Origin of the sequence: Anabaena sp. WFMT (assembly GCF_051781005.1) — a bacterium.
GTDB lineage: Bacteria > Cyanobacteriota > Cyanobacteriia > Cyanobacteriales > Nostocaceae > Anabaena.
Window position 1 is genome coordinate 1 of sequence record NZ_JBPWOA010000028.1, and the last position, 57671, is coordinate 57671.

Genomic DNA, 57671 nt, shown 5'->3' on the forward strand with positions numbered 1-57671 from the left:
AGGGCTATTGACAAATGATAAGAGCTACGTATAATAGTACGTAATATTATTTTTAGATTAAGTCAGCGTTTCTTGAAAATGCGGGTATCATGTCAATGGCAATTTTTAGCAATGCTTACTCAGATAAGTTAGTGACAGCTACTGAGTTAAATCGTCAACCTGGAAAGGTTTTAGATAAGGCTTATGAACACCCAATTACTATTACTAGAAATGACCAATCTTTTGCGCTGTTGCGTCGTGAGGATGTAGCTTATTTAGTGAAGGGGGTAACACAAAGCAAAGCTGTTTTTGAGGTGTTATCGGTTGCGTTTCGGTTGTTGTTGGGTCAAGAAATTGGTTATGAACATCCTTATGGTTGGTTGCGGGTTTTTGATGCAGATGAATTGCAAGATTTTATTAAAGAAGTGAGTGAGGCTTTTCGTTTAACTGATACCTCTAATCAGGCTTGGGATTTGATTGATGCTATTATTTATGAATGGAAAGAAAGTTCTATAGCTATTATTAGTCCTGAGTTAGCAGCAGCTTTTAATGATGAGACTGATGAAATACCTTTAACATCACCTATTAATAAAAGTGGTGGTTGAATTATTTTATGTTCCTGATGAGGAGCAATTAAAGGTTGTTGTCTATTATGCGGGGAAACATCCTAAAAATACTCCTGTACCATAATTTATATCTCACGCAAAGTCGCAAAGACGCAAAGGAAGAGAAGTGTTATAAAATATATATATGTCAAATACCAGGATAAGTTATGACTACAAAAATTAATGCTTCTCCTGCTGTTGATTATGCACCTCTGGAATTACAAGGGGAATTAATGGCTATGCAAGAATTAATTATTGAGAAGCTATTAACTATTGCTCAAAGTCAAGTTCCTGAAAGTCAACAAGAATTACATTTACAACTTTTAGAAAAAAATCAAAATAATCAATTAAGTGAATCAGATAAGTTATTGTTGAAATCTCTGCGAGTGAGTGCTGATTATTTAATGTTGAAAAAAGCTTATGCCTATGCACTTTTAAAGTGGAAAGGTTTTTATCTTCCAGATTTTGAGCAATTAGTATAATACCATATCATCTTTTATTTATTCAAATTTGCAGGAAAAGCAACGTCTTCATAAACATCAGTGAGAAGACATGAAAAATTGATGCTGGTTAATTCTAACTGTTGATTTACTCTATAGCTATAAAGAACCCATCTTCCTTCAGAATTGCGCCGAAAACAATCAATTCGTTGACGATTTTGGCTAACTAAAACATATTCTTGTAAAGTGTCTAATTCCTGATAATCAATAAATTTATCACCTCTATCTAAGGCTTCTGTAGAAGGTGATAAAACTTCAATTATTAAACTCGGATATCGTTTAAAATATTCAAATTGTGTATCTCTTGAATCACAAGTTACCATAATATCAGGATAATAAAAAATATCTAGAGATTCAATTCTCGCTTTCATGTCAGCGACGTAAAGCCGGCATCCTGTACCACGAATATGATTTCTTAAAAGGGCGACTAAGTTAGCGGTAATTGTCACATGGGCATCACTAGCACCTGCCATTGCGTAAATTTGCCCTTGGATATATTCATGTTTAATAGGGCTGGATTTTTCAGCTTCTAAATATTCTTCTGGGGAAAGATAGGGGTGAAATTGGCTAAGAGTCATATATGGTTACGGTTAACATGAGATGATTGTGTGGGAATCTTTCTAGTATATCAAGAAGTTATGAATATTTTTTTTCACGCAGAGGCGCAGAGAACGCAGAGGAAGAATTGCAAGGTTTTAAGTAATTGCAAATTCGGTATATTGTCTGATATCGGCTGGTTGGAAGGCTAAAACTATTTGATTTTTAGGAATACCAGCGTTAACAAGTTCGTTGGCTATACCGTATTCTGTTCCGTCTCTTTGAATCCAGATTTTATGGTTGATTATGTCAATATGAACTAAGCAACCATGCACTCGTTGATTATTTTCTCAGCCTAATGTTAGTAGTAGGTAATGGTTGGCGGTTTGGTCTATTATTAGTTGTCTTTCTAGTTCACCGTAAGCGTAGGGAAGTTGGGAATATTCGGTTAATATTTTTTGAATGATTTGGCGATATTTATCTAAGGTATCCATTGCAGTATAATCTCTTGTTTGGAGTCGAAGACAAGTAAACAAAGGCGTTGATTTTCTAATAATATTTTACCAACTGGTTCTTGAAATAGTTCTGAATAGGTTTCTTGACGAATAAAAGCCCTGGCGATTAGAAATCGTGGCTATACAAACAAAGTCCACCTGCGTGGACTAAAAACAAGATTTTTGAACACGCGAAGTGCTATTATTGACACTTGGGTATAATTCATGTAGTATGCAATACTGTCATAAATTAAGGCTTTTTGAAGTTTTATCCTTCCTTTGTTGTTTGGACAGCGAACTCCTTCTGAGAAACCTTATCTATAACGTAATACCAAAAAATAAAATTTTTATTAGCAATTCAAATGAAATTCTATAAATTCCAATTTAGGCGAGTCCTAGAAAAACCCCCACAAGACGCAGAATATCCATGTGTTGCATTATTCTATGATAACTGGGATGATTATGGCTACAAGACTTCTTTTCATATACACTATTATGATGATAATGCTAATTTGCAATTCGAGAAAAGTCTAAAAATTTTGCAGCTAGGTGAATATAACACTAACATACCTCAAATATTTGATTCATTAGATAAAAATTTTGTTTCTATTGGACAAGATATGGAATACTATACCAATCTAAAAAAATTGGGTGAATCAGTATATCATCCAATATTGACTGCTCTTAATGATATTATTTACTGTCAACATAATATAGACGAACTTGAAAAATTAGAAGGATTTCGTAGCTCGTTGCTAAGATTTAGTAACGCAGAAAAAGCCTTCAATGAAGCTGGAATGATATTTAGAGATGAAGAACCTTTAATTGAAACAAAAAATTTTATATTTAATTTTTCATGTACTGTACCAGGTGCAAAAGCAGAACATAATATTGATTTTGACTTTTCTCCAAGTGAAACAGGACTATACAGAATTACTGCAATTATTGGTAAAAATGGAACTGGAAAGACACAATTACTTGCAAATTTTGCTCATTCAATGAGTGGGCTAAAACGAAACTCAGGAACATTTAGTCCAGCACGTCCAAGCTTTAGCAAAGCAATAGCAATATCCTATAGTGTCTTTGATGAGTTTGACCGTCCTCCAGAAGGAGATTCAACGTTTAGCTATAAATATTGTGGTATTAGAGAAAAGGATAGGCTTCTTAATACCCAAGAAATTCGTAGCAAACTTTTAAATGCAATTGAGCAAATAAAACAAAATAGCCGCTTACAACAATGGACTAAAATTATTGAAGCACTTTTAGATACAACAATTGATATTTCAGAAACAGAAAATACTATTACTAACTCTAATTTACTATTTTATGACCGTTTAAGTTCAGGACAACGTATTCTTGCTTTAGTGATGACTGAAGTAATTGCAAACATCTCAGAAGAATCAATTATACTATTTGACGAACCAGAAATCCATTTACATCCTGATGCAGTGGCTTCAGTAGCTAGAGCATTTCATATCCTTCTAGAAGCATTTAACTCCTATGCTATTATTGCAACTCATTCACCTATACTTTTGCAAGAAATCCCTGCCAAATGCGTCAGAGTTTTCAGAAAGCAAGGTAATTATCCAATTGTTAGCCAGCTAGGAATTGAGTGTTTTGGCGAAAATTTGACAACTATAACAGATGAGGTTTTTGAGACATCAGAAGAACGTAATAATTACCGTAACCATCTTAAAAAACTATCAGAAACGTATACTTATGAAGAAATTCTCGACTTATTTGATAGGCAGTTAAGCCTTAATGCTAAATCTTTTTTACTATCAATTTATGAAGACAGAACGGAGGAAGATGATCTATGAGAAAATTAGTTCCATCTGCATTAGAACCAACTCAGGTATTTAATGAGATAGCTTCAGCTAAAAGGTTAGAAAGAGGAGAAAGATTAAAAATAATAGCTCTCGAAATTTATAATTATTATAAAACTTATTCTGAGTCTATATCTGATCTTTCAGCAATGAATCCAATAGGTTTTACTGGATTAGAGAAAGAAGATTTAGAAGATTGTTATTCAGGTAAGACAAATCCACTAAATAAACTTTTAGCTGATATTAGAGAGTTACAGGATTTATCTATACGTAATCAATGTCAGTATTGCGGTATTGCTTCTGCTAATACATTTGACCACTATTTACCAATAAGTATATTCCCTGAATTTGCAGTTTTTTCTTTAAATTTATTGCCTTGTTGTGATACTTGTAATAAATATAAATCTAACATATTCCTTGTAGAGGGAAAAAGACAAATAATAAATTTATATTATGATAATTTGCTATCTGAGCGTTATTTAAATGTTTCTATTTCTTATAAAGATGATGTACCAAGTGCAGAATATTCTTTAATTCAACCTATAGGTATTTCTGATAATCAATTTAGTTTAATTCAATCACATTATACCAAATTAAAATTGCTAGAAAGGTTTCGGAACCGTTCACCAGAAGTATTATCAGAAACACAATCTAGTATTAAAACACACATAAAAGCAAAATCTAATAAACGGGTGATACAATTTTTATTAGAAGAAGCTCAACGTTTAAGAGATCGATTTTCCAACAACCATTGGAAAGTAGTATTGCATGAAGGAATGGCAAACAGTTATCAATTTATTGAAGATTGTCGGCTAACTAAATAATTAAGTAGAATAAAAACAAAAAAAGGGATATTCCCTCCGCAGTGGAAGATTACCTCTTTTCTTCCCTTCTTCCTTCGCGCTCTTCGTTCCTTCGTGGTTCATTAAACAAATCCATAACACAAAACGAAAAAAAAGGGATAAGCCCAAAAGCTCATCCCCAAAAAATCAACTAATCAAAATATCAAGTACCAGACTGCCAAGAATTGATATACTCAACTTGATCTGCTGTCAAACTATCAATGAAAATGCCCATAGCCTGCAACTTCAAGCGAGCAATTTCTTGATCAACTTCAACAGGAATAGAGTGCAAACCAGCAGCTAAACTACCCTTATTCTTCACCAGGTATTCAACAGCCAAAGCTTGGTTAGCAAAACTCATATCCATAACTGCGCTGGGGTGTCCTTCAGCAGCAGCCAAATTAATCAAACGTCCTTGTCCGAGTACGACAACGGATTTACCATTTGTCAACTTATACTCTTCAGTGAAAGGACGGACATCCTTGATTTCCTTAGCATTAGCAGCCAAGTATTTCAAATCTAGTTCCAAATCAAAGTGACCAGAGTTACAAACGATCGCACCGTCTTTCATCACATCGAAGTGTTCACCCCGAACGACGTGCTTGTTACCTGTCACAGTAATGAAGATATCACCGTGAGGCGCTGCTTCCGCCATTGGCAGGACGCGGAAACCATCCATAACGGCTTCAATAGCCTTGATGTGGTCAATTTCGGTGACGATGACGTTTGCACCCATGCCACGGGCGCGGAGGGCTGTACCCTTACCACACCAGCCATAACCGACAACGACAATAGTTTTACCAGCTAACAAAATATTTGTGGCGCGGATAATTCCATCTAAGGTAGATTGACCTGTACCATAGCGGTTATCAAAGAAGTGCTTGGTGTCTGCGTCGTTGACGTTCATCGCGGGGAAGGTGAGAACGCCTTCTTTAAACATGGCGCGTAACCGCACAATCCCGGTAGTGGTTTCTTCGGTGCTACCAATTAAATCTGCGATTTGGTGTTGACGATGTTGAATTAATTCTGCTACCACGTCGCTACCGTCATCAACAATGATGTTGGGGCGATGATCTAATGCTATTTGCACGTGGCGGTTATAGGTGGCGCTATCTTCGCCTTTTTGAGCAAATACGGAAATTTCATGATCAGCTACAAGACTTGCAGCTACGTCATCTTGAGTTGATAAAGGGTTACTAGCAATCAATACAGCATCAGCACCACCGGCTTTGAGAGCGATCGCTAAATGTGCTGTTTCTGTGGTCACGTGGGCGCAAGCTGCAATCCGCAATCCAGCAAAGGGCTTTTCTTTCTCAAAGCGATCGCGGATTTGCTTCAATACGGGCATTTCTCGTCCAGCCCACTCAATCCGTTGTCTTCCCAAGGGAGCAAGGGCGAGGTCTTTAACCTCGTGCTTTAATCTGGGAGTAGTTGCGGTCATTCAAATTATCCTCTAAAAAACAAAACAGGTGCTTATACCTTTACGTACTTTAATAGATTATTTCACGAGTAGCCATATTTGCTGTTAATTAGCAATCAGCTAGTCAATAAGTCCTCAGCCCTAGCTTCACCTTGGATATGAGCAATATCAACGCCCTATCTAGCTTTTTTCTTTTTCATCTTTCTCTGCTAAAAGTATTATCAACGTTTACTTTTAGTTTTGAATTAATTCAAACCTGAATATGATCTGTCTAAAGATAGACAATAACCAAAAAAATGCAAATATCATCATCTTTAGGTCAAGATTGAACCTTAGATAGGTACATTTACCCAACTTTTTTGGTAGAAAATAACTATTGAAATACTCAATGATAGATTTTGCTCAAGGAGGTTTTTGATTGCGTTTAAAATTTTTGGCGATTGCAGGTTCAATGGTTATTACTATTGTTTCTGTACCAAAAGCTACAGCCCAGATTCCTCTTTTACCTTACTTATCAACTCCTAGCAGTGTAAATAATGCTTCCGAAAACACAATCGTTTCAGAATGGGTTTATTTAGATGGTCGTCCCTTATTTCAGATCGCTGCATCAAAAACCAATATTTCAGAACGGTTGCAAAATATCCAACTGAATTTGCAAGAAATTAGCCAGGATTACTTTCTTGCATCTACACAAAAAATTAATGTGCAGATCCGCAGACTCAAAGATTTGCCAGTAATTTATGTCAATGACAAATACTTGATGACAGTTAATTCTGATGATGCTAAATTACGTCAGGTAGATTCTTTAACACTCACTAATCAAATTGCTGAAGATTTACAAAAAGAGTTAGAACGGGCTAAAGAAGAACGCCAAACTTCATCTTTAATCGGTCAAGGTAAAATTGCAGGTAGTCTGGCTTTAGCAATGCTTGTGACAAGTTTACTAATATATCGTTATCAACGCCGTTTTCAAAAAGATGATGTAGAAGCGGTTTCCCCAACCAACGAAATAGAACAACCGATTACAACCCAACTCAATCAACAGCAACATCAGCATTTAGCAGAAGTTCAAAAAAGACTATTTCAATTAACTCAAACAGGTATTTGGGGTGGTGGAAGTTTTGTTATTTTGGGTCTATTTCCCTACACGCGAGCATTACAATTAGGGATTCTCGCAGCTGCCCAAATTCCTTTGAAAGTAGGTATTGTAGTATTAGGAACCTATGTAGCAATTCGGTTTAGTTATGCCCTGATTGATAAATTTACTACAACTTTAATTAGTGGTGGTGTTTTATTAAACTCAGAAGCTTCGGAACGGATGCAACTGCGAGTTTCCACATTTTCAGGTGTGACAAAAAGTATTACTACCTTAATTTGGATGGGAGTTGGTATTTTACTCACTCTCATCGCTTTGGGTATAGATATAATTCCTTTACTGGCAGGTGCTGGTTTAATTGGTGTAGCTGTATCCCTCGCTTCTCAGAACTTAATTAAAGATGCCATTAATGGTTTTTTGATTATCCTCGAAGACCAATATGCCCTTGGTGATGTAATTAATGTGGGAGATGTGGGCGGTTTAGTAGAAAATCTCAATTTGCGGATGACTCAAGTCCGGGACGCGGAAGGACGTTTGATTACAATTCCCAACAGCGAAGTTAAAATAGTAGCCAATCTTTCTAGTCGTTGGTCACGGGCTGATTTAACTATTCCAGTTTCCTACCAAGCCAATATTGATGAAGCTTTGCAGTTAATCGAGAATGTGGCTATGAAAATGAATCAAGAACCCTTCTGGAAGCGGCAAATTATCGAAAAGCCGAGTATTTTGGGAATTGATAATTTTAGCGATCGCGGTATGATGATTCGCGTATGGATTAAAACCCAGCCCCTCAAGCAATGGGATGTAGCCAGAGAATATCGTCGTCGTCTCAAAATTGCCTTAGACCAAGCCGATATTTCCATCCCCGTACCACAACAAGCAATTTGGATCAATGATTCTCACCAGTTGAATTATCAGGGTAATGGCGCATCTAGTCCTGAAGTAGGTAGACATCTTTAAATCACCAACCCCGTAGGCGCGGAGTCTCCCCCATGAGTGTCAACTCAAACTCAAATCTTTACCATACCTCGTTCCTAGTCTCTGACTAGGAATGCTATCACAGAGGCTCTGCCTCTACTCTTATTGATAGCACAGCATGGCGTATGACTCCTAGGTCATCACGCAGAACCATAGGCAGAGCCTTCTAAGAGGATGTTTGAAAAGTGGTTGCTGATGTATTAAAAACTTTAGATCCTCCTAAATCCTCCTTAAAAAGGAGGACTTTGACTCTAGTTCCCCCCTTTTTAAGGAGTGTTAGGGGGGAATGGCTTCGCCACCTAAAAACTTTTTAAACACCCTCTTACCACCAAACTCGATTTCCGTCTTCATCTACTCGCGCTTGACGAATGATATCAGAAATTTCTTCTGCATCTTTGACATGGTGAAGTGCTTTTTGCTCACCCTCAGGAGTTTCAACTACAAAATAAGTTGGAACTGTAATATGATCGCCTGTAATATCTGGTGAGTCTACAGCTATTTGTTGAGATTTTTCTGCAATTGATTGCGGTTCTTCAGAAATTCTATCCCCAGGATTAGCAGTTAATCTCCTTTCTTTAACATTTGCTTCTTTTTTAGAAAAGCTATCTTTATCTACTGGTTGATTAATTTCTTTATCTTGATGATCAGTCATGAGTTTTACCAAAATAAAATTTTTTGCTATCACTAATATCAATTTAAACAATCAAATCCATAAGTAGCTCTTTCTTAGGAAAGAGTTTAAGAATGAAATTAAAATTTGGCTTCAGACTAAAGTTAGAGACTAATCTCGCTAAGATTTTGTTTCTATTTCTTGCTTGAGTTCAAACGGCGTATATTTACCCCCCAATGCTGTGACAATAGCGCGGGTATTGGCTACCATCATCTTGATGTATGTATCTCCATCGCTTCCTTTTGCACCAATAGAATCAGAATAAAGTTGTTGTGGAGCAAGTTTTATACCTGCTTCTTGGGCAACGGTTTTAATTAAAGCTGGATTAATAGTGGTTTCGGCAAAAATTGCAGGTACACCTATTTTTTTCACTGAATCTACTAATTCTTTGACTGTTTGAGCGCTGGGTTGTTCTTCCGTACTAATCCCAATTAAAGTTCCAGCAATTTCTATACCATAGGAATTTCCATAATATTGAAATGCATCATGGGTAGTGATAAGTTTACGTTTTTCTGAGGGAATAGTTTGGATTTGTTGCCGAATCCAGATATTTAATTGCTGTAATTCATCGGTAAGTTGGGCTGCTTTTTGAGTAAATTTATCTTTGTCTTCTGGTGATAACTCAATTAATCCATCTCTAATTGCTTTTACCATTAAGATGGCATTTTCTCCACTCCCCCAAACGTGTGGATCTGGAACAATTTGACCTTTGCTTTTTTCTAACTTTAAAGGTTTGACAACTTCCCCCACAGCTAACTTCCGTGTTTTCCCTCCACTAGCATTCATCAACTTAATAATTCCCGGTTCCAAGTTATAACCGTTATATAAAATTAAGTCTGCTGCTTCTAAAACTCGGCTATCTGCGGGTACTGGTTCGTAAACGTGAGGATCTGCACCGGCTTGGAGAATTCCCAACAAATCAATTTCCTCTCCACCAACCTCTTCAGCTAAATCTGCAATTACAGTGCTAGTTGCTACAACTTGCGGTTTAGCATTTCTCCGTGGCTGAGAGTCTGACGGAGTACAACTGAGTAAGGTTAAAGGTAATAAAATCCCCATACACAACCGAAAAATCTTTGTTTTCTTCATCCCACTACCACTATTGATTCTGAGTATTAATTTAATTTATCCCCATTATTACTTCTAATTATAGATTTTTTCATATTTCTCTCATATTTATAGTAAACTCAAGGAATGAATATTTAAGTACGGTTATGCAAAACGTCTCTTTTTACCAAAAAATTAGCTTATTACAGAGACAAGTAAGAGCGATTTCTGAACAAACTATCAAACCGATTGTGATGAATCCCACCGCAGCCATTAACATCTCCCACTTAGGGGTACACTACCGGACACAGGAAGCTTTGCGGGATGTTAACTGCATTATTAAACCAGGACGACTGACGGGAATTTTTGGACCCAATGGTGCTGGTAAAAGTACGCTGATGAAAGCAATTTTGGGGTTAGTACCTTTAACTAGCGGTCAAGTTTTATACGAAGGCAAAGCCCTGATGCAGCAACTAGAAAGAGTTGCCTATGTACCACAACGTAGCCAAATTGATTGGAATTACCCTGCTACGGTTTGGGATGTAGTGATGATGGGACGTGTAAAAAAGACAGGCTGGTTGCGTAGTTTCTCGACTGTTAGCCGCCAAGTAGCCAAAGATGCTTTAGAAAGGGTGGGAATGGAGACATTCAAAAACCGCACCATTGGTGAACTGTCTGGAGGACAACAACAAAGGGTATTTTTAGCCCGTGCTTTAACCCAGCAAGCAGAAATTTTCTGTTTTGATGAACCCTTTGTAGGAATTGATCAAAAAACCCAGACCATAATTTTTGAAGTCTTCCAAGAACTAGCCGCAGCTAACAAAATTGTCCTTGTAGTTAATCACGACTTAGGCGAATCCATCGCTCATTTTGATGATTTAATTTTACTAAATTGTGAACTAATTGCCACAGGTTCCCGCCAACAAGTCCTCACAGAACAAAACCTCCATCAAGCTTACGGAGGAAAAGTCATGTACTTCTCTGATGCAGCATAATACAGGAGTCAGCCCTTCGACTTCGCTCAGGGCAAGGAGTCAGAATATTGATACTACTCGGTACTAAGGAACTGGCTTTAAATTTAGATTCTCTACTTCATTACTGTGCGTTCACTGCAATTCTTTCTTCCTTCCTCTCTTCCTTCGCGTCCTTCGCGCCTTCGCGGTTCATTTTCCTCTATGCTGCAAACACTGATAGAACCGTTGCAATATGGCTTCATGCAACGTTCCTTAATCATCGCCATACTCGTAGGCTTATTATGTGCGGTAGTTGGTAGTTACTTAATGGTACAACGCCTAGCATTACTGGGAGATGCCATCAGCCATTCAGTTTTACCAGGATTAGCGATCGCATTTATGATCGGTGCTAATATCTTTGTCGGTGCATTTATTGCCGGCATCGTGAGTACAATGGTCATAGCTTTTATTAAAACACGCTCACCCATTAAAGAAGATGCAGCAATGGGGATAGTGTTTTCAGCATTTTTTGCTCTGGGTGTGACTTTAATTACAGTTATTCAAAAAGATAATAAAATCGACCTGAATCACTTCCTGTTTGGGAATATTTTGAGTGTAACTGTAGATGAAGTGCGAGATACAACTATCATTGCGGCGATTGTCTTGATAGTTATCGTTTTATTATACAAAGAACTTCTATTTTACACCTTTGATCCATTGGGCGCACAAGCCGCAGGTTTGCCAGTTAATCGTCTCAACTTTGGTTTAATGTTGTTGATTGCTTTAACCATTGTTGCCAGCATGAAAGCTGTAGGCGTGATTTTAGTATTATCACTTTTAATTACCCCTGGTGCAACCGCTTATCTATTAGTGAAACGCTTGCATGAAGTTATGATTGTCGGAGCCATAATTGGTGTAATTTCTAGTATTAGCGGAATGTATATCAGCTATTTTTATAATCTACCTTCTGGGCCAGCTATTGTCTTAGTAGTTTCGAGTTTATTTACCTTGGCTTTATTATTCAGTCCCAGACACGGAATAATTTTTGCATCTCGTCAACCAAGGAAACAAGCTCTGTAAAAATAGCCCATAGCATAAATACACTTAAATGTAAATAATTTGGTTATAAGGCGCTTATCCGTCGATGGGTAGATGCAAAAAAAACGATCCCTTATCTAAAAAAATGCGATCGCACTTTTTTTAATTAATTCTTCCTGATTAACCCGACACACAGACGGAGGTATATATACCTTAATTGATTAATCGCCCTCAGGTGGAACTGGGGGTTTTACTACAACACTTTTCGATTATATACAAAAAAATATCTGATCAGTCTAGACCTTCCGGATATAGTCAAAAATCAGACGGATAAGAAAATAGTAGATGCACCTTAATTAGATTGCAGCCCTCAGCTTTTAGCTGGGGGTTTTATTTTAGCAATAATTTGATTGCTTTATTGTGTATTTTTGTGAGTAAAAAAGTTCTCTTCATCAGGGAACTTTCCCCATTAGAGTCAGAATTCAGAGGAATCATCAGATAAACTGCTGATCTTAGATAATTAATCTTCCTTAGTTTTCTATTCTGGGCATTTTATTATATCAACTCCCACATTTCGATGGTATATTTTTTTGTAAAGATTTTAAATTTTTCCTATTTGAGCGATCGCAAATTCAACAGCACCGCCTCAGAAGGATCAGTTCTTCAGAGTGGCAAACCACAGCGCATAACCAAGAAACCCAAAAAATAAGGTAATTAAGGCTGTAATCACGTAGCTGATGCATATCAGCAAGCCGTCAGATTCAATCATGGCAACTGCCAAAAGTAAAATACCTACAGTGGGAATGGGATTGGTAAAGGGAATTGGTAATATTAGTAATATTGTCAGCCAAAATATACACAGTCCATTTAAGCGCCAAATCCAAGGATGGGAAGCTATTTGCGCTAATCGGGGACGAGTGATTTTTTCCAACATCCTAGTTACTCGATGCAGATTGTGTAGAATGATCTGAGCAATGGCGTGAGGAAATTGGTAGTTAGCGATTTTTCTGGGTAGCCAAGGCGTTCTTCTGCCTAAAACCATCTGCGCCGATAACAGCAAGCAGGCAGCCCCAAAAGGCCCTGTAAAGCCTGGTGGCATAGGCAATAAAAATGGTAGAACTAATAATGAAATTACTAAGCTAAAACCCCGTTCTGAAGTTTCCGCCAGAATATCACCGATAGTCAGTGACTGTTCAGCTAAACGTTGCAACAAAGATTTAATCTGTTGAGAAAATCGCGAATGCATTTTGCTCAAAGTTTATAGGAAAGTAGCCGGAAAACCCCGATAGCGGAGCATAGCTTTAGACATAGCTGAAATATAAAGACTCAAACAAAGTTTTTATGTTTCAACTTCTTAATAAAACTAAGTAGGTGGGCAGAATAAAACCAAACCGTGTCAAGAAAAGTAAACAAGGCTAAAACCCTTTTTCCCCCTGCACCCTGCCTTATCCCAACGACAATTTTTAACGCCAACCTACTTATAGTGGTGGTACCAAAACGCTGATAGCCATAGGTATCACACGAAACACAGCCGGAGTATACGTAGTGATTTCCCCATCTGTATTGATAGGACGTGGTTTACGAGTATAAACCTCAAATTCCTTTCCTTGTATAGCACGGACATTTGGCCAATGTATATGTCTACCTTGGCGCATTGCCGGAAGTAAAGGTATTATTTCCCACCAATGCTTAACTTCTAAACTATAAAGATCCAGTCTCTGATCATCTATTGTAGCGTCATGAAATACAGCCATGCCACCACCATAATAGCGACCATTGCCCACAGCAATTTGTACAGTTTTGACGTGAATTGATTGACCATTCATGCGAATTTCTGCACCAAAGGGGCGAGATTTCCAAATTACTTTAAATGCTGCTGCCGCATAAGCAAATATTCCCCAACGGCGTTTAACTTCTGTAGTTAATCGCTGAGTAATTTTTACACTTAATCCTAAACTGGCAACGTTAAAAAAATACTTACCATTTACCCAACCCAAATCAATGTGTTGCAACTGTCCAGCGGCAATAATTTGACAAGCTTCGGGTAAAGAATTGGGAATCCCCAAAGTTCTAGCCAAGTCGTTTGCAGTTCCCAAAGGCAAAATTCCTAAAGGCAATTGAGTCTCAACCACAGCATCGACTGCGGCATTAAGAGTACCATCACCACCTCCAACTATTACCAAATCAATTTCATGGTGGTATTGTCTAATAACATCACCTAAATGTGTTGGGTTCTCTGTAGATTCTGGAATCACATTAAAACCAAGTGACTCCAGACAATGAATAGCTGCCAAGAGGTTTTCTTCCCCTTTACGGGCATGACGATTTACTAATAACAGGGCGCGGGGGCTGATGGGTAGTACCCTTTGCAGTTTATATATCGAATTTTCCACGTTTTTTACCTTGCTTGAATTTCACTGTCAAGGCTTGGTGAGTCTGTGATTTTATTTACTAACAATTCAATTTCTCTAGTTGAACGTTAGTAGTTATCAGTATATTCCTTGTTAGGGAATAATAGCAATTCGTAATCCGTAATAGGGAATTAGTAATTAATAAAGGCTGAATTAATCTGTGTCGCTATATTTACATGAATAGGACTTACGCACAACAGAACAAAAGTAGCAGCAATTAATGAATTATAACTACATTATAATCAGGTTTTTTATCACATCTTTGGTAAGTCATAATGAGCAATAAGGGACTTCCAAATAAAAAAATGTACAAAAATTTCTTGTGGGATGGGCATCCTGCCCGCAAATTATCAAGGACGGGCAGGACTTGTACTGAGCAGTTCGACAAGCTCACTGTAAGACTTGTCGAAGTATGCCCATCCCACAAGATTGGATAATTTATTTTCTGGTGTTCCCTAATTCCTTGATGGTACAAGCCCCAGGATAAATCCTGGGAATCAATCAAAATCGAAAATACAAACTTGTCTGACTTAAACAACCTAAGTTATTGAAAACAAACCCCTATTTTGAGCGACAAAATAGGGGGATATTTTTTTGATTGATGCAATTAGCTTCTAAGAGGATGTTTTTACAGTGGTTTGTGATGTATCAAAAACCCCAGATCCTCCCCTATGCCAACTTGATCAGGAAAATTGAGAGCATAGAGAGCGATCGCTAAACCAAGTTAGACTTAACCAATATCCTCTAAGAAACAGGTGCATTTGTTTCGGTTGCTAAACTGTGAACTAAAGCAACTGCTTGTGTCAGTGCTTCCTTGCGGTCTACCATCAAATGATGGGGAGGTAATAAGCTCAAAACTCCCAAGTTGTCCAACCGTTTCTTAATTTTGCCTGTTGCACCAACAATGATTACTTGACGACCTTTTTCACAAGCTTCTCTAATTGCACTTTCAATAGTCAAGGAAGCTGTAACACCCATCATGGGTACATCACTCAAATCGAGAACGATCACATCACAATCTTTTATGGCGTTATGTTCACGAGAAATAGCCTTAGAAACACCAAAAATCATCGCCCCACTTAAGTAGAACAGCAAAACGCGGCCATTAGCTTCATCTAATAAACTCTTTTCTTCTGGAGTCAAATCAATAGCATCATCTGCATCACTAATGGCTTTGACTGTCTCAGACTGCATACTAGAAAGACGTTCAATAGTTAAGATGTTGGCAATAAATATACCCACACCCACAGCCACAATTAAGTCTACAAACACAGTCAAGAGTAACACACCATACATGATGATTGAACCCTTGAGAGAGACTTTGTGAGAGCGTTTTAAGAAACTCCAGTCCAGAATATCAACCCCTACTTTCAGGGCAATACCAGCTAAAACAGCCATCGGAATACTCTGAGTTATCCCCGCAGCACCCAAAACTACAACCAACAATACCAAAGCACGAGTAAGACCAGATACCGCAGTTTGCGCCCCAGTTTGGATATTAACAACAGTTCCCATTGTTGCCCCAGCACCGGGTAAACCACCACATAAACCAGATACTACGTTAGCGATACCTTGGCCAATTAATTCTTTATCAGATTTATGTTCAGTGCGGGTTAAGCTATCAGCAACCACAGCAGTTAATAGGGTATCAATACATCCCAACATCCCCAACATTACCCCATCAACTAACATGAGGGTGACGTTTGATAATGTGAAAGTTGGCAGTTGAATCTTTGGTAAACCAGTTTGGATCACACCAATGCGTTTGATATCTGCATCTCCAAAAAATACCAAAGAAACCACTGTCACCGCTACTAATGCAATTAACTGGGGGGGGACAATGCGCTTAACTTTCGATGGCGTTAAGTAAATAATTGCCACTGTCATCACACCCAAAATTAAAGCAATGGGGTTGATATTTTCTAATAAATTAGGTAGGTTTTGAACTATTCCCAATACTCCACCTTTAGGGGTTGCTTGCCCCAAGAAAGGCGCAATTTGCAAAATAATCAAAATCACCCCAATTCCTGACATAAAGCCAGAAATTACACTGTAGGGCATGAGGGTGATATATTTTCCTAGCTTAAAGATGCCAAAGATAATTTGAAATATCCCTGCTAACATCACTACGGTAAAAGCCATAGCCAAGCCATTTTCTGGATCGTTGGCTGTGAAGGAACTGATAATACCGGTGATTACTACTGTCATTGGACCAGTAGGTTCAGAAATCAGAGTTGGTGTACCACCAAATAATGCTGCGAAAAATCCTACACAGACAGCACCATAAAGACCAGCTACGGGGCCAGCACCGGAAGCAACACCGAAGGCTAAAGCTAGTGGTAGAGAAACAATGGCAGCTGTAACACCACCGAAAATATCTCCGCGTAAATTGCGGAAATGAATAGTATTAGTTATTTGCATGAGCGGGAAATAAATAATGTGGGTTGAGAAAAGAATTTCGGCTGCTGAATGCTTTTCAGTCAGCTAAACTGCAACACCTGTCTTCAACTTTAAGCACTGGGTCAGCAAGTATGCAACCATGCTCTATTAGCAATAGACATCTGGTGGTAATTAAATGTGCGTGGCTTGAAACCCTTGTAGTAGAGACGTTCCGGCGGAACGTCTTTACAATCATTTTCACCAGATGTCTAATAATAATCTCTGGTAACAATGAGAAATTTAGCTACCCTGTTTATTATTAGTTGAAACTATTAGTGTTGGTTAATTTCGGTAAATGCAAGTCATAAAGTTTGGGCTGTCAAAATTACAACTAAAGAGTTTTTATAAACAGCCTTTGCACTTTTATGTTTTGCTGGATATATTAATGTTGATCTAAAGATATGTTCTCAACATTTAAGTTTTATTAAAAAGTGGGTTGTAAAATTCATTTGTAAATGCTCACTCCTCAAGTAGTAATAAATTGATTTGAAATTGCCAAATATAGCAAGCATAATAATATCTTGCTGGCGCTGTAGTTATAGATGAAGAATTACATGATCAATGAATCAAGATTTTACTGAAGGATAAAACCTAGTTATTCTTGAACACAATCATGCGAAACTATCTAATTTCAGGTTTTTGACCGGAAATTTAGCTTAACTGTTTTGATTAAAAATAGCATACAGCTTTTGCAGGCTAAAAAATTAACCCGAAGGTACGATTTATTAAATAAATATTGAATACCTTATATAAGCATTTACTTATGTATCATCGAAAATTTGCCTGTTTTCTTCGATGTATAATATTTGGTCTATGGAAATCATTATTTATTCCTTTTGCATTGGGGTGAAAAATTTGTTTCGCGGCTGATATTTTTTCCATTTAGTGCTTTACCCGATATCCTAGAAAGAGTAGTGAGCAAATGGAGAGATAGGTGGAATTTTTATCCGATTCCGTCTTATTATCACGGATGCAATTTGCACTCACAGCAATATTTCATATGCTTTGGCCTGTGCTAACTACAGGAATGGGCATTTACTTAGTCATAATTGAAGGGGTATGGTTAAAAACCCGTAATCCAGATTACTACCTCCATGCCCGTTTTTGGTCTAAATTCTACGTTCTCAACTTCGGTATTGGTGTAGCCACTGGTATCCCAATGGAATTTCAATTTGGGACGAATTGGGCCCCATTCTCAGAAGCAGTCGGTAACTTTTTTGGCAGCGTGATCGGTTTTGAAGCGTCTTGGGCATTTATGCTCGAAGCTGCTTTTTTAGGAATTATGCTATTTGGTTGGGAGCGTGTCAATCCTACCATTCACTATCTTTCTACCATTTTAGTGGCTGTGGGTGCTAACCTGTCCACTTTGTGGATTTTAACAGCTAATTCTTGGATGCAAACTCCCGCAGGTGGGGAATTAGTCGATGGTAAATTTATTGTTCATGATTACTTTCAGGCTATTTTAAATCCCTTTATGGTTAACAGTGTGCTCCATATGTTTTTTGCCACATTGGAGACATCATTATTTGTGATTGGGGGAATTAGTGCTTGGTATATTCTCAAACAACGTCATCCAGCTTTCTTTTCCCGTTCCTTGAAAATAGCTTTAGCAGCTGCGATCGCAGTCGCTCCACTTCAAATATACATCGGACACCTCAGCGGTGAACAAGTTTATCACTATCAACCAACCAAATTAGCAGCAATGGAAGCCCAGTGGGAATCATCCCCAGCGGGAAAACCTGCTGACTGGAGTTTACTGGCTATACCCAACGAAAAAGCCCAAAAAAACGACTGGGAAATTACCATTCCCAACGCTTTGGGTTACATTCTCGAATTTAAACAAAATCTTTCAGAACCACTACGGGGTTTAAAAGAGTGGAAACCAGAAGACCGTCCCCACATGATAGGTTTAATATATTATGCCTTCCGCATCATGATTGGCATTGGCTTCTTTTTCGCTGGACTGATGTTATTAAGTACCCTGCAATGGTTACGAGGTAAACTTTCAGCCGATAATATTAGTCAACAACGTTGGTTAATGGTGGGTTGGGTATTAGCAGCCCCTCTAGGATACATCGCTGTGGAATCAGGTTGGATAGTTCGTTGTGTGGGAAGACAACCTTGGGTACTTTATGGACAAATCCGCACAGTAGACGCAGCTTCTCATTTACCCGCTAGTAATGTCTTCGTTTCTCTAACCAGCTTTGCCACAGTTTACAGTATTTTATTTATAGCTGCTTTGTATTTTGGTAGTCGCATTATTCGTAACGGCCCCAATCTTGATTTACCAATTCCCGGTGTAGAAATTACCAAACCCGCAGTAGATACCACACCAGGAGAATTTGTACCAGATGAACGTCCTGTAGAAGCGCAACAATAACATTAAGGGATTTCTAAATATTTTAATTGTAGAGATGTTTCATGAAATGTCTCTACAGAATTTACAACATCTGTAGGGTGGGTTACGCTATCGCTAACCCACCATGATCCTAAATTTACGACGCGTTACTTTCGTCCTAATAGGATGTTTTAAAAGTGGTGACTGATGTATTAAAAACCTTAGATCCTCCTAAATCCTCCTTAAAAAGAAGGACTTTAAGTAAGTAAACTTGCATATTCAAATTACATCAACTTATGGAAACACTACAATATTTTCTTCCCCAAGTTTGGTTTGTAATCTTAGGTTTATTTCTCTTTCTCTACGTCATGTTAGATGGATTTGATTTAGGAGTGGGCATATTATCTCTCACATCTTCTGATGAAGAACGTCGGGGATTGTTGATGACCAGTTTAAGTAATATCTGGGATGCCAATGAAACTTGGCTAGTCCTCATGGCTGGAGGTCTGTTTGGTGCATTTCCCCTTGCTTACGGCACAATATTAAATGCCTTATATATCCCTATTTTGGTAATGATATTTGGTTTTATCTTTCGGGGTGTAGCCTTTGAGTTTCGGGAATTATCTCGACGTAAGTTATTTTGGAATTTAGCTTTTGGCGCAGGTAGCTTCGGTGCTGCACTTGGACAAGGTTTTGCGTTAGGTGCAGTTTTGCAAGGTATTAATGTCGATCAAAAAGGGCATTTTATTGGTAGCACCTGGGACTGGTTAAGTCTACCATCTGTATTGGTGGCTTTAACCTTAATTCAAGGCTATGTTTTGATTGGTTCAACATATCTTATTTGGAAAACCACAGGAGAATTACAAGAGACTCACTATAAAACTGCAAAACTAGCTGCTTGGACAACTTTAATCGGTGCGGTTTTGATTACAATCACCACACCTTTAATTTATGAAGGTGCGAGAATGCGGTTATTTCAACAGCCATTAGTTTATATTTTTGCAGTTATTCCCATTTTAGGAATCTGGTTAATTTGGCAGCTTTTACAAAGTTTAAATCGCCAGGAAGAACGCGCACCTTTTGTTTGGACAATTTTGTTATTTGTTTTGACATTTTTGGGTTTGGGTTTGATTGTTTTTCCCTACATTATTCCCAGACAGATTACAATCTATGAAGCTGCTGCTGATCCCAGTTCGCTGGTAATCATGATTATTTTTATCGGTTTCCTGATTCCGGTAATGTTGTTTTACAATCTGTATCAGTACATTGTCTTCCGGGGTAAGGTGACTGGTGGAGAGTATGGAGAATAGTTGACAACCAGCCTTTTAGCGCGGCTGGGTAGGTGTAAAAAATCAAGAAACTGAAAAAATGTCTGTATCTCTTGATAGGCTTAGTTTTGCGGCTATTCATGTTAGTCAACCATCCGCGCACTTTACCCAGACAGGGTTTCAGCGATTTTCATTCTTGACACAATTTCTGAAATGGACTATGATGAGAGCGATTCCTGCGGAGCGCTTCGCTATCGCGCAACCGTACCTTGAAAACCAAATACAGACAGGCTTCCAGGATGCCGCTATTGCAATTTTCATTAATCCCTATTAGGGATTGAAACTGCTCGATTCCTGCTCTCACTCAAATAATTAAAATTGCAATTTTCATTAATCCCTATTAGGGATTGAAACGTCTCTATCAGCCCATTCTTTGAAAGATACCCACCTTTTATTACAATTTTCATTAATCCCTATTAGGGATTGAAACCTTTATTTATCTGTGTCATTACATGGAATCTATCTGCGACATTGCAATTTTCATTAATCCCTATTAGGGATTGAAACATTATGTTGAGCTATCCATACCCTACACATACGATATTGCAATTTTCATTAATCCCTATTAGGGATTGAAACTCTCACATTTACTAATGATTTAGAAAACAAAGTGATTCTGATACTAAATTGATATGAAGTTGCATATAGGACTAATATTTGATTTTTGAAAAAGCTTCGTACATCTGAAGCGTGGGAAAATCAAAAGTAGTGTGTCGGATAAACCATTCAAACATCCATTTTAAATGAGAAAATGTTGGTATCAACGCACAACAACGTCGAACCCATGTTTTAGCTTGTAACCAAATATCCTCAATGGGATTTTGTATCGGACAATTAGGAGCAAAACGAACGCATTGTATTTTCCATTGATTTTAGTTTTAACCCATCAATTCCATTTTCCTCGTAGACTTGTTTCCAACCTGTTATTGAACCTAGTGACACGCCTAGAATTGTTTGAATTTCCTCATATAAGTAACCTTGATAAACCAGTTTGATTGCTAATCCTTTCCTCACCTCACGGGAAGAGAGCATTTTGAGCTATAAACTCCTGTAGTTCGGCGATGACTTCACCCACTACTGGCATCCCCTGTTCTAAATCCTGCTTTATCATTGTTTTCCTTTAGACTTGCACACCTCTCCGTATTATCTCTTAGTTTTTTCACAAATCAAATATTATTCCTATATCAGAAACTTACATGAGGAATAGTAAAGATGGGCGTTATTATCCCTCTTTCGTAACTTTCGACAACGCAATACTTTTCCTAAAGACATAGGTTGTCATCTTTTTAATATTCTTTAGGAAGAGATAAAAATTTTCAAAAACTACATCCATTGACCGATATTTAAATCTAGTTATTTTTTACTATTTAGGAATACCTTGTGAATCAATATATTTTTTAATTCTTCCTTAGGGATGCAAAAAGTATATGGATAAAAAATTAATATATATTTTTCTTGCCATAGTATTAGCAAGTTTACCATTATTTACCTTAAGTCAGAATAAACAAACTTTATTTTTGTCAAGCTCTTTATCGATTAGCCGAACTATCGAACAGATAAAAGAGCGATATGAATCTGATTTATTGAATATTGATGGTGTGGTAGGTCTGGGAATTAGCGAATGTGACAATAAGCCTTGCATAAAGGTGTATTTGGAAAATGAATCTCCAAATTTGAAACAGCAAATACCAGAGCAGTTGGACGGATTCAAAGTTGATGCACAAGTAACGGGAGCTATTCAAACACAGCCTCAGCAATAACAAGTATTTTGTCTCTGTAAATGGGAGATGGCGATGAACAAAGTTAATACCGTCAAACAGGATTATGAAGAACAACTGATGAGGCTACCCAATGTTATAGGTGTTGCCATTGGCGAGAAGGGTGGGAAGACGGTGATTAAGGTTTTTGTAACCCATAAAGTTCCAGAGTCCGACTTGCAGCCCCAGGAAGTTGTCCCGAAGTCTATAGAAGGATGTGCAACCGATGTTGATGAAATCGGCACTGTAACAGCACAAATCTAAGCAATCATAAGCAATCAATTTAACAGGAGATTTGATATGAAATTAGATGAAAACAAGATGATACTGTCTCAACAGTACGCAGCAGAATTACAAACAGCTCACAGAGCCGCCGTAGAAGATTTTATGAATCCACAACAGCTACGCCCCAACGTTGTTGGTTTGGGAGTGGGTGTAAAGTGGCGGAATGGACAACCTACGGGTGAACCCGCGTTGTTGACATTAGTAACTCACAAGATGCCAAGAGATGAGTTGAGTAGGGCTGATCTTGTACCATCGAGATTGGCAGATATGCAAACTGATGTTTTAGAAATAGGTTATCCTTTTGCGGGAGTGGGAGAGTTACGCCAAAAACCCACACAGGTAAGAACTGAGCTAATACAACCCTCTAATGGTGCAACTGGAACTTACCGCGTTACTGAAAGGATGGAGATACCAGAGTCGGCAGTTGAGTTGCTTGCTAAACGCGCCCGTCCAGCTGAAGGAGGCTATAGCGTTGGACATTACAAGATTACCGCAGGTACTATTGCTACTTGCGTATACGACATTTTACCAGAAGGTTCTACTAACCCGCCTGTGCATGGCAAAGGTATTCCGTCCCGCTACTATATTCTCAGCAATAATCACGTCTTGGCTAACAGCAACGATGCTGCTGTAGGTGATCCTATATTGCAACCGGGCCCCTTTGATGGGGGAAATGTTTCCACAGATATCATCGCCCGTCTGAACCGATTTGTACCCATTGACTTTGAACCAACAATTCCTAGAGAACAGCACCGCAACCTTGTAGATGCAGCGATCGCAGAAGCACCATTTTATGATATTGATCGGGAAATATACTGGTTGGGTTATGTGCGAGGCTGGAGGCGCAAGCAGGATATAACTGTGGGAATGCCTGTGTATAAAACTGGACGCACTACCAACTTTACGAGCGGCAGAATTACAGCGGTTAGTGCTACTGTCGATGTGGGCTATGGTAACGGTAAGGTAGCCCGTTTCAAAGATCAAATTATTACTACTAGCATTTCCGCTGGTGGTGATTCTGGTTCATTGGTGGCGACTTTGGTGAATAACACCCCGGCTGCGGTAGGGTTGCTATTTGCTGGCTCATCAGTGGCAACTATTGTCAATCAAATCGAAAATGTGCGATCGCTCCTACGGATAGAGGTTGCAGAACAAATCCTCTAATAACGTAAGTTACTAATTGTTAATTCAAGGACTGGTAATGGGTAATAGGGGAAATTTTCTTCTCAATTCCCAATTCCCCATTACCCTTCTGGGGAGAAATTAAAATGGCAGGAATAACCTGGCTTCATCTTTCAGATTGGCATCAGAAAGGGAAAGAATTTGACAGGAAAGTTGTACGTGATGCCTTAATTAGAGATATTGAGGAGCGAGAGAAAATCAGCCCAGACTTAGCAAAAATTGATTTCATCATCTTTAGCGGTGATGTGACTTATTCTGGCAAGAAGGAAGAATATGCAGCAGCACAAGAAAATTTATTCGAGCCTGTGCTTCAAGCAACCAGGTTAACTACCGAGCAGTTGTTTATTGTACCAGGCAACCACGACCTTGATCGCAGTGCCTTTGAATTGCTACCAGATTCTATCCTTAAGCCTTTTAATTCTGATGTTCAGGTCAAAGATTGGCTGACGGACAACAGAAAACGCGATCGCCTGCGAGAACCATTTGAAGCCTATAGGGAATTTGTTACTCAATACACACATCAGACTCAACCTGACTACAACAGTATCCGTAGGCTATCGATCAATGGAAAGCGAGTTGCTTTACTCGGTCTGAATTCAGCTTTAATGGCTGGGCGCAATAGAAATGAAAAAGGAGAAGTAGATGATTATGGAAAACTAATTGTCGGAGAACCCCAATTGTATGATGCCCTCAATCAAATAACTAGTTATGAGGTGCGGATTGCGGTACTGCATCATCCATTAGGATGGCTAGCTGAATTTGAACGCGATCTAATTACACAAAGACTCCAAGACAATGATGGGTGTCATTTTCTTCTTTGTGGCCATCAGCATAGATCTGAAGTTTATCAAGTGGCTGGAACAACAGGAAAATGTGTAATTATTCCAGCTGGTTCCAGCTACGACCACCGTGACTATCGCAACGGTTACAATTTTGTACACCTTAATTTTGAAACTAGGAAAGGAACCGTATATCTGCGTCGTTGGAGTGATCAAAAAAACCGATGGTTCAAAGATATAGAATCTGCTGATGAGAATGGGTATGTCAAGTTTAAGCTTCCGCAAAAAGGGATTGCACCCTCACCTCTAACTGGAAAACCTGAGCCATGTAAATCACCAGCAGCAAAAGTAGAACTTGAAGCCCACTTCAAACAGCTAATTCCCAAAATCAAAAATGGCTTAGTAATTCCTTTTTTAGGTGCAGATATTAACTTATGCGATCGCCTGTATAATGCGAATCTCATACCCGGAGCATGGGACTGGAACCCTCAAGGAGACTATCCACCTACTAGCGTTGAACTTGCTGCGTACTTAGACCAGAGCCATGAATACTTAAAGACAGTTCGTTGTCCGTTATGCGATGCAGAGACTTTGCCTCCTGGATGCCCAATCCTGACACAATTTGTGACTAAACTAGATCTTCAGCATGTGTCGCAATACTTAAATCTTCAAGGTGAAAGGATAATTAATCAGGCAATCATAGAAATTGCTAAACATAAATACAAACCCAACCGATTGCATCGGTTTCTAGCTGCACTCCCGCGTCTCATGGATGAGATGGGCTATTCTGCTCGAATTAGGGGTGGAAGAGCAAGTGACGCTACTCGTTACCAACTAATAGTGACAACCAATTTTGACAGCACCCTGGAACAAGCATTTGTGGATGCTAAACAGCCATTCGATTTAGTATCCTATACCGCAGTTGGTGAAGATGACGACAGCCAACTCATCAAACAGTTTGTCCATCAAAAGTTTGAACATGAAATTGAGGGAGATCAGGAGTCACCAGTAGTTCCTGGTGAGATAAAACCGATACCGCCAGGAAACGCCAACGACTATTCGGACTTTTCGCTCAATGAGTTTCCAGTCATCTTAAAACTCTATGGACCTGTTGATTGGCCAGAACATCCAACCAGAAGCTTTGCCATCACAGAAGATCATTTTATTGACTATTTGGCTTATACCGATAGCAATCCTCAGCAAATTCTTCCCGCATCTCTGCTAGACAAACTCAGGAATGACCATATTTGGTTTTTAGGATATAGCCTACGCTATTGGCATCAGCGTGTCATTTTACACCGTATGTTGCCAAAGACAGGAAACAGGAAAACACAACTATGGTGGGCAGTTCATCCAAAACCTCATGCTTTAGATAAGTCCTTTCTTTGGGAAGTTAACGGTGTAAAACTCATCAGTGAAACGTCTTTAGAAAATTATGTTGATCAATTGAATGAACGACTAAAAGAACGGTGGTAAAAATCACAATTTTAAAATAAAAGGAAGTCATGGATTGCGATAACATTGAAATTCCTGCACCCTATAAAGGACTGATCCCTTATTCACAAACAGATAAATTATTTTTCTTTGGGCGAGACAAAGAACAACAAATAGTTATTCAAAATTTGCGATCTTCACGGCTGACAGTTGTCTATGGAGCTAGTGGTGTGGGAAAAAGCTCGCTTCTGCGGGCTGGTGTTGCATATCATTTGCGTCAAGCTGCCCTGGAAAATCGGGAAACAAATAGTAAACCAGGGTGGGGTGCGATCGTTTTTCCTCCACTTAAGAGCGAATTACAAGATAATTTGTCTTGGCAAGATCCACTAACAGGGATTAAGAAACAACTGGAAGCAGAAATTACCAGTCTTTTCAAAATTGAATCATCAAGTGAAATTAAGCAACAGTTTGAACAAAAGATCAAAACTATTGCCAAAAATAAACAACAACCCTCTTTCACCGATATCTTGAAGGCTTGGATAGATATTGTCCGTCAAGAAGATGAGAGCGGTCGGCTATTTATTCTCCTCGATCAGTTCGAGGAATATTTTGATTTCTTAAACGATAGTGCTAAAGACACCTTCACTGATGAATTTTCTCAAGCTGTTAATGATTCTAATTTGAATCTTCATTTACTCATTTCTATTCGTGAGGATGCCCTGGCTAAACTTGACTATTTTAAAGGTCGCATTTTTCGTAACTTATTAGACAACCGGATAGCAATCAAGCATCTGAATAGGCAATCAGCCCAGGATGCAATTGAGAAACCGATTACTGAATATAACCGACAGCAAACTATCCTTGACCACCTGTGTCACTCAAAGTTAACCATACTCTATGGCGACAGCAGTGCAGGTAAGAGTACAATTTTGCGAGATGGTATTGCCTATTATCTACTTCAAGCAGCTAAACAAAATCTTCAAACATCTGGCCAGATCAAGTTGGCAGTTACCTTATTTAATTCTTGGCATGAAGGCAAACCATTAGATAATTTATTAAGGCAGATTAAAGCAGATATTCAAGATATAGGAAATATCGAAGTACCTCACTTAAATGTATCATTTACAGAAACTTTACAGGCATGGACAAAGCTCATAGGTACAGATAGAAATGGTAGGATCTTCATCATCATTGACCAGTTTGAGGAATACCTGATCCATTCTCCAGTAGATGAAACACAATTATTTTTAGATGAGCTTTTCTGTGCGCTAAATCATCCTAATTTGAATATTGGTTTGCTCATTTGTATTCATAAAAACAGTCTTCATAAACTTGATACCTTCAAAGAAAATATAGTAAAACTATGCCCATACTACTTACATATATCCTCAAGTTTTGTCAAAAAAGAACCAATTGTAGATAATTTGATCAAACCAACGATTATTCAAAATATCGAGGATAAATTAGTCAGTATTGAACCAGACTTAGTTGCAGCAGTTTTGGATGATATCGCTCTTTCAGAAGCACCATCAGAACAGAGGTTTGAAACTCCTTACCTGCAATTAGTAATGCTTCGTTTATGGAAACAGGAAATGAGAGGTGAATGTCGATCTCGTAGGCTAGAAAAACAAAGCTATATAAACTTAGGCAAAGCAGAGCAAATTGTTCAAGATCATCTCGATCAAAAGCTGGAAGATTTAAAGACTGATCTCAAGATTGAACAAAATACATCTGATCGTCTTTTTTACTATTTAGTTACACCATCTGGTCATAAACTTGCTCTCAAAGCCGATGATTTACTGAATTATGTCAACGCAGAACCAAACCAAACTGAAAAACTTGAGATAGAAAAGGTTTATAGCTGGCTAAATAAACTTAGTGAAGGCGAGGCTCGAATTATCCGCCCACTAGCTGCTGATTACTATGAGATTTTTTTAGATGTTTTGGCTACAGCAATCTGGAAGCGGCTACAGCGTCAACGCAAAATCAAACAAATTGAACAGATGGCAAAAGATGCTTTGCTACAATTCGAGTCTTCTGAGCTAGAAGCATTACTGACAGCGATGCGGGCTGGACAAGAGTTGCAGAACAACATTCAATATGGACTCTTACCGCAAGACTGTCACGCTCCCGAATTAAAAACTGCATTGCAGCACATTCTTGACAACATCCAAGAGCAGAATCAATTTAAATGCCATACACAACCAATATGGAGCGTCAGTTTTAGCCCCGATGGAAAGCAGCTAGTTACTGGCTCTGACGACGGTACTGCTCGTCTGTGGGATTTACAGAGCAACCTCCTGCAAGAATTTAAAGCTCATCAAGGCTGGGTTTATACTGTCTTTAGTCCCAACGGACAGTACCTCGCTACTGCCTCATCCGATGGCACGGCTCGCCTATGGGACTTAGAAGGTAAGCTAATGGCTAAATTTAAAGGACATGAGGGCTGGATTTATAGCCTCAGTTTCAGTCCCAATGGACAGCACCTCGCTACTGCCTCCGCCGATGGTACGGCTCGCCTATGGGACTTAGAAGGCAAGCTAATGGCTAAATTTAAAGGACATGAGGGCTGGATTTATAGCCTCAGTTTCAGTCCCAATGGACAGCACCTCGCTACTGCATCCGCTGATGGTACTGTCTGCTTGTGGAATTTACAGGATAAGCCGTTAGCTGAATTCAAAGGACACGAGTCCTGGGTCTGGAGCGTCAGTTTTAGTGCCGATGGGCAATACATTGCTACTTGCTCTGCTGACAGTACAGTTCGCCTGTGGGATTTACAAGGCAAGCCAATAGGCAATCCCTTCCAAGGACACACAGGCCCTGTCTTGAGCGTTAGTTTCAGCAGCGATACACAGAAACTGCTTACTGGTTCTGAAGATGGTACTGCTCGCCTGTGGGATTTACAGGGCAACCTCCTCCAAGAATTTGGCCACAAGGGCTGGGTCTGGAGCGTCAATTTTAGCCCCGATGAGCAGCGCCTCGCTACTACCTCATCTGATGATGCCAGAGCTTGTCTGTGGGATTTACAGGGCAACCTCCTCCAAGAATTTAACCTCTCCCATTTTATCTGGAGCGCTAGTTTCAGCCCTGATGGACAGCAACTAGCCACTGGCTCTGCTGATGGCAAGGTTCACTTGTGGGACTTACAGGGCAACCTCCTGCAAGAATTCAAAGCTCATCAGGGCTGGCTCTGGAGTGTCAGTTTTAGCCCTGAAATGAACCCGGATAAGCAGCGTCTTGCGACCGGCTCTGCTAATGGTAATGTCTGCTTGTGGGACTTGCAAGGCAAGCTTGTACAAGAATTCAAAGGTCATAAAGACTGGATTTATGACCTCTGTTTCAGTCCTGATGGTCAACAGTTAGCGACTGCCTCCGCTGATGGTACTGCCTGCCTGTGGGACTTGCAAGGCAAGCTCGTACAAAAATTCAAAAGTCCTGAGAGACCAGTATATAGCGTTAGTTTTAGCCCCGATGGGCAGCAGTTAGCAACTGCTTCATCGGATGGTACTGTTCAGCTATGGTCAATTGAAAATTTTGAGGCACTCTTGGCAAGGGGATGTAATTGGCTCAAAGACTATATTGAAAAGCATTCTCAGGAACGGGAAGAACTGAGGGTATGTAACAAATAATATTATTTTTCCTAAGTTGACTCTTGTTTGGTTATGGATGTTGATCTCGAACTGCTTGTAATTAATAAATAATCTCACTTTTTTATGTCTATTCAGCAATTCCGAGAATTCTTAAACAGTCACCAGCTTAAATATCAAACTATCTGTTATTCGCCTGCTTATACAGCACAGGAACTTACCAGATATAAACAGGCGCTGGGAATGGAGTTAATTGAGGCTGTATTAGTAAAAATTGACGAACAAAAAATAGCCATAGTTCTTGTACCAGCGAGTCTACGAATCAATGTTGAATCTCTCCAGAAGTCTTTAAATGCAAACAAGACTAGATTACTTAATCAGAAGGAATTTGAAAATCTTTTTCCCGATTGTGAATTTGGTACGCTCCCTCCCTACAGTGAACTTTACGATATCGAGGTTTTTTGGGGTCAAGATTTAGCTAAAAATCAAGAGGTTGCGTATTACGTTTATTCTTATGCTCATCTGGTAAGAATGAAGTATAGTGATTTTGAAAATTTTTTGAATCCCCAAAATAAAATACCATTTTTGACTAGAGCTAAGTATCGGGCAGAGATTGCAGCAGTTATCCCCAAAAATGCCAGGCATGAACTTGATAAACATGAATATTGCTTTTTGGGGGTAAGTTTAGAAAATGATAGTTTTTCAATAGCAAAATTAGTAGGAATAACAGATTGGATTAGTAAACAGTTTAAAAAATGCACTGTTTTAATTGGTGATAGCATACATCGAATTACGCTACAAATAAATCAAGGATTACAGGAAGAACACGCACTTAACAAAGCACTTTTTCTAGGAAGAGAGTATGTGGAGAAGGCAAGGGAGGTTTTTGAGAATTACACTGATACCTGTCTTTTTAATGTAATTTTTTGCTCGGAAGTCCAAAAATCAGAAGATTATTTTAATTATTATGAACAATTACAGAATTTTATTAGTCAAGATGAGAACTTTGCTAATTCAGTTAAATCTTCAGCTAAAGAGTTTGTCCTTCGTCAATTTGACAATAATACTGAAAATTTTGATCATTATGTAGAATTGTCATCTGGGTATTTACTCGAAGAATTAGCGGTTTTTGCCTGTCTTTTTAAAGAAGGCTTATTTGTAATGTTTTATCCAGGTTCTTTAGATATGTTACAAGAAATTACTGAAGGACATTATCCCGGTGCGCCTGATTGTCTGCAAAAAATTATCTATGTTTCTTTACGTCTCAAACGTAAATAATGTTGCCAGTATAATAGATTGACAATACTGTCAAAAACTTTATAGCTAATACCAAATTAATATGAAGCTGCATAGAATAAAATATCAAGAATAAATAATTGAACGCAGATGGACGCAGATGAACACAAATAAAGATGGATTAATCAAGGAATTTCATGATTATGTGCAGCCTCACATAGAATTGGTATGAGAAACTAGCAACAATTCACCTGACAAGGAATTACAGATTGAAGAAAAATTTTATCAAACAGCATCCTAATATTTCTATCAACTCTATTTGAATTTCTGTGGTATCAGGATTCACCAATGTCTAAAACACCGTCTTCTGAAGCTCAATCAAATCAACTGGGTGATTTTGAACTTAATTTGCTCAAACAGGAATACTTTTTTTTGCAAACTACTATTGAAGACTATAATAAGCAGATTTGGGTGATCAAGGCACTGGGTATTACTGGAACTAGTGCTGTTTTAGGATTTATATTAAGAGAAAAACAAAATCTCAGCGTCAGTATCAGTGCTAGTAACATTGCCTTTATAGGTTGCGCTATACCCTTATTTTTCTGGATTCTTGAAAGTCAATGGAAACATTTTCAGCGTGGGTTCTATCCCCGTGTTGCCCAAATAGAATCCATTCTTGCTAATACTTATGGTTTATGTAGTCCTAAAATTTATGGTAGTTGGACTTATACTTTCAAACGTAGCCCTACTTCCCAACATAAAGGTTATCTGTGGGATGGTTTACTGAATCGCAGTGTCTGTGTCAGCTATTTGCTAGAGATTGCCTTTCTTTTGATCATTGCTGCGATCGCCTACTTTTGGAAAAGATAGAGTTTTGAGCAAACAACCGACGCAGAGGTACTCTCATTTTAGCATAAAATAATTTTGCAAGAGGTCTAGTCTCTAGTATCGAGAATATACCTATCATGACGTAATGATTTTGAAATTAGTTTAATTGACATTTAGCAAGATGTTAACTTTGAGGATAAAGAATAATTCCTTTAAGTAACAGGAACTCGATTAAATAAAATCCAATAAAATCCAAGTTGCTGAACTGCTTGGTTAAATTGTTCAAAATCTACAGGTTTAACAATATAGCTATTTACCCCCAGTTGATAACTCTCGATCACATCGCTATCTTCAGCAGAAGAAGTCAATACAACAACGGGAATCATTTGTGTGCGTGGGTCAGATTTGAGTTGCCGTAAAACTTCCAATCCATTCACTTTTGGCAGTTTCAAATCTAGTAAAATAACTTTGGGTTGATTTGTCATCATCCGCTGGGCATAGTTTCCGCGACAAAAGAAAAAATCGAGGGCTTCTGCTCCATCTTGAAGCAATTGGACTTGATTTCCAATTCGTCCGCGACGCAAAGCCCGCATAGCTAGTTCTGCATCAGCAGGATTATCTTCAACTAACACAATAGAAATCGGTTGCTCAAAAGATGTATCAGTGGGCTGATCAATGGGTTGGTCAGTCATTAGTTATTGTACTCGGAAGGGTGAAATAAAAGGTTGCGCCTTGATCGATCGCTGCTTTAGCCCAAATGCGGCCACCGTGGCGTTTAATAATGCGTTGAACGATCGCTAGTCCAATACCTGTACCTTCAAATTCTTGTTCGCGGTGCAGACGCTGAAATACTCCAAACAAATTATCGGCATACTGCATATCAAACCCTGATCCATTATCTCTAATAAAGTACACTCCTTCACCATCCATAAGTTCATAACCCACTTCAATATGGGCAACGGATTTGTATTTAGTGTACTTGATGGCATTTGATAACAGGTTAATCCAGACTTGGGTGAGGAGGGAAAAGTCAGCTTGACAGATGGGTAAATCAGCGATCGCAAATTCTATTTGCCGATTTGACCATTCTGGAGCTAAATCACGCAGCACCTGTTGAATCAACTCATTGACTAACACGGGCTGTTTGGACATTTCCTTGCGATCCAAGCGGGATAAATTCAACAGATCATCAATCAACTCACCCATGCGTTTGGCATTATCCCGGACAACTTTTAAGTAACGATTGGCTTCTACATCAAGTTGTTCACTGTAGTCTTCTTGGATCATTCTCGAAAAGCCATCAATTGCCCGTAAAGGCGCTCGCAAGTCATGAGAAACGGAATAAGAAAAGGACTCCAATGCTTTGTTAGCAGCCTGTAATTGGGCAGTCCGCTGGATGACCCGTTGTTCTAATTCTACATTGAGTTGACGGACTTCTGCCTCTACCGCTTTGATGTCACTGATATCCCGCATAATAGTAGAAACATATTCCACACTACCATCCCTGGCTTTGTGAGCAATGATCATTTGCGAAACCGGAATTTCTCTGCCATCACTGCCCAACAAAGCAGTTTCACCAACCCAGGTATCATCTCGAATAGCTGCCGGAATGCCCTTATTTAGGACAATTTCTAATGCCCATTGGGGATGGCATTTGGAGATAATCACGTTAGAGAGGTCTGCATCCAGGGGTATGCCTGACAGCTTTCTGGCTTGAGCATTATTCCAGAAAATATTGCCTTCAGGAGTACACATACCAATATAATCAGTAGATGCTTCTAGGATAGCGATCATGCGATCGCGGTCTTTCTCTGCCCTTTGGCGTTCGGCAATTTCAGCCCTTAAAGAGGCATTCAGTTCTTCCTGATGCTTTAATAGACGAGCATTGTCAATAGAAATAGCTGCCCGACTAGAAAGTAAACGCAGGATTTCAATTCGCTCTTGCGTAAATGCATTAGTGGTGAGATTGTTTTCTAAAAAGACAATTCCAGTCAGTTTTCCCTGGTTCAACAGGGGCGCACAAAGAATTGATTTCGATTGGTGCTGCACAATCCAAGGGTCAGATTGAAAGTTGCCGGATTGAGCAGCATTGTCGAGGATGACACTTTCTTGAGTGCGAGCCACGTAATTAATCAGAGCAGTTGGTAAGTAAGTAGTTCCATCTATTGAGATTAAATCTAGGGGAATTGATTGTAAAACAGCTATTTTTTCATCACCAATCGACCCAATCGCCTCAATCCGCCATTCGTCTTCTGTTGGTAAAATTAGATAACCCGTTTGCGCCCCGGCATTCTCAATCAAGATGGTCATCAGTTTTGCCAGCAGTTTATCTAACAGGATTTCCCCTGCGATCGCAACAGATGCTTTCAATACCGTTTCTAGATCAAGTGCCTCTAACTTAGTTGAAGCTGATTGTGTAGTGTCAACTTTACCTGTGCTGGTCATTGGTGACCGCAGTTCTAGCAGTTGGGGATAGCGTCTTTCCAAGTCTTGGACTTTAGCTGTTGCCCCCCACCTTAAATAACCATACCTCGCCTCTTGCAGATAGGCTTTAGCGATTGTTATCCGGTTATTTGCCAAATGAAACTTTGCTGCTAGTTCGTTGGCTAGAGCCTCTTCTTGCAGGTATTCGTTTTCTCTCGCCAGAGCGATCGCGCGATCGTAGGCATCCATTGCTGCCATTACCTCACCCAACACCCGATACCGTTCGGCTTCTACCAAGTGCCATTTGTGTAAATAATTCATGGGGGCATGGTGCGCCCAATTTTGCATTTTTGCCTGATTTTCTGCTACCTGTTGCAGCAACTCTGACTGTTTTGAGGGATCTGTGTCTGCATACACCGCCAGCCGAGATAGAGAATCGTAGAACAGAAATATAGCCACCAAGGCCGATCCGGTCATTGCACCCATATACTCTTGTGCGAGAACAGCATTGGCAACTGCCCCCTTTGCATCGTCAAACAGGTAACACAGAAATAATTTATTCAGGTAAAAAAAGAACAAACCTCCGTGAAAATTGGTTTGTTGCATCTGGGGTAGCCGGATGGCTTCATCATAAGCTTGACCCGATAAAATACCAGGTGCAGGAACATCCTGAATCAAGTTCAAAACAGTTTGCCAGCAAATATCTACAAAATGAATACCAGATGAATGCTTGATTTGTTTCACTGCCTGGGCATAACTGGTCAAATGAAGTTGTAGTTCAGCCAGGGGTTGACCTACCGCAAATGCATAACCACAGAAATGCATAGCCGCATAGCCAGCAAACTCTAAATCGCCCTGCTCAATTCCAACCTGATAGCAATCCTGGAGTGGCTTGAGACTTTCTCTCAAGTGTTTCCTCCAAACATTAATCTGGTCACTAACCGGGAATAAGGTTCTGGCTTGAATGGGTTTGGCATCTAAGCGCTCCAGCAGACTTATGGCCAGTTGACCAAATTGATACCCGGCATCAATCTCAAAGACAACTCCACAGAGAATAATCCCATAGGCGGCATAGGCAAAGGGAGCCAACATCATATTTCCGTACTCAACCAGCAAATCCACCATCTTGAGTACAGTCAGCAGAAATAGGGGAGGTATTGCCAAATAAGCTGATGCACACATACTTGTCAACAGTTGCATTGCTGCCAGCACCTCTGGCTCAGACATGATTGGCAAGTTCACCAAATCTTCAATGTGTCTGTTTGCTAATTTTGAGGCAGTTGCCGAGATTGCTTGTTGAACATCCTCAAAGTTTGGCTGGTTGGGGAGATGAACTCCTAATTTTTCCAGTAAGCGTAAACTAATTTGAATCGCCTCTAGCAATTTGCTTTGAGCAACATAAGTCTGAATCTTGACATCGTAGACTTTTAAGCTGGCTAGTAGGGTTTTGGCATGATCAAGTACCTGTTGGCACAGTGGCTCTACTTGCTCGAAATTACCGCTAAGATAGGCGGCTTCTGCTGTAGCACTATACAGGGTCAGGGTAAGATCATAGTTAGTTTGCCAGCTATCTATGGTCAGCAGATCCAAACCAGTTTGCAAATATCCCCAGGCAGCATCATAAGCAGCTGATGCCTTGGCTTTTTCCCCTGCCATCAGGTTTAACCGAGATAAATTATCCTGCTCAGATTGAGTTTTGATCAGTTTTCTGCCCAGGTTTAGTTGGTTGGTGATATCAAAAATTTTGGATTCTCGCTGTTCGGGGGCAGTCATTTGTAATAAACACTGTCCCACTTGCCAATGGGTTTTGATTTGCTCGGCTTGGGGAAGGAGAGAATAAGCTGCTTGTTGAATGCGATCGTGAACAAATTTATATTCAATTGTCGGGCTATTGGGGAGTGGCACATCGAAGACTACTGATTTGTGGGCATTGCTCATGGGCAGAATCAACCCTTGAGCGATCGCCACTCCCAAAGTCTGAGCGGTTTCTCGCTGGGATAGTTCAGCGGCATAAGCTAGGGTTTCTAAATTAAAAGAGCTGCCAATACAGGCAGATAGCCGCAACACTTGCTGCGTCTGTTCATTGAGCCTCTGAATCTTGCTGGCCATCAAATCGACAACATTATCAGTAATGCCCTGCTTCTGAATTTGCTCTATCGACCATTGCCATTTTTTGGTTTGGCGCTCAAATTTCAGTAGCCCTTCGGTGTAGAGAGATTTCAAAAATTCATTCATGAAAAAGGGATTTCCACCAGTTTTTAGTTGCACCAGTTTGGCTAAGGGCAGGGAATCCTCTGGTTGGCAGTGCAATGTATCGGCAATCAGTTGATTGATATCAGGTAAGTTCAATGCTGCCAGAAAAAGTTGGTTTACCACTCCTCCACTCTGCCGGATTTCCTCTACCGTTTGCATCAAGGGATGGGCTGCATTTACTTCATTATCCCGGTATGCCCCAATCAACAGCAAAGATTGTTTTTCGGTGGTGGTAGCTAACAGTTGAATCAGCTTCAGCGAGGCATTATCTGCCCACTGAAGATCATCCAAAAAGATGACGAGGGGATGTTCTGACTGAGTAAAGACGCGAATGAAATTTTGAAAGACTTGATTAAAGCGATTTTGGGCTTCTGTCGGCGGCAAAACAGGTACATCTGGTTGATTTCCCACAATCAATGCCAATGCTGGAATTACTTGAGTCATTACTCGACTATTAGATCCCAGTGCCACTAAGAGTTTTTCTCGCCACAGACTCAATTGTGCTTCATCTTCACTCAATAATTGTTTGATCAGCGATTCCAAGGCTTGAGCGATCGCAAAGTAAGGGATATCACGCTGATACTGGTCAAATTTGCCCGAAACAAAATAGCCCCGTTGTTGTGTAATCGGTTTATAAATTTCCTGCACCAATACTGACTTGCCAATACCGGAATACCCGGCAACAAGCATCATCTCAACGAGGGAGGAAGACGGAGAAACATCTTTTGCGTCATCTTTACCTGCTACTCTGTCAAACGCTGCTAATAAGGTCTCCACCTCCTTTTTTCTGCCATAAAGTTTTTCAGGGATATAAAACTGATCGGAAATATCTTGTTGTGCTAAAGTAAAAGACTCTATGCGTCCCGTTTGTTGTAACTGAATCAGACATTGTTCTAAATCAGTTATAATTCCCCCAGCACTTTGATACCGATCCTCCGCTGTTTTAGCTAACAGTTTCAGGATAATTTCTGAAACCATCACCGGAATTTCTGGATCGATAACATGAGGTGGAATCGCTTCTAGAGCCAGATGATGATGAATTAACTCTAGGGGATCGCTGGATTCAAATGGCAGTCGATGGGTTAACAATTGATAAAAGGTCGCACCCAAAGAGTAAAAATCAGTTCGATAGTCCAGAGAACGGTTCATTCTGCCTGTTTGTTCTGGAGATATGTAAACCAGGGTTCCCTCTAATACTGTGGGACTTTTGAGAGTTAAGGTTTCCCGCGATAGGGCAGTTGAAATACCAAAGTCAATAATTTTAAGTTGTTGTGTTTTTGGATTAAAAACAATATTGGATGGATTAATATCTTTATGAATTATTTTTGCACTATGAATATCACTTAAACTTTTAGTTATTTGCACAGCTAACTTGAGAAATTCTGTTAAGTTAAACCTGCTTGTCTCTATAATATTTGCTAAAGATTTCCCTCCAAAATCTTCTAGAATAATGATAAAACTACTTTGATATTGCTGCAAACCGTAAGATTGGATCACACTTTCCAGTGACAAGCTGCGGGTAATTTCGTATTCGAGTTTATATCGGGTGATTTCCTCTGGTGTGGGGTATTCTTTCTTCAAAATCTTGAAGATTACAGGCAAACTATCCCGTTCACGAATTCCCCGATAAACCTGTGAATTAGCGCTTTCGTGGATTTTTTTCTGAATTTGATAACCCGGAATTGTAATCATAGTTCAACCACCTTCAACTAAACCCGACAGGAGTTCTCTCTAATTCTTTGTTAGCTCGAACACACTGTATCTATACTCATGTCAGTGTAGGTAGTTGACCAGCTAGATATTTTGATTAACATAGATATAGATATTGAATGATTTGATTAACAAGTGTGAGTATCGTAATCATTTTTTCTGACCAAAATATAGCCTACTCCCATCAATAATTAACATTTCTTAATCATGCGGGCTAAGTCATGAGCAAATAGGTCTATAACCTCTTAAGTGTCTAGCTCGTCAATTTTTAACTCCCCTGGTTTGTTTTTAGAATCGCTGTACCAGTTGCGTCAGTCCTGAAAATGTTAGTTGGGGAATACTCAAAGGTTACCAAAGAGCTTGTTAAGTATGAGTCAACCCTTGAACGTGCTGATTGTGGAAGATTCAGAGGCTGATGCTATGTTAGTTCTCCGTGAACTACATCGCGGTGGTTTCAATCCTATCTGGGAGCGTGTCCAAACAGCCCAAGAACTGAGTGCTGCCCTCAATCACTGTAGCTGGGATGTCATCCTTTCAGATTATCGATTACCTGGATTTAATGCGCCTGCGGCTTTAGAAATAGTCAAGCAGAGTCACAAAGATATTCCTTTCATTCTCATTTCTGGCATTATCGGCGAAGTATCTGCTGTGGAAATGATGAAAGCGGGCGCTGATGACTATGTGATGAAAGACAACTTAAACCGATTGCCAGAGGCAGTGCGTCGAGAAATGCGGGATGCACAGGTACGAGCAGAACGTAAGCAAGCCCAAGCAGAACTAGAAAACCAAAGAATATTCTTGCGGCAAGTCTTCGATGTTGTGCCTAATAGTATTTTTGTCAAGGATACTCAAGGTCGTTTTGTCACCATTAACCAAGCAGGAGCCATAGCCTATGGAGTAAAAGTAGAGGAAATCATTGGCAAGCGGGAAAACGATTTGACAAATGTTGCCTTAGAACAAACGGAGCCTCATTTTGTTAATAACCAAGAGGTAATGCAGATTGGGCAGCGACAAATTTATCCCTGTCAAGCGATCGCTAACAAACAAGGAGAAGTCCGTTGGTACAAAACTATTGTAGAACCTTTTGTGGATACTCAGGGGGTGATACAGGGAGTCATCGGTTCGGCAACAGATATTACTGATATTAAACAGGCACAATCAGCATTACAGCATAGCCAAAAGTTACTTCAAACATTAGCGTCTAATATACCGGGAATGATTTACACCTTTGTACAGCATTCCGATAGTTCTGCTGGTTTTGAGTATGTCAGTTTTGGTTGTAAAGACTTGCTAGAATTAACACCAGAAGAAGTTTTAAATAATGCCTCTCTTTGCTTTGCACAAATTCATATTGATGACCGTGCCGGATATTATGCCGCTGCCAAACAGAGCGCTCAAACTTTAAAACCCTTGTCTCATGAGTGGCGAATAGTTACACCCTCTGGCAAACTCAAGTGGGTACAGGTAAGCGCTCGTCTAGAGTGTCGAGAAAATGGGGATATTGTCTGGCATGGTGTTTTATTGGATGTGAGCGAACGGCAAACGGCGCTTCGCGATCGCCAACTTGCCGAACTCGAACGAGAACAATTGCTAGCCCGTGAACGCCACTACGTCAAACAATTGCAGGGATTAACCACAGCAGCACTGACGATCAATTTTGCCCTTTCTGTTGAACAACTATTGCAAGTAATCACCGATCAGGCGGCATCAATCATTGGTACTCACCAGTCTATCACCAGCATGACGATTGATGAGAATTGGGCACAGGCAATTACCGCCATCTACTTGTCTGATAAGTATGCGGCTTGGCGGAATTACGATAAAAAGCCCGATGGATCTGGCATCTATGCCTGTGTGTGTCACCTGAATCGCCCGATGCGGATGACTCAAAGCGAACTAGAGGCACATCCACGTTGGCGAGGCTTTGGCAAAGAGGCAGAAAACCATCCTCCGATGCGAGGCTGGCTTGCTGTCCCTCTTGTAGGGCGAGATGGACAAAACATTGGCTTGATTCAGCTTTCAGACAAATATGAGGGTGAGTTTACTGAAGCCGACGAAGCCATCCTGGTGCAATTAGCACAAATGGCATCGGTCGCCATTGAAAATGCTCGGTTATACGAAGCAGAACAGCAAGCAAGGTCGGCTGCAGAAGCTTCGCGAGAAGAAGCCGAAGCCGCCAACCGGATTAAGGATGAATTTTTAGCGGTGTTATCTCACGAACTGCGATCGCCCCTCAATCCCATTTTGGGTTGGTCAAGGCTGCTGCAAACCGGCTCTCTTGACGAGGCCAAGACAAAGATCGCCCTGGAAACTATTGAGCGGAATGCCAAACTGCAAGCAGAACTGATTGAAGATTTGCTGGATGTTTCCCGGATTCTGCGGGGCAAGCTCAGTCTCACAAGCAGCCCGATTAATCTAGCATCAACTATTAAAGCGGCAATCGAAATTGTGCGACTCGCAACAGAAGCCAAGTCTATTCAAATAGAGACGATGCTAGAGCCTGAAGTTGGACTTGTTTCTGGTGACTCAACCCGCTTGCAGCAAGTGATATGGAACTTGCTCTCCAATACCGTTAAATTTACACCCCCAGGGGGTCGGGTTGAGGTGCGATTGGAACAGGTTGACAATCAAGCTCAAATCACCATTAGCGACACCGGAATGGGTATTTCTCCTGAATTTCTACCTCATGTGTTTGATTATTTTCGTCAAGCAGATAGCACTACCACTCGTCAGTTTGGTGGACTGGGTTTGGGTCTGGCGATCGTCCATCACTTAGTTGAGCTGCACGGTGGCACTATTCAGGCAGAAAGCCAGGGTGAAGGAATGGGAGCCACATTCAAGGTTAAGCTGCCACTGATGGCAACTGTGCCAACTGTAAATCAAGATTCTCAATTGTCAGAACCATCTCTTGATTTGCAGGGTATCCATGTTTTAGTGGTTGATGATGAGACAGATACACGGGACTTTGTTGCTTTTTTATTGGAACAAGCAGGGGCAAGAGTAATCGTAACTGCTTCGGCCGGTGAAGCATTTACAGCCTTAACTCAATTCCAACCTGATGTCCTCCTTAGCGACATCGGGATGCCGGAAATGGATGGCTTTATGCTGATGCGGCAAATCAGAGCCTTGCCACCAGAGAAGGGCGGACAGATTCCCGCGATCGCTCTGACTGCCTACGCCGGTGATTTCAATCAGCAACAATCGTTACAAGCAGGCTTTCAACAGCATATTGCCAAACCTATTGAACCAGAGGGATTAATACGGGCAATTTCTACGCTTTATGCTACAGGTAATATCGCTAATGTCTAATCTAGATTCAGCAATCTAAAATCTAAAACCAAAATGGTGTTAATCGGGAAGAGTGAAATAAAAGGTTGCACCTTGATCAACTGCTGCTTGGGACCAAATGCGGCCACCGTGGCGTTGAATAATGCGTTGCACGATCGCTAGTCCAATACCTGTACCTTCAAATTCTTGTTCGCGGTGCAGACGCTGAAATACTCCAAATAGATTATCGGCATACTGCATATCAAATCCTGATCCATTATCTCTGATGAAGTACACTCCTTCGCCATCCATCACCTCATAACCCACTTCGATATGAGCAATGGATTTGTATTTAGTGTACTTGATGGCATTGGATAACAAGTTAATCCAGACTTGGGTGAGGAGGGAAAAGTCAGCTTGACAGATGGGTAAATCAGCGATCGCAAATTCAATCTGACGACCTGACCATTCTGGGGTTAAATCACGCAGCACCTGTTGAATCAACTCATTGACTAACACTGGCTGTTTGGACATTTCCTTCCGATCCAAACGGGATAAATTCAACAGATCGTCAATCAACTCACCCATGCGTTTGGCATTATCCCGGACAACTTTTAAATAACGATTGGCTTCGGCATCCAGTTGCTCACTGTAGTCTTCTTGGATCATTCTCGAAAAGCCATCAATCGCTCGTAAAGGCGCTCGCAAATCATGGGAAACGGAATAAGAAAAGGACTCCAATGCTTTGTTAGCAGCTTGTAATTGGGCAGTCCGCTGGATTACCCTCACTTCTAAAGACTCATTCAGTTCATATAAGGCTTCAATCGCCCGCTTTCGCTCTAATTCTGCTGCTGCCCGTGCGGCAAATACCTCTAAAATTGTCCTTAATCGCCGCATATCTGCCAGTGGTTGCAAGTCGAGAATGCAAAGATTACCAATAGCATCGCCGTTGGTATTTTTTAGAGCAATACCCAGATAACTATCTACTTGCATTGTCACCAAGTCTAAGTCTTCAGGAAACATTTGCTGAACAAAGCTTTCGCAGTAAAACAGTCCGTTTCTCAAGGCCAATTCGCATGGTGTGCGTGCCGGAAAGTAGGATGTTTGTGGTTGCAATGTCCCATGCGCCCAATAAGCCAGAGATTGAAGTTCACCATTTACTAGTTCGGTGACAAGGGCATAGCGGACGTGCAAGGCTTGGGCAATATGACAAACCAAAGCTGGGAAAAAATCTTGCCCTGTAACCGCAGCCGTTCCTGTAACTAAACTTTGCAGTGTTGTTTCTGCTCTGATCAAATCCGCTTCCCGCTGTTTCGCTTCACTGATGTCGCGCATGATGGTAGAAAAATATTCCAGAGTACCATCTGTTGTTTTATGGGCAATAATCATCTGCGAAACTGGAATTTCTTTACCCTCATTAGTTAATAATGCCGTCTCTCCCACCCAGCTACCATTCTGTATTGCACCTGGCAGCCCTTGATTTTGAATAATTTCTAAAGCCCATTGGGGGTGATAATCCTTCATGCGTAGGGCTGACACATCTGCATCAGGGGATAGACCCCGAATTTTATTAGCTTGAGCATTATTCCAAAGGACAACAGCATCTGGTGACGACATCCCAATACAGTCTGTAGAGGCTTGTAAGATTGCAATCAAGCGATCGCGATCTTTCTTTGCCCGTTTTCGTTCGGCAATCTCCATTTCTAATTCGGCATTTATTTGTTGTAGTGCTTGAGTTCTCTCCTGTACTCGTTGTTCTAACAGTTCATTAGCTTGGTGAATTTCCCCAAACTTTTGCTGTAAACTGACAGCCATCAATCGGAAGTTCTGCAATAACAGCGCCAATTCACTTACCTGACTGTGCATCCAGTTGATCGGTTTTTGCTCTAGCAGTTTATTTGGTAAGTTAGTAGTGACATCTGCCAATTGAAACAACGGTTGAACCAATTGACGACTAACTAAAGTAGCAGAAATTAGAGCCAGTCCGGAGACAAATAGCAGTATTGCCATATTGCGGGTGTGAACCCACTCAATCTGGCGCACATGAGAGCTTGCAGCCATCTGGACAACCAGTTTCCAGGGAATTGTCTGATCAATAGCAAACTCTTTCACAAATAGGGAATTTTGCCACTGCACCATGACCAGGGGACTACCAGTAGTTGGTAGCCAATGGTAGGTTTGAGTACCTATCTGGTCAACCCTGCCATCCTTACGCCAATTGAAGGATGGAGTACCAATCAATTCTGGTTTCGTGGTGGCAGCTACTGTCTGCTGTTGATCAACTAATGTGATGTCTAGCTTTTCTTTACCCAAATTAGACTGTAACAACTTTGTGATATTGCTTAAATCAATTTCAGTAAAAATAGCACCTATCAGTTTTCCATCCTTCAGAATTGGCACACCAAATAAGGCAACAGGAAAGGAAGAATTGCTCGGTATCAGCCGAACAGGAGAGAGAAACGGTTGGGGCGATCGCCGTATTTGCTCGAAATACTCGTTTTGATTAAAGGCGATCTGAGGAGCAGAGACATTGTTCTCAAAATCGAGAATGGTTTTTCCTGTCTCATCTAAAATATGAATGTGTCGAAACTCAGGAAAAGTCCGGCTCACGAATGCAGCATTTTGTTGTAAAGCATCGCTCTGGAAAGAGTTGAGCATTGCTAATTCGGCAAGTCCATTCACAGATGTCAAACGTCTCTCGTACCAGCCACGCATCTCAACTGTCAAGTAACGAGAGGCATCATTTAAGTCTAAGCGCACGGTGTTTTTGATGTCATTGACCACCTGATGGCTGGCTAACACAATTAAAACTAAGGTGGGAAATGACACAAAAGTGACTAACAGATTAAACAGAGTTTGTTGTAATGAAAGGGTGCTAATGGCAGGTGGACGGTCAACCCAACGATGAATAGGCGAATGCGTCAGTAATAAGCTGGCAATGAGGGCGTTGAAGATACCATTGACAGGCTGCTTAAAAAGAATAATTCGGGATTGAGTCGGATCGACGTGGAGAACGATCGCATAAAATAGCCATATTAGTGGCATCCCAATTACCAACCAAAAAAGAGCATCCAGCAAAACGATATTATTTTGCTGTCGTCGGTGAAATAGCCAACCGACAAATAGTGCTTCTACCGTAAAAGTCAAGGTGGTATAGGGATGATGCCAAATCACATAGGTACAGATACCAGCAATAAAACCTGCAAAAGTTCCCCATCTCACCCCGTATAGACAGACGACAATCCAAACAGCGATCGCACCAAACAGAAAATCAATGTCGAAAAATAATGTCCAGCGGAAGTAGTTTCCCAAAAAGCCAGCAATAATCAGTAGGATTAAACCTCCCAGTTGCCGATTTTCAGGTAATTTTAATCCTAAAATTTTTGTTAAATACATTGAACGAACTCGTTTAATGTTTTTGATTTAGTAGAAATGCAAGTTAAGTAGTTTATATCTTATTCAGTGTCTTTTCGGCAGAAAGCCGCTTGCGCGGACTAATAGGAAACTAAGCTAGTATTAAATTAGACTGTTCAGAGGATGTCTAAACAGCTAACTCCAAAAACTTTGTTAAGGTCAACGAAGAGGCAGGGGGAAGTGGGCAGGGGGGTAGGGAGAAATGACCCCTTCCTCCTGCCGTGAAGCGGAGCGAAGGGTCTGAGTCCCCCACTTCTACAAAGTGGTTCTCGTCCAGGTGGGGTGGTCACTGAGCTTTGTCAAAGTGTCGAATCCCCATCTCAACTGTCCCCCCTGCTCCCTGCTCCCTGCTCCCTTGCCTCTTTTTCAACATTCTTGTGGCTCTTATCTTTGCTAAAGATTCCCTCCAAATTATGAGTGAACTCTTAAATGTCCTGATTATTGAAGATTCAGAAGCTGATGCTATGTTAGTTCTCCGGGAACTGCGTCGCGGTGGCTTCAATCCAATTTGGGAGCGTGTCCAAACTGCCCAAGAGCTACGCGTAGCCCTCGATAGCCGTACATGGGATGTCATACTTTCAGATTACCGCTTGCCTGGATTCAATGCACCTACGGCTTTGCAAATAGTTAAGCAGAGTCAAAAAGATATTCCTTTTATTCTCGTTTCCGGCACAATTGGCGAAGTATCCGCTGTGGAAATGATGAAAGCAGGCGCTCATGATTATGTGATGAAGGACAACTTAAACCGATTACCAGAGGCGGTGCGTCGAGAACTTCGGGATGTCCAGGTACGAGCAGAACACAAACAAGCCCAAAATCTCTTAGAAACATTAGCCTCTAATATACCGGGCATGATATACACTCTGGTGCAGCATTCTGATGGTTCTGCTGCTTTTGAGTACGTCAGTTTGGGTTGTTTATCTCTTTTAGAGTTAACGCCAGATCAAGTTTTAGAAAATATCTCTCTTTGCTTTGCACAAATTCATACTGATGATCGTGCAGGATGTTATGTAGCTGTCAAACAAAGCATTCAAACTTTAAATCAATTTTCTTACGAGTGGCGATTAGTCACACCATCTGGCAAGTTAAAGTGGGTACAGGCCAGCGCCCGCCCGGAACCACGGGAAAATGGAGATACTATTTGGCATGGTATTTTATTGGATGTGAGCGATCGCAAACACGCACAGGAATTACTGATTCACAATGCTTTACATGATCCATTAACAAACCTACCCAATCGGACACTTTTGGAAGAGCGACTTGAATTAGCTATTCACCGCACTAAGCGAGTAGAAAACTATCATTATGCAGTCTTATTTCTAGATTTAGATAGATTCAAAGTCATTAATGACAGTTTAGGACATTCAGTTGGAGATCAACTACTTAAAAGTATTGCTAAAAAGCTGAAAAATCATCTGCGTGAAATTGATTTAGTAGCTCGGCTCGGTGGTGATGAATTCGTAGTTTTATTAGAAGATATTTATAATTTGGAAAAAGCTATTCAAATTACCACGCGTATTCTTCAAGATTTTCAAATACCATTGATCATTAATAATTCCGAAGTTGTGATCAGCACCAGCATCGGTATTGTTTTAGGAACAAAAAACTATGATCTTGCTGCTGATTTACTCCGAGATGCTGATATTGCTATGTATGAAGCCAAAGCACAAGGCAGGAATTCATATAAAATTTTTGATGCCCAAATGCATACCCAAGCAGTAAATCGACTAACTCTAGAAACCGAAATTCGTAAAGCTCTCGAAAGAGAAGAATTTATCGTATATTACCAGCCTATTATTGATATATTTAGCAATCGGCTGATTGGATTTGAGGCATTAGTACGCTGGCAACATCCAACTCGTGGATTCATTTTACCGAATGAATTTGTTCCTATTGCCGAAGAAACTGGACTAATTGTGCCGATAGATCACTGGATGTTTTACACAGCTTGTCAACAACTGGCAACCTGGAAAACTAATTTTCCTAATTGCTTCCCACTAAAAATAAGTATTAATCTCTCTGTTCAAGACATTCGCCAAGATAATTTCATTGAAAACATTGATAAAATCTTAAAAGAAACAAAATTAGATGGTGAATTCATCAGTTTAGAAATTACAGAGAGTATGCTAATTGAAAATATCAATCAAACAATTGATTTGTTAACTAAATTAAAGTTAAGAAAAAACGAGATTAGTATTGATGACTTTGGGACTGGTTATTCATCACTCAGTTATCTTCATCGTTTACCTGCTGATAACTTGAAGATTGATCGCTCTTTTGTGACTCAAATGCAGGAAGGAAATCGTAATTATCAGGTTGTGAGTACTATCATCACTTTGAGTAATCAACTTGGCTTAACTGTTATAGCAGAAGGAATTGAAACAATACAGCAACTACAGTGGTTACAGCAATTAGGATGTGAATTTGGGCAGGGATATTTATTTTCTAAACCCTTGGCTGCTGAGGATATTGAGATACAATTTCTTCAAGGAGACTATGATAAATTGTATGGCTCTACCTCTTCTTTTATGGAGAATAAACATTGAAACTAACTACCGGACTGCAATTAGTAAGGAACACAGTGAAGGAAAATTCTGACTCAGTACTCACTACTCAGAAACTTACACAACGGAATCCAATATGACAGGTTGAAGTATCAATTGTCTCTGCATGACGAGATGCTGGACGATAGCGAAAGCAGTAGTTGGCTGCACAAAGAAAAGACCCACCTTTCAAGACTTTTCTGGGAATGCGAATTTCTGAGAAGTTGGGATCAAAACTTTCTTCTAAAGTACCACCTCTGGGATTAACTGGAATACAGCAAGATTTTGGTTTAGATGAGAAGACTCGGTACCAATCCATTGTCCATTCCCAAACGTTACCCGTCATATCATACAAGCCATAATTGTTGGGAGGGTAAGAGCCAACGGGTTCAGGTCGGGGAGAATGAGATTTTAAGTTTTGCCAGGGAAACTCTCCTTGCCAGATATTAGCCAATAACTTTTTTTGGGGAAACTCATTACCCCAGACATAAACTGCACCTTCTAAACCCCCACGCGCTGCAAATTCCCATTGTGCTTCTGTCGGTAATGCTTTACCAGCCCATTTTGCGTATGACTCAGCATCTTCATAAGCAATATGCACAACTGGATAGTTTTCCCGTCCTTTAATTGAACTACCAGGCCCTTCAGGATGTCTCCAATTTGCGCCGGGAATATAATTCCACCAGCTACAGGATTGTAAATCAACTGGATGAGATGGCTGCTTAAAAACTAACGAGGCAGGGACTAGTAATTCTGGTAATGCTCCAGGATAATCCTCTGGATTTGGTGTGCGTTCGGCAACGGTAATATATTTAGTGGCTTTGACAAATCTCTGAAACTGTTTATTTGTCACAGCATATTTATCCATCCAGAATCCTGTGACTGTGACACGCAGGATGGGTCTTTCTTCTGGGTAATGATCATCCGACCCCATTGTAAATGTACCGCCTGGAATCCAAACCATCTCTTTGTCCGGTGGTTTTCCTGGCGATTTTGAAGTTGGTGTGGCGAAGCTGATCGCTACTTCAGTTTGTCTATGCTGTTTCATGAACTACTTATTAAACTATAGAACTTACGCATGAGTTCCGGAATAGCTAACCATAGAGGCAGGGAAGACGCGGATAAATAAGAATTTGAGAGATATTTTGCGTAAGTCCTGATTAGGTTAGAACTTACGCTCATGGTTGGTACTAGAAATCTACCCCTCGTCAGTTAAGATCCATAAGGCAACATTTGCAATTCCCAGTGTTCAAATTGGGCTTTTAACCGCGTAAATACCTGTGGATTACTAGCCTTGAGGTCTGTTGTTTCGCCAGGATCAGTGGCTAAATTGAACAAAGCCTCTTGGTTTCCCTGTCTCCAATACTTCCAATCGCCACTTCGCACGGCTCTTCTTCTTGTCGCTACCGCTGATCCATAACGCCAAAACAGGGTTCGGGAGAACTCACTGCGATCGCCACGCAACAGGGGAAGTAAATTTTGTCCATCTGGAGGAAAGTCTGGATGGAAGCTTGTTCCAGTGGCAGCAAGAATGGTTGCGGTTAAATCAAAGGTGATAATCACCTGGTTACTCACTTGATTGGCTTGAGTCACACCAGGATAGCGAATGATGGTAGGTACTCGGAGGCCACCTTCGTATAGACTAGTTTTCTGACCCCGGAATAGTCCAAAGTTAGAGAATCTTTCGCCACCATTATCACTGGCAAAAATTACCAAGGTATTATCAGCCTGTCCAGTTGCCTCCAAGGCATCCAATACTTTGCCCACTCCGTCATCTAGGCTCTTGATCATTGCCGCATAGGTTGCTTGCGAGCCTCCCGCAGTGTAACCATTTTGAAGATAAAAAGCAGTTGAGTCTTGATCGTCTGGCCCTTGCCAAGGCCAATGGGGCGCATTGTAATGCAGACTGAGATAAAATGGGCGATCGCGTTGACGCTCAATAATTTCAACTGCTTTATCTGTAAACAAGTCTGTAATATACCCTTCACGCTGTACAGGCACATCATTTTCATAAAGATCTGGTATGCGATCTGAGCCTGTATGGGTAAAATATTCAATCCCACCGCTTAAATGCCCAAAGTACTCGTCAAATCCCTTTTGGAGAGGACCAAAGTTAGGTGGATAACCAGCGTGCCATTTACCAACCAAGGCAGTTTCATAACCATTTGCTTTCAGTAGTGAGGCAATGGTTGGTTGATTAGCTGGTATTCCGATGTTGTTACTAGCAGGTTGCGAACGAGTACCCAGGGGTTCTCGCAGCCCAATAGGCAATCGAGCTTGATAGCGTCCCGTTAAAAAAGCAATTCGTGTGGGAGTACAAACAGTTTGATTCGCGTAGGCATTTGTGAAGCGTACTCCCTGTCTTGCCAGTCGATCTAAATTGGGAGTCTCATAATCTGTTCGTCCGTAGATACTCAGATCACCCCAGCCCATATCATCAACTAAAATAAACACCACATTCGGACGATTAGATTGGGCTGAGGCTTTTGAGAATAGATTCGCACCAGCTGTTGCCATAAGAGCGCTGGCAGCCGTCATTCCTAGAAATTTACGACGATTAATGCTGCCATTAGTGTGTTTTCTCATTGATTAGTCTCCCTGAAAGTATCGAAATTACATAGATTGAATCAGGTGTAAGGATATCTGCACTAGCAACTGAGTCTCTGATTTCCTACAACAGTTGCCTAGTAAAGCTTGGTGCAAGTAAACCCACCATTAAAGTTGGTGAAAATCTGTGATTTGAAACCCGTATAAAAGGTAGGCGTATTTACGCCGAGAGGTACTAGAAATATGAAGTCAATTTTATTTATAGCCATCTACGGTAACTTGATTGGGATACCGGATTAAATATTCACACGGACAGTATAACAAAGTCAAGTACTTAAATTATCCGAATTTATCCTTAACCTTGTGCTAGAAAATTAGGACTTAGGCACTATTAATAGAGATATAAACCACACAAACGCGTTCGCGTAGCGTTCCGAAGGAAAGTACATGAAAAAAGAGAGCTTAAGAGAAATTTTGTGTAAGTCCTGGAAATATTGCTAACTACGAAAATAAATAATACTGTTTATCGGTAGACAAACCGTATTATAAATGGTAGTTTTTACCAAGGATGGAATATACATCAATAATCTACCTAGTATGGAAGCTCTAACTCGAATCAAAAAAGTATCCGCAATAGCTACTGGATCAGTGGCATTGGCCGTAGTTGCAAGTTTTTCCCTCGCCTCACCCTCCCCAGTTAAAGCTGCAATAATTACCCCAGGTTTAGCATTTTCTGTCTCCAGTGGTCCTGATCCCAATGGATTTGGTATTTACTTTAGCTCCAGCACAAGCAATCCATTCGGAAATCCCGCAGGTAAAAATGAAGTTGGCAATTTTTTCAACGAAGATATTCGTGGTCTTTCTGAATACAATCTCACAGGCTTGACCTCTGCCGCATCAGCTTTGATCAATTTTGATGTTTTTCAGAAAGGCGGACTTTTTCCTGCCATAAATGGTTTTCCTTTTACTGGAAATATCCAGCTTGTAAGTTACATTGGTAACAATGCTGAAAATCTATATGACTATCAAGCCCCATCTATTGGAACTGTTGGAACTTTCAGTACGGCCAGTTTAGCTGTGGGAGATACCCTGAGTTTTGATGTCACTTCCATTTTCAACAGTGCTATCAGTAATGGATTTTCATCTTTAGGTATTCGTTTGCAAGTTGATAGTGGCACAGATCCAGAAGGTGGAGCTTGGACATTCGATAATTTCCGCTTGACCACAGTCCCAGTTAAAGTTCCCGAATCCAGCCCTACATCAGCGTTGTTGGTATTTGTTTTTGGTACTGGTGTCATTCTTAAGACTAGAGAAAAACAAAAGCTAGGTGTGATACAAGAAAAACGCATATTTTAAAGTCTGCTTTTAGTAGTGCGGAGCGACCAAACGCTCCGTCTCCAGAATTAATAAACATCTCCAAAAAACTATCAAAGCCTCTTGTTAAGTAGTTTACAGAAGCTATGCAGCCTTATCATCAGAAAAATTTCGCTGAAGCTAAGTTAAGTAGAAATCATAAAACCGAAGTATGTATAGTTTTGTAAAAACCGTGAAACGACCTATTCTCAAGGTATTTGTTGGTTTTACATTTCGTTACACAACTCAAATGTTCCCTGTCTAGCTTTGATTTAACTAAATGTTAAGGATTGATTACCCAAAGCTTAATACACAGTAACAAAACGAAAATATACTATATTTATAAAACATAAACCATATCAAGTCTCTGAAGAAACACAGGTGAGAAGTGACAAGTTTAAAACCACGTCAAACTTTTAAGAATGAATATCAGTGAGTATTTATTTATAGATAACAGGAAAATTGCTAAATGCTTAGAAATTATAGTATGAGAAGACTAGACAAAGGTTTAAGTGTTAGTACAACGACAGCAAAATTAGCAGGTACTGGGAAATCATGGCTACACTACCTAGTTGAATCCGTACCATTTTTAATCGCTTGTGCTGTGTTTTTAAGCGTCATTAGTTTAAAAAGTCCTATCCTGCTTTTTTGTTTACTAGCAGGTAGTTTAATCACAATCATTTGCCAGCAAATTGGACAGCAGGTAAATTTACCAAAAAGATGGCTGATAATATTGCAAATTTTGGCAGTATCTCTCATTTTGAGTTTATTTTGGGTAGACTTTTTTGCTGCCCCGGCATCTGCTCAATTTTTTGGTAAAGCTGAAAACTTTTTCAAAACTACATTGACGCAAGGTACAGATAGCAATAGTAATCCTCAAACAGCAGTCAGTTTAATATTCAACGTTTTGAGAGCAATTTATTTACTTTATATTGCTATTTCTCTGATTGGTGTAATTAATGCAGTTCGCAAAGATGAAGATTGGCAAAGTATCGCTAGAGTTCCTTTAATAGTAGTGGTTGCTGTTACTATTGCTGATGTCTTGACAGGTTTTGTAATTGGTGATGGCAGTAACAATTAATTCATCTCCGATGATTTTGATAAAGTAACGTTCAAGTTTAATATCAAGATTTTTGTAAAGATGCAAAATACATAAAACTTTCATTATCATCCTTGATGTTTTTTATAAAATCTTGAATTTGTTAATTCCTCATTTGACAATTTTCCTGAATTCTTACAGTTTTTTTTATGTCTCCAGAACGAGATCAAGAATTTCGTCCAGTTAACCAAATTCTAGGATCACAACCATCATTAGGACCAATTCCGGCTGATCAAATTTTTCCTTGGTTAGTCATTATTCTAGTTTCATACTTTGTGATTAATGGAATTTTTGGGGGACTATTTGCAGATGATTTCCAAAGATGGTTGTGGACAGCATTAATGGTAGGTTGGGGAATAGCAACTTGGTGGATCTTAACTGGTGGTAGAAGTTGGCAATTTTTAAGCAAATTTATTGGAGTTCCCACTTGGACAAGAGGCTTTGCTCGTTATCAAAGCTTGTTAGCAATTAACCATGAAGCAAAAAATCGGAAAACAAAACATCAACGCCGCAGGTCGAGAAAGTAGATTAACACCATTTGAAGATGCTTTACATTTAGCGACTATGCTCCGTATTTCTCTAAATGGCAGAGATATTGGTGCTTATATTTTGAATAAAGAAAATCAAAAAGATAGGTTTTGTTTTGTTTTTGGTTTTGAATGTCGTGGCATTCATACTACTTTAAGGTCAGAACAAATAGAGTCCATATTTAATAATATTGAATCAGGTTTAAAAGATATTCCTGAAGGTGAAAAAATGACCTTACATATAGGGTCTTTTGGTGCAGATAAACAACGCCAAACAGAATTAGCAGATTTGGTAAAACGGACACCATCACGGGATATTCAATATTTATTGACGGCAGAACGAGCCAGAATTCAAGAACTTACTAATTCTGGGATTCGCAAACCGAAATTTCTGCGAATTTATGTAACTTATACGATTGAACCTAATGCTAACCAAGCAGATGATTGGATTGAAAAACTTTTAGCTAAAACTGAACTTTGGTGGTTGAAATTTAAAGGAGAACTAGCAGAAGTTCAAAACCAGCGGATTGAAACGCTGATTATCAAAGCTTACCAACAAGGTTTTTCTCGATGGGAACAGCTTTTGTCTAACAAAATGGGGTTAAATGTCAAACCTTTAAATGCTGATGAACTTTGGGAAGAAGTTTGGAGACGATTCAATGATACACCACCGATAGAAATTCCCCAATTACTTTATTTAGATGAAAATGGACTGCATGAGGAAGTTAATTCAGATTTAGCTAGTAGCAAATTGCTGATAGAGAATATTCATAGTACAACCTTGTTGATGGAATCGAGTGTACCCTGTGCTGATCGTCGTTGGGTGAATGTGAAAAATCGGTATATTGGGGCGTTAACGTTTTTAGAAAAACCCGGAGGTTGGCCGAATAAATTTTCTCAGTTGCGTTATTTGTGGGAATTGTTGGCTAGAGAAACGGTAGTAGATACGGAAATTTTTTGTCAGTTAACTGCTGCTAATCCAGCATTGGTTAAAACTACTTTACAACGAGTTCTCAAGCAGTCAAATATGACAGCTATGATGGCGCAAGAAAAGAGTAAAACTATTGATGTGAATGCTCAATTGAAGTTAAGGAAATCTGTAGCAGCGCAAGAACAATTATATGAAGGTGCAGTCCCGATATATACGAGTGTAGTTATTTTTGTTCATCGTCCGACTATAGAAAAATTAGACCAAGCCACAAGATATATTGAAAATTGTTTTCAACGTCCTGCACAGGTAATTAGAGAAGTAGAATATGCCTGGAAAATTTGGTTACAATCTCTACCGATAGTTTGGGAAGGTTTGTTAGTTAAGCCTTTTAATCGCAGACAATTATATTTAACCAGTGAAGTGCCGGGATTAATGCCTTTAGTGTTAACTAAAGCTGGAGATAAACATGGTTTTGAGTTAATTGCGGAGGAAGGAGGAACACCAATACATTTAGATTTGTTTAATCAACATAAAAATTTAGCCTTGTTTGCAACGACTCGTGCGGGTAAATCGGTTTTGGTGTCAGGAATTTTAACTCAGGCTTTAGCACATGGAATTCCTGTGGTTGCATTGGACTTTCCCAAGCCTGATGGTACATCTACGTTTACTGACTATACAGAGTTTATGGAGGGGAATGGGGCATATTTTGATATTTCCAAACAATCAAATAATTTGTTTGAACAGCCAGATTTACGATCGCTCTCACTAGAGGAACAGCGCGATCGCTTGCTCGATTATACTGGATTCTTGGAATCAGCCTTAATGACAATGGTTTTAGGCTCATCCACTGAAAATCAACTATTATCTCAAACGGTGCGTTCCCTGCTCAACCTAGCCTTAGCGGCTTTCTTTGCTGATGCAGGTATCCAGGAGCGATATAAACAAGCGATCGCTGACGGTTTTGGAACTACAGCTTGGCAAAAAACCCCTACCTTAAAAGACTTTCTCTGTTTTTGTTCACCAGAACATCTGCAATTAGATTCTATTAGCGGCAGAGTCGATGATGCACTTAGTCAAATTCAATTGCGGTTGCGTTTTTGGCTTTCTAGTCGTGTAGGAAAATCTATTTCTGCACCATCTAGCTTTCCCACCGATGCCCAACTTTTAGTATTTGCACTGCGAAATTTATCAGATAATGAAGATGCAGCAGTTTTATCTTTAAGTGCTTATTCAGCAGCTTTAAGACGAGCTTTAAGCAGTCCAGCTTCTATCTTTTTTATTGACGAAGCACCGATTTTATTTGAATTTGATCAAATATCAGATTTAGTGGGGAGAATTTGTGCAAATGGTGCAAAAGCTGGGATCAGAGTTATTTTATCAGCACAAGATCCCGATACTATTGCTAAATCTAAAGCCGCATCGAAGATTTTACAAAATTTGTCAACGAGATTAATTGGTCGGATTCAACCGGTTGCTGTAGATAGTTTTGTCAGTATTTTAAAATATCCACGCGATATTATTTCTCGTAATGCTACAGAAAGCTTTTTTCCTCGTAAAGAAGGTATTTATAGTCAATGGTTGTTAGATGATAATGGTATTTATACATTCTGTCGTTATTATCCAGGTTATGAACAATTGGCTGTAGTTGCTAATAACCCTAATGAACAAACTGCTCGTGAAGAAGCTATGTTACATTACCCGGATAAATATGAGGCAATTTCTGTTTTTGCACGGCAGTTAGTGGCTTCGTTGCGAGGTAGTTAATTGAGGAATTATCTCACGCAGAGGCGCAGAGGCACAGAGAGAGAAGGAAATGAATAGGGGGATTGTATGAGGAAGGTTGTTTTTTTTAGTTTGGCTTTTTTGTTGTTGTTGGGTTTACCAGCTAGGGGACAGTTAGGTAAGGTTTGGAGTGAGTTTCAATTATATTCTGTGGATATGCAAAATTATTTTACAAATAATCTGAGTGAAACTTTAAGACCTTTAGAAATTAGTAGTCAAAATTCTTTGAATATTGCTACAGGACAATTGAATTTACCTAATCCAATTGAAGTTGGGAAACAAGCACGTCAGGATTTATTGCTTTACCCGACGACGGATAAGTTTGAAAATAATCCGATTGTTAGAGCTAATGCAGTTAGTAATGAGATGAATCGTTTGATTCTTCGGGGTGCGGTGGAAGGTGCAATGGGGACGGAAGGACAACGACGATTAAAAGTTAAATTAGAAGAGACTGAAAATGTCATTACCAATATTGTGGAAGCGGCTAATGATGCAGAACAAAGTAACCAAAATTTACTCAATGATATTATTGCTAAACTTCCGGCTATTAATAATATAACTCAACAGTTATCAACACAAACAAGTGCTAGTCAAATTAATTTACAATTACAAACTCTGAAGGTTCAAAGTCAACAATCAAGGATTATTGGAGAAAACTTAGCTCAAACAATGCAAACTAATCAATCTTTGCAATACTCTAATTTGAATTTAGCGAGTATTTCTCAACAAATGGAAGAAATGAATCGTGCGCGTCGAGTTGATTCAGCAACTGAGGCTGCAAGACTGATGCGGACAACTGCTCAAATGGATTTGTTTGGGAGGGAAGAAAATGAAAATAGAATTCAGGAGTCAGGAGTCAGGAGTCAGGATTAAGAAGGAGAGAACACAGAGGAATAAAAGTTTAGGAACGTTTTTCCGTAAGTCTTACTATAGAATTCAGGAGTCAGGAGTAAGAAGGAGAGAACATAGAGGAATAAAAGTTTGGGAATGTTTTTCCGTAAGTCTTACTACTGTAATTTATTTACTTTTAGCAAAAATCTTGTGAACTAAAAATGCAGTTTTATATTTTGCAAATCTTTCCAGAAATTGGTATCAATGAAAGTTTCGATAGTGGTGCTGAAACTGCTAGAAGTATGGCGGAAAGTTGGGATAATCAATGGTTGGATTTATTACAAAATAATAGCAGCAATAATTTGTATGGGGCAATGACAAATTTAGGCGTGTTTTTTGCTGTAGGAACTCTATTATTTTTTATGATGCAATGGCTAAAAGATGTTATTTACAGTGAATATTCTCGTCCTATATCTGGGTTGATTTGGCCTTTTATAGTAGTAATGCTATTAAGTAATACGGGGGATGGCAGCATCCTTTCTAGTTTGACTTTGGGGGTAAGAAACTTTATCAATACTATTAATCAGCAAGTAGTGACTTCAGCAGATACTGATCAAACTTATCAACAAGCTTTAAATATGAGTTTGGCTGAAGAAGTTGCTGGTTCTTTAATTCGTCCTTGTCAGTCGCTGACTGGTGAACAACAAAATCAATGTTTTGCTAAAGCTAGTGATCAGGTTGATGGGCTTTGGCAAGAATATAGAAATTTATATGGTAATAAAGTTTGGATTCAAAGACTAGAAAATCAGGTAATTTCGCTCAAGTTTGGTACAGGTAATTTATCGGATACTAGCTTTAATTCTTTACTGGTAAATACTGCACAAACTAGTATCAAAAACTTTTTAATTTCTTTGCAATATGCTTTTCAAAATTTGCTAGAAGCCACTATGTTACTAATTGCCGCTTTGGGTCCTATTGCTATAGGCGCATCTTTATTACCTGTGGCAGGAAAACCTATTTTTGCATGGCTGACTGGGTTTTTATCTGCGGGTATTGCCAAGATATCATTTAATATCATCGCTGCTGTCACTTCTGCTGTAGTTATTAATGGCCCCGCTGAAAATCCTAATGCGAATCCTGATTTAATGTGGTTCATAATTTTTCTGGGAATTTTAGCACCGATTTTATCTTTGGTTGTGGCTGGTGCGGGGGGATTTGCTATTTTTAGTGCTATTAGTAAGACGGATGGTTTGGTAAAAGGTCGGATATAAATCTGGATAATATTAAATAGGATGAATATACAAAAATGACAAATTTACTTAATCAGAAAAAACCAAAAGGAAATATTTTAAATACTTTTGCAATTGCTACTTTTAGTTTGCATTTATTAGTATTATTTTT

At 39.7% G+C, this 57671-nt stretch carries 38 protein-coding genes and 2 pseudogenes (1 of these 40 running past the window's edge); 25 read left to right on the forward strand and 15 right to left on the reverse strand.

What is annotated here, in order from left to right; genetic code table 11:
* Window positions 1-89: 89 nt before the first annotated feature.
* Both ACSQ6I_RS18690 and ACSQ6I_RS18695 read left to right on the forward strand, forming a co-directional pair.
* Window positions 90-584 carry a hypothetical protein gene (locus tag ACSQ6I_RS18690; RefSeq protein ID WP_438891804.1) on the forward strand — a complete coding sequence of 165 codons (495 nt, stop codon included), beginning with the start codon at window positions 90-92 and terminating at the stop codon, window positions 582-584.
* Between the two features lie 167 nt (window positions 585-751).
* Window positions 752-1066 carry a hypothetical protein gene (locus ACSQ6I_RS18695; protein ID WP_438891805.1) on the forward strand — a complete coding sequence of 105 codons (315 nt, stop codon included), beginning with the start codon at window positions 752-754 and terminating at the stop codon, window positions 1064-1066.
* A gap of 14 nt (window positions 1067-1080) precedes the next feature.
* Here the strand turns inward: ACSQ6I_RS18695 and ACSQ6I_RS18700 are convergent, their stop codons facing one another.
* Together ACSQ6I_RS18700 and ACSQ6I_RS18705 are read right to left on the reverse strand one after the other, a co-directional pair.
* A complete protein-coding gene (locus ACSQ6I_RS18700) occupies window positions 1081-1662 on the reverse strand; it encodes a Uma2 family endonuclease (RefSeq protein ID WP_438891806.1) in 582 nt (193 codons plus the stop codon).
* A 117-nt stretch (window positions 1663-1779) separates the two neighbouring features.
* Window positions 1780-2115, reverse strand: a pseudogene (locus ACSQ6I_RS18705) (XisI protein).
* A gap of 362 nt (window positions 2116-2477) precedes the next feature.
* On the opposite strand from ACSQ6I_RS18705, the gene ACSQ6I_RS18710 reads away from it, so the two are divergent.
* On the forward strand, window positions 2478-3935 hold the full coding sequence (locus ACSQ6I_RS18710) for an AAA family ATPase (RefSeq protein WP_438891807.1): 1458 nt from the start codon (window positions 2478-2480) through the stop codon (window positions 3933-3935).
* Entirely contained in the window at window positions 3932-4765 is an 834-nt protein-coding gene (locus ACSQ6I_RS18715) for an HNH endonuclease (protein ID WP_438891808.1), read from the forward strand. The genes ACSQ6I_RS18710 and ACSQ6I_RS18715 overlap by 4 nt, the downstream gene beginning before the upstream one ends.
* 181 nt (window positions 4766-4946) lie before the next feature.
* Here the strand turns inward: ACSQ6I_RS18715 and ahcY are convergent, their stop codons facing one another.
* Window positions 4947-6224, reverse strand: coding sequence for an adenosylhomocysteinase (gene ahcY / locus ACSQ6I_RS18720; protein ID WP_438891809.1), 1278 nt, complete (start codon window positions 6222-6224; stop codon window positions 4947-4949).
* A 430-nt stretch (window positions 6225-6654) separates the two neighbouring features.
* Here ahcY and ACSQ6I_RS18725 point away from each other — a divergent pair, with 430 nt between their 5' ends.
* Window positions 6655-8259, forward strand: a complete 1605-nt coding sequence (locus ACSQ6I_RS18725; protein WP_438891810.1) for a mechanosensitive ion channel family protein — start codon at window positions 6655-6657, stop codon at window positions 8257-8259.
* Between the two features lie 340 nt (window positions 8260-8599).
* Here ACSQ6I_RS18725 and ACSQ6I_RS18730 read toward each other — a convergent pair whose 3' ends face one another.
* On the reverse strand, window positions 8600-8929 hold the full coding sequence (locus tag ACSQ6I_RS18730; protein WP_438891811.1) for a hypothetical protein: 330 nt from the start codon (window positions 8927-8929) through the stop codon (window positions 8600-8602).
* 138 nt (window positions 8930-9067) lie between these two features.
* The gene (locus ACSQ6I_RS18735) at window positions 9068-10036 is read right to left on the reverse strand and encodes a metal ABC transporter substrate-binding protein (RefSeq protein ID WP_438891812.1); all 969 of its coding nucleotides are present in this window, start codon (window positions 10034-10036) and stop codon (window positions 9068-9070) included.
* A 212-nt stretch (window positions 10037-10248) separates the two neighbouring features.
* Between ACSQ6I_RS18735 and ACSQ6I_RS18740 the strand changes: the two genes are divergently transcribed.
* Both ACSQ6I_RS18740 and ACSQ6I_RS18745 read left to right on the forward strand, forming a co-directional pair.
* The gene (locus tag ACSQ6I_RS18740) at window positions 10249-10989 is read left to right on the forward strand and encodes a metal ABC transporter ATP-binding protein (RefSeq protein WP_438891871.1); all 741 of its coding nucleotides are present in this window, start codon (window positions 10249-10251) and stop codon (window positions 10987-10989) included.
* 180 nt (window positions 10990-11169) lie between these two features.
* Entirely contained in the window at window positions 11170-12027 is an 858-nt protein-coding gene (locus tag ACSQ6I_RS18745) for a metal ABC transporter permease (RefSeq protein ID WP_438891813.1), read from the forward strand.
* A gap of 613 nt (window positions 12028-12640) precedes the next feature.
* On the opposite strand, the gene ACSQ6I_RS18750 is transcribed toward ACSQ6I_RS18745, so the two are convergent.
* The 3 genes from ACSQ6I_RS18750 to bicA form a co-directional block, all read right to left on the reverse strand.
* Window positions 12641-13231 (reverse strand): exopolysaccharide biosynthesis protein, encoded by a 591-nt coding sequence (locus ACSQ6I_RS18750; RefSeq protein WP_438891814.1) that lies wholly within the window; start codon window positions 13229-13231, stop codon window positions 12641-12643.
* Between the two features lie 232 nt (window positions 13232-13463).
* Entirely contained in the window at window positions 13464-14339 is an 876-nt protein-coding gene (locus ACSQ6I_RS18755; RefSeq protein WP_438891872.1) for a lipid kinase, read from the reverse strand.
* 801 nt (window positions 14340-15140) lie between these two features.
* On the reverse strand, window positions 15141-16817 hold the full coding sequence (gene bicA, locus ACSQ6I_RS18760; protein WP_438891815.1) for a bicarbonate transporter BicA: 1677 nt from the start codon (window positions 16815-16817) through the stop codon (window positions 15141-15143).
* 952 nt (window positions 16818-17769) lie between these two features.
* Between bicA and ACSQ6I_RS18765 the strand changes: the two genes are divergently transcribed.
* Window positions 17770-19215, forward strand: coding sequence for a cytochrome ubiquinol oxidase subunit I (locus ACSQ6I_RS18765; RefSeq protein ID WP_438891816.1), 1446 nt, complete (start codon window positions 17770-17772; stop codon window positions 19213-19215).
* Between the two features lie 254 nt (window positions 19216-19469).
* Window positions 19470-20483, forward strand: coding sequence for a cytochrome d ubiquinol oxidase subunit II (gene cydB, locus ACSQ6I_RS18770; RefSeq protein ID WP_438891817.1), 1014 nt, complete (start codon window positions 19470-19472; stop codon window positions 20481-20483).
* Window positions 20484-21151: 668 nt separating this feature from the next.
* Here cydB and ACSQ6I_RS18775 read toward each other — a convergent pair.
* A pseudogene (locus ACSQ6I_RS18775) lies at window positions 21152-21370 on the reverse strand (IS630 family transposase); the annotation flags it as partial.
* A complete protein-coding gene (locus tag ACSQ6I_RS18780) occupies window positions 21336-21533 on the reverse strand; it encodes a helix-turn-helix domain-containing protein (protein WP_438891818.1) in 198 nt (65 codons plus the stop codon). The gene ACSQ6I_RS18780 and the pseudogene ACSQ6I_RS18775, both read right to left, overlap by 35 nt.
* Window positions 21534-21928: 395 nt before the next feature.
* Here ACSQ6I_RS18780 and ACSQ6I_RS18785 point away from each other — a divergent pair, with 395 nt between their 5' ends.
* The 7 genes from ACSQ6I_RS18785 to ACSQ6I_RS18815 all read left to right on the forward strand — a co-directional run bounded on the left by ACSQ6I_RS18785 (window position 21929) and on the right by ACSQ6I_RS18815 (window position 31631).
* Complete coding sequence (locus ACSQ6I_RS18785; protein ID WP_438891819.1) at window positions 21929-22261, forward strand: hypothetical protein; 333 nt, start codon at window positions 21929-21931, stop codon at window positions 22259-22261.
* A gap of 33 nt (window positions 22262-22294) precedes the next feature.
* The gene (locus ACSQ6I_RS18790) at window positions 22295-22522 is read left to right on the forward strand and encodes a hypothetical protein (protein ID WP_438891820.1); all 228 of its coding nucleotides are present in this window, start codon (window positions 22295-22297) and stop codon (window positions 22520-22522) included.
* Between the two features lie 36 nt (window positions 22523-22558).
* Window positions 22559-23707, forward strand: coding sequence for a hypothetical protein (locus tag ACSQ6I_RS18795; RefSeq protein ID WP_438891821.1), 1149 nt, complete (start codon window positions 22559-22561; stop codon window positions 23705-23707).
* Window positions 23708-23811: 104 nt separating this feature from the next.
* On the forward strand, window positions 23812-25980 hold the full coding sequence (locus ACSQ6I_RS18800) for an SIR2 family protein (protein ID WP_438891822.1): 2169 nt from the start codon (window positions 23812-23814) through the stop codon (window positions 25978-25980).
* Window positions 25981-26009: 29 nt separating this feature from the next.
* Window positions 26010-29567 (forward strand): nSTAND1 domain-containing NTPase, encoded by a 3558-nt coding sequence (locus tag ACSQ6I_RS18805; protein WP_438891823.1) that lies wholly within the window; start codon window positions 26010-26012, stop codon window positions 29565-29567.
* Window positions 29568-29651: 84 nt separating this feature from the next.
* The gene (locus tag ACSQ6I_RS18810; RefSeq protein WP_438891824.1) at window positions 29652-30803 is read left to right on the forward strand and encodes a tRNA-dependent cyclodipeptide synthase; all 1152 of its coding nucleotides are present in this window, start codon (window positions 29652-29654) and stop codon (window positions 30801-30803) included.
* A 306-nt stretch (window positions 30804-31109) separates the two neighbouring features.
* Entirely contained in the window at window positions 31110-31631 is a 522-nt protein-coding gene (locus ACSQ6I_RS18815; protein ID WP_438891825.1) for a hypothetical protein, read from the forward strand.
* Between the two features lie 170 nt (window positions 31632-31801).
* On the opposite strand, the gene ACSQ6I_RS18820 is transcribed toward ACSQ6I_RS18815, so the two are convergent.
* Together ACSQ6I_RS18820 and ACSQ6I_RS18825 are read right to left on the reverse strand one after the other, a co-directional pair.
* Entirely contained in the window at window positions 31802-32281 is a 480-nt protein-coding gene (locus ACSQ6I_RS18820) for a response regulator (RefSeq protein ID WP_438891826.1), read from the reverse strand.
* The gene (locus ACSQ6I_RS18825) at window positions 32274-37958 is read right to left on the reverse strand and encodes an AAA family ATPase (RefSeq protein ID WP_438891827.1); all 5685 of its coding nucleotides are present in this window, start codon (window positions 37956-37958) and stop codon (window positions 32274-32276) included. Before ACSQ6I_RS18825 ends, ACSQ6I_RS18820 begins: the two co-directional genes overlap by 8 nt.
* Before the next feature lie 387 nt (window positions 37959-38345).
* Here ACSQ6I_RS18825 and ACSQ6I_RS18830 point away from each other — a divergent pair, with 387 nt between their 5' ends.
* Entirely contained in the window at window positions 38346-41285 is a 2940-nt protein-coding gene (locus tag ACSQ6I_RS18830) for a response regulator (RefSeq protein ID WP_438891828.1), read from the forward strand.
* A gap of 39 nt (window positions 41286-41324) precedes the next feature.
* On the opposite strand, the gene ACSQ6I_RS18835 is transcribed toward ACSQ6I_RS18830, so the two are convergent.
* Window positions 41325-44639, reverse strand: a complete 3315-nt coding sequence (locus ACSQ6I_RS18835) for an ATP-binding protein (RefSeq protein WP_438891829.1) — start codon at window positions 44637-44639, stop codon at window positions 41325-41327.
* 431 nt (window positions 44640-45070) lie between these two features.
* Between ACSQ6I_RS18835 and ACSQ6I_RS18840 the strand changes: the two genes are divergently transcribed.
* On the forward strand, window positions 45071-47203 hold the full coding sequence (locus ACSQ6I_RS18840; protein ID WP_438891830.1) for a putative bifunctional diguanylate cyclase/phosphodiesterase: 2133 nt from the start codon (window positions 45071-45073) through the stop codon (window positions 47201-47203).
* A gap of 67 nt (window positions 47204-47270) precedes the next feature.
* On the opposite strand, the gene ACSQ6I_RS18845 is transcribed toward ACSQ6I_RS18840, so the two are convergent.
* Together ACSQ6I_RS18845 and ACSQ6I_RS18850 are read right to left on the reverse strand one after the other, a co-directional pair.
* Window positions 47271-48248 (reverse strand): formylglycine-generating enzyme family protein, encoded by a 978-nt coding sequence (locus ACSQ6I_RS18845; RefSeq protein WP_438891831.1) that lies wholly within the window; start codon window positions 48246-48248, stop codon window positions 47271-47273.
* A gap of 164 nt (window positions 48249-48412) precedes the next feature.
* Window positions 48413-49786: a sulfatase gene (locus ACSQ6I_RS18850; protein WP_438891832.1), complete on the reverse strand. Its 1374-nt coding sequence runs from the start codon at window positions 49784-49786 to the stop codon at window positions 48413-48415.
* A 510-nt stretch (window positions 49787-50296) separates the two neighbouring features.
* On the opposite strand from ACSQ6I_RS18850, the gene ACSQ6I_RS18855 reads away from it, so the two are divergent.
* From ACSQ6I_RS18855 to ACSQ6I_RS18885, 7 genes are all read left to right on the forward strand, one after another.
* A complete protein-coding gene (locus tag ACSQ6I_RS18855) occupies window positions 50297-51103 on the forward strand; it encodes a hypothetical protein (RefSeq protein ID WP_438891833.1) in 807 nt (268 codons plus the stop codon).
* A gap of 466 nt (window positions 51104-51569) precedes the next feature.
* Complete coding sequence (locus tag ACSQ6I_RS18860) at window positions 51570-52181, forward strand: hypothetical protein (protein ID WP_438891834.1); 612 nt, start codon at window positions 51570-51572, stop codon at window positions 52179-52181.
* Window positions 52182-52348: 167 nt separating this feature from the next.
* The gene (locus ACSQ6I_RS18865) at window positions 52349-52726 is read left to right on the forward strand and encodes a hypothetical protein (protein WP_438891835.1); all 378 of its coding nucleotides are present in this window, start codon (window positions 52349-52351) and stop codon (window positions 52724-52726) included.
* Window positions 52674-55421 (forward strand): hypothetical protein, encoded by a 2748-nt coding sequence (locus ACSQ6I_RS18870; RefSeq protein WP_438891836.1) that lies wholly within the window; start codon window positions 52674-52676, stop codon window positions 55419-55421. The genes ACSQ6I_RS18865 and ACSQ6I_RS18870 overlap by 53 nt, the downstream gene beginning before the upstream one ends.
* A 66-nt stretch (window positions 55422-55487) precedes the next feature.
* A complete protein-coding gene (locus ACSQ6I_RS18875) occupies window positions 55488-56312 on the forward strand; it encodes a hypothetical protein (protein ID WP_438891837.1) in 825 nt (274 codons plus the stop codon).
* A gap of 179 nt (window positions 56313-56491) precedes the next feature.
* Window positions 56492-57541 carry a hypothetical protein gene (locus tag ACSQ6I_RS18880; RefSeq protein ID WP_438891838.1) on the forward strand — a complete coding sequence of 350 codons (1050 nt, stop codon included), beginning with the start codon at window positions 56492-56494 and terminating at the stop codon, window positions 57539-57541.
* Window positions 57542-57576: 35 nt separating this feature from the next.
* Window positions 57577-57671, forward strand: the start of a protein-coding gene (locus tag ACSQ6I_RS18885) for a hypothetical protein (RefSeq protein WP_438891839.1). 730 nt of this gene lie beyond the right edge of the window; 95 of the gene's 825 nt are visible here — the first part of the coding sequence; its start codon is at window positions 57577-57579; the stop codon falls past the right edge of the window.

What these genes read in the sequence shown, in the direction of transcription:
- ACSQ6I_RS18690 (WP_438891804.1), top strand. Translation starts at nt 90, where the DNA reads ATGTCAATGGCAATTTTTAGCAATGCTTACTCAGATAAGTTAGTGACA.
- ACSQ6I_RS18695 (WP_438891805.1), top strand. Translation starts at nt 752, where the DNA reads ATGACTACAAAAATTAATGCTTCTCCTGCTGTTGATTATGCACCTCTG.
- ACSQ6I_RS18700 (WP_438891806.1), bottom strand. Translation starts at nt 1,662, where the DNA reads ATGACTCTTAGCCAATTTCACCCCTATCTTTCCCCAGAAGAATATTTA.
- ACSQ6I_RS18710 (WP_438891807.1), top strand. Translation starts at nt 2,478, where the DNA reads ATGAAATTCTATAAATTCCAATTTAGGCGAGTCCTAGAAAAACCCCCA.
- ACSQ6I_RS18715 (WP_438891808.1), top strand. Translation starts at nt 3,932, where the DNA reads ATGAGAAAATTAGTTCCATCTGCATTAGAACCAACTCAGGTATTTAAT.
- ahcY (WP_438891809.1), bottom strand. Translation starts at nt 6,224, where the DNA reads ATGACCGCAACTACTCCCAGATTAAAGCACGAGGTTAAAGACCTCGCC.
- ACSQ6I_RS18725 (WP_438891810.1), top strand. Translation starts at nt 6,655, where the DNA reads ATGGTTATTACTATTGTTTCTGTACCAAAAGCTACAGCCCAGATTCCT.
- ACSQ6I_RS18730 (WP_438891811.1), bottom strand. Translation starts at nt 8,929, where the DNA reads ATGACTGATCATCAAGATAAAGAAATTAATCAACCAGTAGATAAAGAT.
- ACSQ6I_RS18735 (WP_438891812.1), bottom strand. Translation starts at nt 10,036, where the DNA reads ATGAAGAAAACAAAGATTTTTCGGTTGTGTATGGGGATTTTATTACCT.
- ACSQ6I_RS18740 (WP_438891871.1), top strand. Translation starts at nt 10,249, where the DNA reads ATGAATCCCACCGCAGCCATTAACATCTCCCACTTAGGGGTACACTAC.
- ACSQ6I_RS18745 (WP_438891813.1), top strand. Translation starts at nt 11,170, where the DNA reads ATGCTGCAAACACTGATAGAACCGTTGCAATATGGCTTCATGCAACGT.
- ACSQ6I_RS18750 (WP_438891814.1), bottom strand. Translation starts at nt 13,231, where the DNA reads ATGCATTCGCGATTTTCTCAACAGATTAAATCTTTGTTGCAACGTTTA.
- bicA (WP_438891815.1), bottom strand. Translation starts at nt 16,817, where the DNA reads ATGCAAATAACTAATACTATTCATTTCCGCAATTTACGCGGAGATATT.
- cydB (WP_438891817.1), top strand. Translation starts at nt 19,470, where the DNA reads ATGGAAACACTACAATATTTTCTTCCCCAAGTTTGGTTTGTAATCTTA.
- ACSQ6I_RS18780 (WP_438891818.1), bottom strand. Translation starts at nt 21,533, where the DNA reads ATGCTCTCTTCCCGTGAGGTGAGGAAAGGATTAGCAATCAAACTGGTT.
- ACSQ6I_RS18785 (WP_438891819.1), top strand. Translation starts at nt 21,929, where the DNA reads ATGGATAAAAAATTAATATATATTTTTCTTGCCATAGTATTAGCAAGT.
- ACSQ6I_RS18790 (WP_438891820.1), top strand. Translation starts at nt 22,295, where the DNA reads ATGAACAAAGTTAATACCGTCAAACAGGATTATGAAGAACAACTGATG.
- ACSQ6I_RS18795 (WP_438891821.1), top strand. Translation starts at nt 22,559, where the DNA reads ATGAAATTAGATGAAAACAAGATGATACTGTCTCAACAGTACGCAGCA.
- ACSQ6I_RS18800 (WP_438891822.1), top strand. Translation starts at nt 23,812, where the DNA reads ATGGCAGGAATAACCTGGCTTCATCTTTCAGATTGGCATCAGAAAGGG.
- ACSQ6I_RS18805 (WP_438891823.1), top strand. Translation starts at nt 26,010, where the DNA reads ATGGATTGCGATAACATTGAAATTCCTGCACCCTATAAAGGACTGATC.
- ACSQ6I_RS18810 (WP_438891824.1), top strand. Translation starts at nt 29,652, where the DNA reads ATGTCTATTCAGCAATTCCGAGAATTCTTAAACAGTCACCAGCTTAAA.
- ACSQ6I_RS18815 (WP_438891825.1), top strand. Translation starts at nt 31,110, where the DNA reads ATGTCTAAAACACCGTCTTCTGAAGCTCAATCAAATCAACTGGGTGAT.
- ACSQ6I_RS18820 (WP_438891826.1), bottom strand. Translation starts at nt 32,281, where the DNA reads ATGACTGACCAACCCATTGATCAGCCCACTGATACATCTTTTGAGCAA.
- ACSQ6I_RS18825 (WP_438891827.1), bottom strand. Translation starts at nt 37,958, where the DNA reads ATGATTACAATTCCGGGTTATCAAATTCAGAAAAAAATCCACGAAAGC.
- ACSQ6I_RS18830 (WP_438891828.1), top strand. Translation starts at nt 38,346, where the DNA reads ATGAGTCAACCCTTGAACGTGCTGATTGTGGAAGATTCAGAGGCTGAT.
- ACSQ6I_RS18835 (WP_438891829.1), bottom strand. Translation starts at nt 44,639, where the DNA reads ATGTATTTAACAAAAATTTTAGGATTAAAATTACCTGAAAATCGGCAA.
- ACSQ6I_RS18840 (WP_438891830.1), top strand. Translation starts at nt 45,071, where the DNA reads ATGAGTGAACTCTTAAATGTCCTGATTATTGAAGATTCAGAAGCTGAT.
- ACSQ6I_RS18845 (WP_438891831.1), bottom strand. Translation starts at nt 48,248, where the DNA reads ATGAAACAGCATAGACAAACTGAAGTAGCGATCAGCTTCGCCACACCA.
- ACSQ6I_RS18850 (WP_438891832.1), bottom strand. Translation starts at nt 49,786, where the DNA reads ATGAGAAAACACACTAATGGCAGCATTAATCGTCGTAAATTTCTAGGA.
- ACSQ6I_RS18855 (WP_438891833.1), top strand. Translation starts at nt 50,297, where the DNA reads ATGGTAGTTTTTACCAAGGATGGAATATACATCAATAATCTACCTAGT.
- ACSQ6I_RS18860 (WP_438891834.1), top strand. Translation starts at nt 51,570, where the DNA reads ATGCTTAGAAATTATAGTATGAGAAGACTAGACAAAGGTTTAAGTGTT.
- ACSQ6I_RS18865 (WP_438891835.1), top strand. Translation starts at nt 52,349, where the DNA reads ATGTCTCCAGAACGAGATCAAGAATTTCGTCCAGTTAACCAAATTCTA.
- ACSQ6I_RS18870 (WP_438891836.1), top strand. Translation starts at nt 52,674, where the DNA reads ATGAAGCAAAAAATCGGAAAACAAAACATCAACGCCGCAGGTCGAGAA.
- ACSQ6I_RS18875 (WP_438891837.1), top strand. Translation starts at nt 55,488, where the DNA reads ATGAGGAAGGTTGTTTTTTTTAGTTTGGCTTTTTTGTTGTTGTTGGGT.
- ACSQ6I_RS18880 (WP_438891838.1), top strand. Translation starts at nt 56,492, where the DNA reads ATGCAGTTTTATATTTTGCAAATCTTTCCAGAAATTGGTATCAATGAA.